We start from the raw sequence: 47,884 nt of genomic DNA, 5'->3' as shown, positions 1-47,884 counted from the left end.
GGGCTGGCGGGTCAGCAGTTCGATGCAGACCGACTTCGTGCTCGACGCGCTGGAGCAGGCCCTGTACGCGCGTCGGGGCGAGCGTGAAGGGGCGCTGGTGCATCACAGCGACAGGGGCTCGCAGTACGTGTCGATCCGCTACAGCGAGCGGCTGGCCGAAGCCGGTATCGACCCCTCGGTGGGCAGCACCGGCGACAGCTACGACAACGCGCTGGCCGAGACCATCAACGGCCTGTACAAGGCGGAGATGATCCACCGGCGCGCCCCCTGGAAGACGCGCGAGGCGGTCGAACTCGCCACCCTCGAGTGGGTCTCATGGTTCAACCACCACCGCTTGCTTGAGCCCATCGGCTACATCCCACCAGCCGAAGCAGAAGCCAACTACTGGCGCCTGCAAGCCCAGGCTGTGACCACAACCAAGCCTGCTCATCCGGCGGCACTGCAGGAGGGTTGAACCATGAGTACATGGCCCAACCGGGGGCGCCTCCGGCGGCCCCTGCGGGGGCTGAAATAATGAAAGCCAGAACAGCCAAAAGAGAAGTCAGGCCATCCCGGTCTGACTCAAGCCAATAGGCCTCCTCGAAAGCCGGTGTGGTTCAGACAGCGCCGCAGACAGAAGAGTTGTTCCGCCCCCGGCTCGATGAGCAGATCAACATGCGCCACCCGCTGGTGCGCCTGGCTGGCCTGATCGATTGGGGCGAGATCGAGCGCACCTTCAGTGCCCACTTCCGCTCCGCGCGCGGGTGCCCTGCATTGCCACCTCGCCTGGTCGCAGGCCTGCTGTACCTGCAGCACACCTTCGCCGCCTCCGACGAAGCGGTGGTCAACACCTGGGTGGAGAACCCGTATTGGCAGTACCAAGGCGCCATCTACTGCGCCCTCATCGGCGGCGCCTTGGCCTTACGAATTCCACGCCCCTGAAGACCTCGATCTCTATGGCGAAAGCGTGGGAGGTGCCGCTTCACCCTGACGAGTAGAAGTCGCGAACGACGGCGATGGGTCCGGACGCAGACCTACCAGGCAGCGAAGCGATCAAAGTCGTCGCGTACGATTCGTACATGTCCGCGCATGGCATCGAACACGCGGCAAGGAGTTCGGATTCGCAGCCTTACTTGCCGGAGCTGGCAAGCGCCTCGACCAGCGCTCGGGCCGCCGCCGATTGATGCCGGTGAGGGGCATACACCAACGAAAACGGCCTTGTTCGACCGCCTAGTTGCGGCAGGAGTTCGACTAGGGCGTGTTAACACAAACGTAGTCCGTCGGCGATCAGCGCAAAGCTGATGAAGCCGATGAACATCACGTCGAGTTTCTCGAAGGGAGAGAAGATCCGGCGATAGCCCTTGAGGCGTCGAAAGAGGCGTTCGATCTCATTGCGACGCCTGTACATCTCGCGGTCGTACTCCCATGGCGTTATCCGAGATTGCTTGGGCGGAACGACGGGAATGAAGCCCAGGTCGAGTGCCAACTGCCGTGTCTCATTGCCCTCGTAGGCGCGATCCATGAGCAAGTGCAGTGGCCTGTTGGGTGCGCCCAGGGCGCTTAGCAACGCACGTCCCTCCGGCGCGTCATGCGCCTGGCCCGGAGACAAGGAAAACGTTACGGCCGTTCGAGCATCCGCGGCAACCATATGAATCTTGGTGGTCCAGCCGCCTCTGGATTGACCGATGGATTGAGGGCCGTTTTTTTTAACGCGCCGGTGCCATCGGGATGAACCTTCACGATGGTGCTGTCCAACGACACCGCCTCGATCTTGATGCGCACAACCTGAGCCTGCTGAAGCTCGGCAAACACTCGGTCCAAGACACCGCTCTTGGACCAGCGGTTCATGCGCGTATAGATGGTGTGCCAGTTGCCAAAGCGCTTGGGAAGGCCGCGCCATTTGCATCCGTGTTCGGCAACATAAAGAATCGCGTTCAACACACTCAAATTCGACAGACTTACGTTGCCTCGCTGCAGGGGAAGGCAGTGCTCGATCTGGGCGAACTGGGCTTGAGTGATCTCCATGCATGAAGTGTCTCTCGTTGTGCATGATCAACTCAATTAGTGTTAACACGCCATAGTTGCTAGTCGCGAGTTGTGGTGTCCGGCTTTCCTCGGAATCCAGACGGGTCCTGGACATCGCAATTCGCGGTCGAGACACGAATGCGCAGAATACACACTCATGGAAACCAACAGCGCTTGCTTCCTTCCGGGAGTGGCGAGTCACGCGGTCGTGCTGCCACGAGCATTGGCGGGATCCAAACCAGCCCAGCTTGCCGACAGCAAGCTTCGGCCAGTGGCGCGGTGCATGTGTGGGACAGCCAACAGGTAAGAACACGAGCCGGTACGCGCGGCGACGGTCGCACGACGTATCGACTCTGGTCGAGCCGGTCGGCTTTTGCAGCGAGAAGACAGCAACGCGACGCGCAAGGGACGGCCTGGCGTCTATCGCATGTAGGAAACGTCGGGTGTTGCGAAGGTATTGCGGACCAGCTCAGCACGCTGCGTGACCTTGACGCAGGACTCCTCAAGGTGTCGTTGCAGCAGTGACTGTGCACGGTCGGCATCATGTTGTGCAGCCGCCTGGAAGACCTCGAGGTGTTCCGCCATGAACGGATCGTTCCGCGGCATTGGAGCCGCGCCGCCGAGTACGTGCTTGCTCAAGGTGAGCAGGCAACGGGTGCGTTGCAGGCTTTCCAGCAGTGGCCTGTTGCCGCAATGCGAAAGGTAGGCCACGTGCAGGTCGTGCTCCAGGTCGTCCATTTCGCCGCGCGTGACATCCGGGTAGGACTTCATGGCCTTGCGCAGTCGCTTCATCATCGCTGCGATTTCGTCCTTGGGCGCCACGTCGATGGCTGCGCGCAGTGCAGCGGGCTCCAGCAGCCAGCGCAACTCGTAGAGATTGCTGATGCGCTTGCCGTCGAGCGGCGTCACATGCCAGCGCAAGCGCTCGTCCTTCTCGACGAGGCCGAGTGCTTCCAGCCGCAGCAACACGTCGCGCGCGACCGTCCGTCCGACGTTGAAATGCCGCGCTAACTCGACTTCGTTGATGCGGTACTGGTCGAACACGGACAGGTGCACGACGTCCCGCTCGACCTCCTGATAGATGGCTTCCCACCCGGGCGCATTGCGTACGGGCGTGGCGCTCTCGTCCTGTCCCAGCATGGCTGGCGTGAGCGTGACGCGTGAAGGCTGCGCGCCGGCCGGGCCGGCAAGGACGCCGCGGCCATCGAAGCGGCTCACCAGGGCTTCCTCTTCAAGCTCGTGCAGGGCCTGCCGGACCGGCGTACGCGTGACGCCCAGGATCTCGGCGACATGCCCTTCCAGCAGGACCGCGCCGTGAGGGATGAAACCGCCCGTGATGGCATCACGCAGGACCTGCTTGACGCGCGAATAGACAGGCGAGCGCGGGCTGCGCTCGCCCACTGCCTGTTCACCAGGCGCCCCGTCGGATAGTTCCTGGGTCGCCTTTTTCGCGTCTTTGTCCATGGCACAGATGGTACGGCGGGCGGAAGAGTCCACGGCTCCCGCTAGGGGAAAACCATAGTGCTTTGTGCGGGCATAAGTCATTTACAGTTGACTCATGCCAGCACAAGTCATTTATTCCACATGAACTACGACTTCGATTTCAGTTTCCTGTCCACGCATTGGCGCGAGCTGATCGACGGCATGCTACTCACGCTGCGCTTGTCGGTGGCGACGATCGTGTTCGGCTTTGTTCTGGGTGTGGCGCTGGCAGTCGTTCGCACGCAGGGCTCGCCGCTGGGACGGAAGCTGGTGTCTGGCTACGTGGACCTGATCCGCAACACGCCGCTGGTGATCCAGGCGTTCTGGCTGTTCTTCGGTCTTGCGGCGCTGCAGATCCGCGTTCCGGCGATGGCCGCGGCCATCATCGCGCTGACGATCAACGTATCGGCGTACACCACGGAGATCGTCCGTGCCGGCATCGAGTCGATCCCGCGTGGGCAGTTGGAGGCCGCGTCGTGCCTGGGCATGTCGCGCTGGAAGGTGTTGCGCCTCGTCATCCTGCCGCAGGCGGTGGAGCGCATGTACCCGGCGCTCATCAGCCAGTTCGTCTTGATGATGCTGGCGACTTCGATCATGTCGCAGATCTCCACCGAGGAGCTCACGGCTACCGGCTATGCGATCCAGTCGCAGACCTTCCGCGGCTTCGAGATCTACCTGGTGATCGCCGTCCTCTACCTCGTGCTGTCCTGGCTGCTCAGGATTTCGATGGCGGGCTTCGCAGCGGTCGTGTTCACCCGCCGCCGTCGCCTGAAGACGCCGCTCTGACCCGCACAAAGACAACACACGGAGACAAGCATGGACGGCATTTCGATCAGCCAGGTGGGTTTCATCTTCAAGGGCGCGGGCTGGACGCTCGTTCTCTCGGCGATGGGTTTCCTGGGCGGCGCACTGGTGGGCCTGCCGCTGGCGATGGCGCGCAGCCGCGGGGGTGCCGTGCTGCGCACCGTGACGGGCGCCTATGTCCAACTGGTGCAGGGCATCCCGCTGCCGGTCATCATGTTCCTGTGCTATTTCGGCATCAGCATCGCGGGCTTCGACGTGCCTTCGCTGGTGGCCGCGGGCATCGCGATGACCGCCTACTCCAGCGCCTACCTCGGGGAGATCTGGAAGGGCTGCATCCAGGCCGTGTCCCGCACCCAGTGGGAAGCGGCGGAATGCCTGGCCTTGCGCCCCGCACAGCGCCTGGCCTACGTGATCCTGCCCCAGGCAGCGCGCATCGCGATTGCGCCGACGGTGGGCTTCCTGGTGCAGATCGTCAAGAACTCCTCCTATGCGGTGGTGATCGGGTTCTTCGACCTGACCTACTCGTCGCGCGTCGTCAACAACTCGACCTTCAAGCCTTTCCTCGTCTTCACGCTCGCGGCCCTGATCTATTTCGCGATCTGCTACCCCTTGTCCTCGCTTTCCTACCGCCTGGAAAAGCGGATGGCCCAGCGCTGACCCCGCGTCGCACAACAACAACCCACGGAATCAAAGTCATGGATGAAATCGTTCGCTTCGACAAGGTCTGCAAGTCGTACGGAGACGTGCAGATCCTCAAGGGTGTCAGCTTCACGGTGGGGCGCGGGCAGGTGGTCGCCCTGATCGGCCGCAGCGGCTCGGGCAAGACCACGGCGCTGCGCTGCATCAATGGCCTGGAGACGATCCAGGGCGGCGAGCTGCACGTGTGCGGCCGGGCCATGCATGCCGGGTCGGTGGACCTGATGGACCTTCGCAAGGAGGTGGGCATCGTGTTCCAGAGCTACAACCTGTTCCCGCATCTCACTGTCCTGCAGAACATCACGCTGGCCCCGCGCAAGGTCAAGGGTGTGCCGCGCAAGGAGGCGGAGGAACTAGCAATGGAGGTCCTGCAAAAGGTGGGTCTTCATGAGCGCGCCGCCTACTACCCGGAGCAACTCTCGGGTGGCCAGCAGCAACGCGCAGCCATTGCCCGCTCGCTGGCCATGCAACCCAAGCTGATGCTGTTCGACGAGGTGACCTCTGCGCTCGACCCCGAACTGACGGGCGAGGTGCTGAAGGTCATCGAAGGCTTGGCCAATGACGGCATGACCATGGTGCTCGTCACGCACGAGATGGCTTTCGCACGGTCCGTGGCCGACCAGATCATGTTCATGCATCAGGGCATCGTCTGGGAGTGCGGCAGCGGCGACCTGCTGGGCCAGCCCGCGACGCCTGAACTGCAGCAGTTTGTCGGCAGCGGGCTCTGAACCGGCCAGCCTCATTTTCCCCTTCACGTTCGTACCAGATCGAATTCACACACCACGAGACCTCACATGAACTTCACTCGCCGTCATCTCACATTCGCAGCATCGCTCCTGCTGCTGGGCGCCGCTGCGACGGCCTCGGCCGACACGCTCGACACCATCAAGCAACGCAAGAAGGTGCTGATCGCGGTGGACATCGGCGCACCGCCGTACGGCTTCCTCGACAGCGATGCGAAGCAGGCCGGCTCCGACGTCGAAGCCGCGCGCATGCTGGCAAAGGACCTGGGCGTCGAACTGGAGATCGTCCCGGTCTCCGGCCCCAACCGCGTGCCGTTCCTGTTGTCGAAGAAGGCCGACCTGGTGATGGCCTCCTTCTCGATCACGGACGAACGGAAAAAGGTCATCGACTTCTCCGAGCCCTACGGCGTGGTGCCGATCGTCGTCGCCGGACCGAAGGCTGCGACGCTCAAAGGCTTTGCCGACCTGTCTGGCAAGAACGTGGCCGTGACGCGTGGCACGACCAGCGACCAGGAACTGTCGCGCGGCATCAAGGAAGTGTCCGGCGTCACGGTCGTGCGCTACGAGGACGACGCCACGACCAACACCGCCGTGGCCACGGGCCAGCAGGACTACATGGCGGCCGCTCCCAGCGTGGTCCCTGCGGTCAAGAAGGCCAACCCGGCACGCGACATCGACATCAAGTTCGTCATGAAGTCCTTCCCGTATGGCGTCGGGCTGCGCAAGGACGACGCGGCACTCAAGTCGTGGGTCGATGGCTGGGTCAAGACCAATCTCAAGAACGGCAGGTTCAATGAAATCTACAAGCGTCACTTCGGCATGTCCTTGCCAGAAGAGATGCTGAAGTAACCCACTCGACATCGGAACCCCAGACCATGTATTCACCCACCGAAGAGCAGGCGTTGAAACAGCCCGCCGAGCCGCCGGCACGCCCTCACGTGCGGGTGATCCGGCTGCACCCGGATGACGATGTCGTCATCTCGCTCGACCAGTTGATGTCGGGCACGCACATCGCGAGCGAGGGCGTCGACGTCGCGGGCCTGGTGCCGCCCGGGCACAAGATGGCCACGCGGGCAATCGAGCCCGGCCAGGCCGTGCGCCGCTACGGGCAGATCATCGGCTTTGCCAGCCAGCCGATCCGCGCGGGGCAGCATGTGCACACGCACAACCTGGCCATGGGCGACTTCACGCGGGACTATGCGTATGGCGCCGACTCGAAGTCGTCACCGAAGGCCGCCGAACCGGCCACGTTCCAGGGCATCGTCCGCGAGGACGGGCGTGTCGCCACGCGCAACTACATCGGCATCCTGACCTCGGTGAACTGCTCGGCCACCGTGGCGCGCGCCATCGCCGATCATTTCCGCCGCGACATCCATCCGGAGATGCTCGCGGACTATCCCAACGTCGACGGCGTGGTCGCACTGACACACGGGGCCGGCTGCGCGGTCGACCCCGATGGCGAAGGCCTGGCCATTCTGCAGCGCACGCTGGGCGGCTATGCGTGCCATCCCAACTTTGCGAGCGTGCTCGTGATCGGACTGGGTTGCGAGACCAACCAGATACCCAAGCTGCTCGCCACGCAAGGGCTGAGCGACAGCGCGCGGCTGCGCAGCTTCACCATCCAGGACACTGGCGGCACGACGCGCACCATCGCGCATGGCATCGAACAGATCAAGGCGATGCTGCCCGAGGCCAACAAGGTCCAGCGCGAGACCGTTCCCGCGAGCCATCTGGTCATCGGCCTGCAGTGCGGCGGATCGGATGGCTATTCGGGCATCTCGGCGAATCCGGTGCTTGGCGCCGCTGTCGATTTGCTGGTGGCGCATGGCGGCACCGCCATCCTCAGCGAGACACCGGAGATCTACGGTGCCGAGCACCTGCTGACGCGCCGCGCGCAGACCCCCGAGATCGGCCACAAGCTGATCGCGCGGATCCGCTGGTGGGAGGAATATTGCGGCCGCAACGGCGCCGCGATGGACAACAACCCCTCCGCTGGCAACAAGGCCGGAGGCCTGACCACGGTGCTCGAGAAATCGCTCGGTGGCATCGCCAAGGCCGGCTCGACCAATCTGGTGGATGTCTACGAGTACGCGCAGCCCGTGAAGGCGCACGGCCTCGTGTTCATGGACACGCCGGGCTACGACCCGATCTCGGCAACGGGCCAGGTCGCGGGCGGCGCCAACCTGATCTGCTTTACGACCGGCCGGGGTTCGGCCTACGGATGCGCGCCTTCTCCCTCGTTCAAGCTGGCGACCAACACCGCGTTGTGGGAGCGGCAATCCGACGACATGGACCTCAACTGCGGCGAGGTGCTCGACGGCACGCGCAGCATCCAGGAACTCGGCGCCAGGCTGTTCCGCATGCTGCTGGACACCGCGTCCGGCCAGCCCTCGCGCAGCGAACTGCACGGCTATGGCCAGCAGGAATTCGTCCCCTGGCAGATCAGCGTGATCACCTGAACACAACACAAGAACATGACATCCACTTCCCGCGCCCGTTATGAGGGCCTCTTTCCCGTCGTGCCCACGCCCTTCACCGAAAGCGGTGAGCTCGACCTCGAAAGCCAGAAGCGCTGCGTCGACTTCATGATCGATGCCGGCTCCAACGGCCTTTGCATCCTCGCAAACTTCTCCGAGCAGTTCCTGCTGTCCGACGAGGAACGCGAGGTGCTCACGCGCACCGTGCTCGAACACGTCGATGGCCGCGTGCCGGTGATCGTGACCACCACGCACTTCAGCACGGCCGTGTGCGCCGCGCGCAGCCGTCGTGCGCAGGAGCAGGGCGCGGCGATGCTGATGGTGATGCCGCCATACCACGGCGCGACCTTCCGCGTGCCCGAGCCGCAGATCTTCGAGTTCTATGCACGACTGTCGGATGCGGTGGACATTCCAATAATGATTCAGGACGCGCCCGCCGCAGGGACGCCTCTGTCTGCCGCCTTCCTTGCGCGCATGGCCAAGGAGATCGAGCATGTTTCGTATTTCAAGATCGAGACCGCTGGCGCCGCCGCCAAGCTGCGCGAGTTGATCCGCCTCGGCGGCGACGCCATCGAGGGCCCGTGGGACGGCGAAGAGGCCATCACGCTGGTGCCCGACCTCGACGCCGGTGCGACCGGCGCGATGACTGGCGGCGGCTTCCCGGACGGCATACGGCCGATCCTCGACGCCTGGCGCGCGGGTCGGCGTGACGAAGCCATCGCAGGCTACGAGCGCTGGCTGCCGCTTATCAACATTGAGAACCGGCAGTGCGGGCCACTGGCGGCCAAGTCGCTGATGAAGGTGGGCGGGGTTATCGCCTGCGAGGCACCGCGCCATCCTTTCCCCGCGATCCATCCGGCAGCCCGCGCGCTGCTGATCGAAACCGCCAAACGCCTCGACGCGCAAGTGCTGCGCTGGGCCCGATAGTCCCGAAGCCACAGAAAGCCAGGATGCAACAACACGACAACCTCATCGGCGGCCAGTGGACCACGGGCAATGCCTACAGCCCCAACCTGAATCCGTCGAACCTGGGCGACACCATCGCCGAGTACACGCAGGGCGACGCCACGCACGTCGAAGCCGCCGTGGCCGCCGCGACCGCCGCCTTCCCGGCCTGGGCCACGGGCAGCATCCAGGCCCGCAGCGATGCACTCGACAAGATCGGCACCGAGATCCTCGCGCGCCGTGAAGAGCTCGGCACGCTGCTCTCGCGCGAAGAGGGCAAGACCAAGGCCGAAGGCATCGGCGAAGCCACGCGCGCCGGCCAGATCTTCAAGTTCTTCGCCGGTGAATGCCTGCGCCTGTCGGGCGAGACGCTGCCTTCGGTGCGCCCGAACATCGGCGTGGAGATCACGCGCGAGCCGGTGGGCGTCGTGGGTCTCATCACGCCGTGGAACTTCCCGATCGCGATTCCCGCCTGGAAGATCGCACCGGCCCTGGCCTTCGGCAACTGCGTGGTGCTGAAGCCTGCCGACCTCGTGCCGGGTTCCTCGTGGGCGCTGGCCGAGATCATCAGCCGCTCGGGCATCCCGGCCGGCGTGTTCAACCTGGTGATGGGCCGCGGCAGCGTCATCGGCAATGCGCTGGTGAACCATCCCGGCATCCATGCGATCAGCTTCACCGGCTCGGTCGGCGTGGGCCGCAACATCGCGATCCAGTGCGTCACCAACCACAAGAAGGTGCAACTGGAGATGGGCGGCAAGAACCCGCAGATCGTGCTGGACGATGCCGACGTGGCCCAGGCCGTGGAACTGAGCGTGCAGAGTGCCTTCTATTCGACCGGCCAGCGCTGCACGGCATCGAGCCGCCTGATCGTCACCGAAGGCATCTACCCGAAGTTCATCGCCGCGATGCAGGAACGCATGGCGAAGATCAAGGTGGGCGATGCACTCGCCGCCGGCACCGACATCGGCCCGGTGTCGAGTCAGTCGCAACTCGACCAGGACCTGGAATACATCGCCATCGGCAAGAGCGAAGGCGCCACGCTGGCCGCGGGCGGCGAACGCCTGAAGCTCGGCACCGAGGGCTACTACATGTCGCCCGCGCTGTTCAGCGAATCGGTGGCGTCGATGCGCATCAACAAGGAAGAGATCTTCGGCCCGGTGGCGAGCGTGATCCGCGTGAAGAACTACGAGGAAGCCTTGGCCACGGCCAACGACACCGAGTTCGGTCTCTCCGCTGGCATCGCCACCACGAGCCTGAAGTACGCCACCCACTTCAAGCGCCACAGCCAGGCCGGCATGGTGATGGTCAACCTGCCGACCGCGGGCGTGGACTATCACGTGCCCTTCGGTGGTCGCAAGGGTTCGAGCTACGGTCCGCGTGAACAGGGCAAGTACGCACAGGAATTCTTCACCACGGTGAAGACGGCCTACACACAAGCCTGACCCCCAGGCCAGGCAACGATCCCATCCACAAAGGAGTATTCCCATGAAAGCAGTTGGTTCTTCGATCGCGGCGCGCCGCTTGCTGGCGCTGTCGGTGTTCTCGCTCCTGGCATCGGCGACGCTCGCCGCCGACTATCCGAACCGGCCGGTGGAACTTGTCGTGGCCGCCTCGGCCGGCGGGGGAACCGACGTTGTCGCGCGCGCGTTCGCCGAGGCAATGCGCACGCACCTGCCCCAACCTCTGATCGTTATCAACAAGCCCGGGGCCTCGAGTGCCATCGGCTTCGCGGAAGTCGCCAATGCCAAGCCCGATGGCTACAAGGTGGGCGTGATGAGCGTCAACCTCGTCATCCTCCCCGCGCTGGGCCTCATGAAGGTCAACGCCGATGACTTCATTCCGGTGGCTCGACTGAACTTCGATCCTGCGGCGATCACGGTGCGCGCCGATTCGCCCTGGAAAACCGTGGAGGAGTTCATCGCGGACGCCAGGAAGAAGCCCGGTGTGATGCAAGTAGGCAACGGCGGCGTGGGCGATATCTGGCATGTCGCGGCGGCCGCAGTCGAGGACCGCACGGGCGCACAGTTCAACCACGTGCCATTCCAGGGCGCGGCCCCGGCGGTTGCGAGCCTGCTTGGCGGCCACGTGGATGCGATCACGGTGAGCCCCGGCGAAGTGAAGCAGCATGTACAAGGGGGCAAGCTGCGCGTGCTCGCGATCATGGCCGATCAACGGCTGGGTGGCGCCTACGCCGGTGTCCCGACACTCAAGGAACGCAACATCGACCTGTCGATCGGCGTGTGGCGCGGCCTTGCCGTTCCCAAGGGCACGCCTTCGGACGTCGTGCAGACGCTCGGCAAGGCCGTGAGGGAGGCTGCTGCCGAACCGGCCTACAAGGAGACGCTTGCGAAGGCCAACCTCGGTGACTCTTACGCAGATGCAGCGGGCTTCAAGGCCGACATCGAGAGCGACCGGGACTCGCTGAAGAAGGTGCTTGCCAAGCTTGTGATCCAGAAGTAGGGGCTTGGCTGCAGCGCGGCGGATTTCTGCGGGTGCGTACTCCCAACGAGCCAAGTGCCCGGTTTTGGGCTGCATGGTCACCCCGCCGTCCCTTTGGGTGCTGAACGCCATCTTGTCGCCGGACTTCTATGCAGGGCGCTTGCGAAGCACCTGAGGCTCGAGGCCGGCAAAACGGACTCACGATCCTCCGCCCGACACTGCATTTCCGCAGTGACTACCCCGCTCTCACGGTGGTCGACTCGCCCATCCCGAAGGGGATCTGCAACGCCCGCGCTGACGGTGCCCGGCTGTCCGCCGGGCGTGCGACCCGCGAGCCGTGGGTCGGCCCAGGGCTGGGACGACCCTGCCGTCGATCAACTCGTGTGCGATCTCGCGACGGAGTTCTCCGCAAGCACCGGCTTGCCCGCGGCCAGCCTCGGGCGCATGCGCCAGTTTCACGAGACCTGCGGCGCGCCGGAGTCTCTCGCACAGCTTGTGCGAGTAAACGGTCGCGGGGCAGCCTCAGCCGCCGCTGGTTCGAAATCTCGCACAGGCAATGGGCGAACCGGTGGAAGTCATCTCAGGGGCACCATCTAGCCATGCCACACCCGGCGGCCCGATCGGAACAGGGAAGCTTGTTCAAGGTCACAATGCCTGCGTTTGGACTCCGGGCTGACGATGGGTAGTCAAGTGAAGGCCTTCAAGGCGGGCTACTGGGACTCAGCGCGCGGATTCTGAAAGAAGCCGGCAACGCTCCGGCGCGGAAAGCAACAATGTCCTCATCATCCCATTCGCTCTGGGCCCCGTTGCGGCTGCCCGATTTTCGCGGCCTCTGGGCCGGCAGCGCGATCTACTTCACGGGCAATGCGATGCAGGTCATGGCGGCTTCGTGGCTGATGGTGGAACTGACAGGTTCGTCCTTTCTTGCTGCGCTGGTGCAAACGGCCGTGTTCTTTCCGATGTTCCTGCTCGCGCTGCCCGCGGGCGTTCTGGCCGACACGACGGATCGCAGGCGGCTGATTCTCAACGCACTGTGCGTCCAGGTCGCGGTTCTCATGGTCCTGTCTTTGCTTGCCGTGCTGGGTTGGGCGGGCGCCGCGACACTGTTGATTTTTACCTTCGCCGCAGGCTGCTGCACGGCGCTGCTGTCACCGGCCTGGAGCACGAGCATGGCGGATGCGGTGCCGCGTGCACAAATGCCGCAGGCCATCACTGCAATGTCGATTGCGTGGAACAGCGCACGCGCATTGGGCCCGTCGATTGCGGGGTTCGTGTTCGCCTGGCTCGGGGCGGGCTGGGTTTTTGTGATGGCCGTGATGAGCGCTCTGGCGATGATGATGGCCGTGCGGCGCTGGCCACCCGCCCCGCATGCAAAGTCGCCGTTGCCCGCCGAGCGCCTGTGGAGCGGCACGCTCGCGGGCCTGCGCTATGCGCGGCACTCCCCGATGATCCTTGCGCAGCTGCTGCGCACGATCGCCTACAGCGGTACGGGTTCGGCGCTGTGGGCGTTGCTACCGGCCATCGCCGCGCAGCAATTGCAGTTGGGCGCCGCAGGCTTTGGGTTTCTCATGGGCTGCCTCGGCACGGGTGCGGTTGCCGCCGGCCTCGTGCTCGGAAGCTTGCGCGCGCGCCTCGGCTTGGAACGGCTTGTCGCGACAGGTTGCATCGTCTTTGCGGCGGTGATGCTTGTCGCGGCGCTCGTTCGAATCCCGGCGGTGATCTTCGTGGCCCTGGCCATTGGCGGTGCTGCGTGGATGGCCGTGATGGCCACCTTCAACACTGCGACGCAATCCAGCGCGCCACCCTGGGTGCGTTCGCGCGCTGTCGCGCTGCACACCCTCAGCGCGTTGGGCTCGTTCGCCATTGGCTCGGCGCTTTGGGGCGCCGTCTCCGGGGTCGCGGGGCTGCCAATCGCATTGGGAGTCGCAGCGGTGGCGATGCTGACGGGAGTGTTCCTCGCGCGCTGGTTTCCACTGCGAATGGGCGAAGCACTGGAGGTGACGCCGGTCGCCTTGTGGGACGACCTGCTGATCAAGGAGCAGCAGCCCCTCCCGGATGATGGTCCGGTTTCGGTGGAGGTGAGCTATCGCATTCGCGTGGGCGAGGCCGAAGAATTCCTCCATGTGGTGACGGAATTGCGCGCCTCGCGAAGACGCGATGGCGCCACGCTCTGGCGCGTCTACCATGACTTGGGTGATCCGTCACGCTACGTGGAACGCTTCATCGTCGCCTCCTGGGCCGACTACCTGCATCAGCGTTCGCGCGCCACGCTAGCGGATCAGGAAGTCGAGGCCCGTGTTCGCGAGTATCTCGCGCAGGGCGAAGTCGTGAGGACCCAGCACTACCTTGCCGTACGTTGAGCGCGCGGCCGGCGCGGGGGCGCCTGGCCCGGTTCGCCATCTGCTGTTCCGAGTCATGCGGTACGCGTCCCCGAACCCGCGGACGAGATCCAGGCCTCGGCTTCGCCCCTGTTTCATTGAAGCGATGCTGTAGCCGTCCTGGCCGCGAACCCACAGGGCGCCAAGGAATCGCGCGATCGTGGTCGGCCTCCGCGCGCAGTGCCGGCGACACCGACGACAGCGCAAGGCGGTACTCCTTCGCGGCCAGTTCACACGTGAGACCGCACGCCCATGCCGCGGCCCTCGGCAGTGACGAGCGAAGCCTTGCCCGTTGCGGCCGGCCAATGGGTCATCGATTGCCACGCATTCTTGCGCCTCCGGCCATCCCATCGCGCGTCGGACAAGGCTGACGCCGTCCCCATGATCAGGGCGGCGTTGGAAACGACCGTCGCAAGTCTTCGACATCTGGATCGATGCCAATGCCCGGCGCATCACCCAGGTCCGCACGGCCTGCCTCGACGTGATCCAGGGCCCCGCTCAGCATTGATCGCAACGGGTTCTCGTTGGCATCCACTTCCAGCCAGCCGTCGCCGCCCGTGGCCGCCAGGAGGTGGCCCGACGCGAGCAGGCCGATGCCGGCGCCGAGGTAGTGCGGGCAGAACCTGGCGCCGGCCGCATGAACGCGTGCGACCACGTCCCAGCACCCCGAGATACCGCCCCACTTGGCGGCATCGGGCTGCACCACCGACAACGCCGATGCCGACAAGGCGTCCTCGAAGGCTTGCAGCCCTGCGATGTTCTCGCCCGCAGCGAGCGGCAGCGCGGTGCTGGCGCGCAACTTCTGCCATTCGCACCAGGGTCGGTCGGCCCGCAGGGGCTCCTCCAGCCATCCAAGGTTGAAGCGTTCGAGTCGGGGCACGACCTCGATGGCTTGTGCCAGCGTCCAGCCCTGGTTGGCATCGACCATCAGCGCTGCATAGGGTCCGATGGCTTCGCGCATGGCATGCAGATTGGCCAGGTCGCGCCCGACACCGAATCCGACCTTGAGCTTGAAGGCGTCGTAGCCCTCCGACCGCTTTGCCAGGGCCATGGCTTCCGGCTGATCCGGATTGATGCCGCTCGCATAGACGCCGATGCGTCCGCTGCTGCCGCCGAGGAAGCGCCAGAGCGGTTGCTTCGCGCGACGCGCGCACAAATCCCACAAGGCCAGGTCGATACCCGCGATGGTTTGCGCCATCGGCCCCGGCTCGCCGGACTGCAATGCCAGCACGACCGTACGGCGCGTCAGGTGCTCGAAGGCCTGCAACGGTCCGGTGAACTCGCTCCCCTCCAGCAGCGGCGCCATGACCGTCGTCACCAGTTGCGCCCGATGTTCCGCGCCGCACGCCGGAAAGTTGCACCAGACTTCGCCCCAGCCGCTGTGGCCATCGACGTCCGTGGCGCGGATGAACAGGGCAGGGCGGTCGCGCATGGTGCCGAAGGAGGTGCGCACCGGCGTCGTCACCGGCCAGCGGAACACGAAGGCTTCGACGCTGCGCAAAGCCAGCGGTGCAAGGGGCAGGGGCTTCATGGCTTGAGGTTCATGTCCAGGTGGATGGCGTCGCCGCGGTAGCAGACCTCGCCCAGGTAGATCACGCGGCCCGCTTCATCCTGGAAGACGCGGCGCACCAGGGCGACGGGCGCATTGACCGGGATGCCCAGGAAGCGCGCCACCTCCATGTCGGCCGTGCCGATGGTCAGCACCTGGTGGGCCTGCGCAATGGTCACGCCCTTCATCGTGGTGAGGATGGGAATCACCGTCTGGTTGCGAAAGCGCCGGGGGCTCCTGCGGAAGATCTTCTCTTCGAGGTAGATGTTGATGACGCAGTAGGGCTCGCCCTGATGCGAATGCACCCGCCGCATGGAGATGTAGCGCTCGGCCGGCGTGCCGTCCTGCGGGCGCAGCGGCGCCACGGCATCGCCTTCGTCGATGTTGACGATCTTGGGCTGCGTGTCGCGGTAGAGGTGCACCAGCTGGTCGAGCGTCGTGACCACGTTGATGCTGCGCGCAGCGCTCGGCTGTCCGGTGACGAAGGTGCCGCGGCCACGCTGGGGCGACAGCAGGCCATCGCGGGCCAGCAGGTCGATGGACTGGCGCATCGTCACGCGCGCCACGCCGAACTCCTTCTGCAACGCAGGCAGCGACGGCAGGCAGTGCCCCTGCGGCCATGCGCCGCGGGCGATGCGCTGGCGCAGCACATCCGCCACCTGGAGGTAGATAGGGATTGCACTGCCTGAACCGTTGCGCGACATGGCGAATTGTCTAAAGGTATGGCTTATAGTACGTTTAAATCGACCCGAAAGGGGTGCATGTTCCACAAATCGAAGCTTGCAAGCGTTGCCCTGATCCTGGCGCCGTGGCTATTGCTGCTGGCGCTCTGGTATGGCGTGCGGGCAAGCGGGTTGGTCAATCCGTCGCTGGTGCCCGCGCCGCACGAGGTGCTGGAGAAGTTCGTCGAGCTGTCGCAGGACCGGCTGTGGAGGGACATCTGGATGTCGACGCAGCGCGTTTTCGTCGGCGTCGCGCTCGGTACGCTGCTGGCGGTACCGGTGGGGTTCTGCCTGGGTTGGTACAAGGGCTTGCGCAGCTTCATGGACCCGGTCATCAACTTCTTTCGCGCGTTGCCGCCCATCGCGCTGATCCCGCTGGTCATCGTGTACTTCGGCATCGGCGAAGCGGCCAAGACCGTGATCCTGTTCTACGCCTCGTTCTTCGCCGCGGTGATCGTGATGTACGAAGGCATCGCGCAGATCAGTCCGATCTTCATCCGCGTGGCGCGCACGCTGGGCGCCAACGACGCCGAGATCTTCGGCAAGGTGATCGTGCCGCTGACCATCCCGCACATCCTGACCGCGGTGCGCGTGGCCCTGGGCGTGGCCTGGGCGACGCTGGTGGCCTCGGAGCTCATCGCCGCGCAGCAGGGGCTGGGGGCGCTGATCCAGAACGCCTCGTCCTTTTTCCAGCTCGACATCATCTACGTCGGCATCATCTGCATCGGCTTCATTGCGCTGTCGATGGACCTGGTGCTGCGGCTGGTGACGCGGCGCCTCGTGGCATGGCAGGACCGGATCGCATGAGCGTGTTGCCGGTGCGCATTGCGTTCGACCGCGTGTCGGTCGAATTTCCAACGGACAAGGGGCCGATGCGTGTGCTCGACGACGTGTCCTTCGACATCCGCGAAGGCGAGTTCGTGTCGATCATCGGCCCCTCGGGCTGCGGCAAGACGACGCTCATGAACATGCTGGCGGGCTTCGTCAAGCCGACCTCGGGCCAGGTGTTGCTCGACGGCAAGCCGGTCAGCGGCCCCGGACCTGACCGCGGCGTGATCTTCCAGGAGTACGGCGTGTTCCCGTGGCTCACGGTGCGCCAGAACATCGAGTTCGGCCTCAAGCTGTCGGCCAGCAAGGTGACGGCGGCCGAGCGTGCCGGGATCTGCGAGCGCTACATGCGGCTGATGGGCCTGGCGGATTTCGCCAACCATTTTCCCAAGCACCTGTCGGGCGGCATGCGCCAGCGCCTGGCGATTGCGCGCGCCTACGCGGTCCGGCCGCAGTTCCTGCTGATGGACGAGCCCTTCGGTGCGCTCGATGCGCAGACCCGCAGCGCCATGCAGGACCTCCTGCTCGAAGTGCTGATGGCCGAGGGCAAGACGGTGATGCTCATCACCCACTCGGTGGAAGAGGCCATCTACCTCTCGTCGCGCATCGTTGTCGTGACGGCGCGGCCGGCGCGCATCCGCACCATCATCGACGTGCCCTTCGGCTATCCGCGCGCCGAGAACGTGCACGAGGACCCGCACTTTGCGGAACTGCGTGCGCACATCCGCGAACTCGTCATGCAGGAATACGCAGCGCAGGCCCGACAGGCGGCGACTGTTCGCATGTCCGATTGAACACAACCCACTGGAGACTCCCATGCACATGCATCGCAGAACCCTCATGCGCCACGGCGTCGCGGCGGCCGCTGTCGCTTCCATCGGCCTGCCCGCGCTCGCGCAGGGGAGGACGAAGGTCAAGGTCGGCTACCTGCACACCTCTGCGGTCGACGGGCACATCTGGCTGGGCCAGCAGATGGGCACTTTCTCGAAGCAGGGGCTCGAACTGGAGCTTGTCCAGTTCACGACGGGGCTGGAACTGTTCCAGGCCATGATCGGCGGCAGCCTCGACGTGCTGGCCACCGGCGCCGTGGTGTCGAACTTCCCGGCGCGCGGCCAGGGCAAGGTCTTCCTGCTCAACAACATCGAGTACGCGACCGCGCAGCTCTGGGTGCGCGAGGATTCGGGCATCAAGACGCTGGCCGACCTGAAGGACAAGCAGATCTCCACCACCACGGGCACGACGGCGCACGTGTTCCTCGACCGCGCGCTGCGTTCCGCGCAGCTCGACCCGGCCAAGGACGTGAAGATTGTCAACCAGCGCATGGCCGAGGCCGTGACCTCGTTCATCTCCGGTGCCGTGCCGGCTGTGGCGTTGTGGTCGCCTTTCGACGTCACGGTCCGGCAGAAGGTGCCCAATGCGCGCAAGCTCGTCGACGCCTCGGCGTACTTCCCGCAGGCGGCGATCATGGGCGGCTGGGCCGCGCGCAACGACTACTACGAGAAGAACAAGCCGGTGCTCAAGAAGATCATCGCGGCCTGGGTGCCGGTGAACGACTACATCGTCAACACGCCCGACGCCGCGGCCGAGGCCTTGCAGAAGGCGCAATACAAGGACGTGCCTCTGCCCGAGTTCAAGGAGGCCTTCAAGGCCTCCAAGTACTACTCGTCGCCGGACTGGCGCACCAAGTACGCCGACGGCACGGCCGCGCGCTGGCTGCAGCAGGTGACGGACTTCTTCGTCGCCAACGCCAACATCGGCAACCCGGTCAAGGCCGAGCAGTACTTCGACGCGAGCCTGTTTGCCGAGGTGGTGAAGGGCTGAGGGGCAGGGCGTGGCGGTCGGTACGGCCAGCGGCACTTGGGACTATGTCATCGTCGGCGCCGGTTCGGCGGGCTGCGTGCTGGCCAACCGGCTCAGTGCCAACCCGCAGAACCGGGTGCTGCTGCTGGAAGCCGGCGGCGAGGACGGCAACTTCTGGATGCGGCTGCCGGTGGGCTACTTTCGCACCATCTACGACAGGCGCTTTTCCTGGCAGTTCGATGTCGAGCCGCAGCCCGAGACCGGCAACCGCACCATCGTCTGGCCGCGCGGGCGCGTGCTGGGTGGCTCGAGCTCGATCAACGGGCTGATCTACATCCGCGGGCAGCATGCCGACTATGACGATTGGGTCAAGGCTGGCGCGAGGGGCTGGGGTTTCCGTGACGTGCTGCCCTGGTTCAGGAAGTCCGAACGCTACGCCGGAGGCGAGAACGCCTGGCATGGCGGCAGCGGGGAACTCGCGGTGTCGGACCTGCGCAATGACCATCCCTGCTGCGCCGCATGGCTGGCGGCGGGCGCGCAGGCGGGCTATCCGTCCAGCGATGACTTCAACGGAGCCGTCGATCAGGGCCTCGGCGCCTATCAGTTGACGCTCGACGGGCGCTGGCGCAGCAGCGCCGCCACCGCCTTCCTGCATCCGGTGCGCGGGCGCGCCAACCTCACCGTGCAAACGGGTGTGCACGTGACGCGTGTGCTCTTCGAGTCAGGTTGCGCCGTGGGCGTCGAGTGGCTGCGCAACGGCCAGCTCGAAAGCGCGCGGGCCGATGCGGAAGTGATTCTTTCCGCCGGTGCGCTGCAGTCCCCCCAACTGTTGCAACTCTCCGGAATCGGGCCGGCGGCGCTGCTGCGTTCGCATGGCATCCCGGTGCGGGTCGATGCGCCGGAGGTCGGCGCCAACCTGCAGGACCACTACCAGGCCCGCGTCATCGTGAAGCTGCGCGAGAAGCGCTCGCTCAATGACCAGGTGCGCAGCCCCTTCGGCCTCGCACAGATGGGCGCGCAATGGCTATTCGGCCAGCGTGGTCCGCTGACGGTGGGGGCCGGGCAGGTGGGCGGCATGGTGCGCACGGCGGTGGCGAAGGATGCGCGCGCCGACGTGCTCTTCAACGTCATGCCACTGTCGGTGGACAAGCCGGGGGATCCGCTGCATCGCTTCTCGGGATTTTCGGCCTCGGCTGCCCAATGCCGGCCGGAATCGCGCGGCACGGTCGAAATCCGTTCAGCGGACCCGCAGCAGCCACCGCGCATCGTGTCGAACTACCTGACGGCGCCACATGACATCCGGGTGTTGGTTGAAGGCTTGAAGATGCTGCGGGACATCTATCGCCAACGCGCGTTTCGCGACCTCATCACGGACGACGAATATCTGCCCGGCCGGGATGCGCAGGATGACGCGGCGCTGGCCGACTTCGCGCGGCGCAAGGGCGGTACGGTCTTTCACCCTGTTGGCACCTGCCGCATGGGCGAGGACACGGGCGCGGTGGTCGATTCACAGTTGCGCGTGCGAGGAGTAAAGCGGATTCGCGTGATCGATGCCTCCGTCATGCCGACGATGGTGTCGGCCAACACCAATGCGGCCGCGATCCTCATTGGGGAGCGGGGCGCGGCCCATGTGCTGGGCGGTATCTAGGTTTCGCCCCAACCCTCTTGCCAAGAGGTGCACCGAAGTGGCGGGTGTTTCGTGTCTTTTGGAAGACGGCCTGGCAGGGGTCTGAATGCATTCAAGAAGGCAACAAGGCAAGTCCGCCAATCGCCTCCAACACAACTATTCTGGCGGCCGCGCGGATGCGGTCCGTTGAAGCACGCCGTCGTCCGAGTCTGATGGGGCAAAGGAACCTGTTCGCGTCCGCTCTTGCATGTTCTGGAACGCTTCAGGGCCCGCCCTGTCCCGTGTCGCTCGTCGCCAGGTCCTCGCTTCAGGCCGGCCCCCAGGGACGCTTCTGACACATGGACAATATCGCGTACCGTCGACCCGCTGCCTTTGCGTGTCTCATGCCGATTTCGCACTCGGATTGCGTTCGCATGGAAAGATCGGCGCGCAATCCTGTCGACTTGTCGATGATGGAGGTCTCGTACGGCAAATCGGGGCCCGCATCATCGGCCAGGCATTCGAAGTCCAGTTCGCCTTGCGCGACGTATCGGGCAAGTCGTGGATTTCTTTGAAGCGTGCGTTTCCGCTCGAGTTGACACTGCTTCGCTGAAGCGAAAGCTGTCTGCGCGATGAAAAAGTCGTCCGCTGACAGAAGAAGAAAGCGTTCCTGACCGTCGGGCTCGGATACGGATCCTGCGTGCGGTGCGGAGTTGTGCGGGTGGTTTGGACGGCGCTTCTGAGGGCTGTTGCCATGGGTCGCCGCCAACGCGCTCGCGCAACAAAGAGTGGCGATCAAGCAGGTCAGTGCCATCGTCGTCCGACCGGCTCGTCGTGCGGTGTTCGGTGAAGCGGCGTTCATCGGCCGGCCCTTTCGCAAGATGAAGTGGGGCACATTCAACAATCGTATCCCGGAGCGCCTCAGTTGGGCGAAAGCGCTGCCGGGGAGTACGGCAGGATCCTGCAGGTTGGGTTGTCCAGGTGTTTCAAGTTCCGCATGCGAGTCGGGTCCGACTCGCAGCGTGTGCGTCAAACGACGGCCATGAATTCGCCCGAAGGCATGGGCTGGCCTCACAGGCGCCATGCGGCTTGCTTTTCGCGTCCTCCTCGGCGAACGGACGCGGTACTGCAAGCAAGGCTGTCGCGATCCAGAAGGCGCTACGCAATGGCGAGATGAATCGACACATGTGGACCCTCCCTTGCTGCACCGGATGCCTGGGCCGCGGGTCGCTTGCAAGGCATGCGCCTCCCGGCGCCTCACGTCTCGTCGCAACAGGTGCTGGTTCGAAGGTCGCGCGCCGAGCTGCTTGGAGTCGCCGAGGGGTGTAGCCGGACACCGCTGCCTTTGTCGCCGAATAGCCAGCCACACGCGGCCACGACGGTTCCGGCTTTGACGATGGGTTGTCCCACTATTCGATCAGCGGGTGTGGAGACGAGGATTTCCGAAGGAGCACCAGTTTTTCATCGGGCAGCGTGGAATATGCCCTTGAATGTTTGCTTCCCTTCGGCGATACACGAGGGAAGTAAACATGCGGCTGACACCGACAAGGAGCGCGCGAATGCGAGAGAAGCTGAATGCGTCGATGGACGGATTGCTCGACATCAACAGGCCTCGCGAGGCCGCAGCGCAACTCTTGACGATGGTCATCGACATGGTCGCCGACGGCGATCTCGACGACTTGGAAATCGAATTCCTGCGGGCTTGGCTTGAAGCGCATTCCGACATCGGCCGGACAGGGCCGGGCGCGAGCATCACGCGCGCCATTGAACACATGCTTGCCGATGGCCATGTGAGTGACCTCGAGCGCACCTACCTGATGGCGTCGCTGCAGCAGCTCTCGCCCGAATCGTAGCCCTGTCGCGCAGACGCTCGGCTGAGTCCGCATCGTGTTGGAGCGAATCTGGTGTTCTTCCTGGGCATTCCAAAACCTGGTCGTCGTGGAGCATGCGACACGGCCCTGCTGTTGCGGGAGCTCGCGGCACGGAAGTAGCACATTGCCCTTGGCGACGCGATCGGGTCCAGTCATCGCCGTGATCTCCGTCAATGACACGGACTGCTTGCCCCGCTTCCGTCACGAAAGGATGAGTTCCCGGTACGCGTAATCCGCCCGATTTCACCCTTCAGCGCCTCGGGCACAGCGATCCCGCCCGATGCCCGTGCCGTCGCGCACAATGCTCGGGTGTTCCCTCCCCCGGAGCTTGCCATGAAACCTGACAACGTTGTAAACCAGCTCCGGCGCGTGCTCGAAGATACGCCTTCGCATCGCGTCGCCCAGGCAGCGTATTCGACTTTCGTCGATTGGTTCACGCGGCTCACCGCAGCACTTGAAGCCGCCGGCGTCGAACACGCACAAGCCGAGCGCGAAGCCGAGCAGCTCGTCGCCGCCGTGCTCGCGAGCATCAACTTGGGCGCGGATGCGATGACGAACGCGGTCGCTTCATCGGCGTCGGCAGCGCGGACAGCGACGCGGCGTCGAGCGTCACCCGGCGCAGGAAAGAATTCGCCCGCCCAATTTCGGGTCTCTGGAGCGAGGGATGCCAACATAGATCGCGCGGCTTGAGGCGCACGCGGGCGACTTGCTTGACTCAATTCTGGCGCTGCACGAGCGCTGCGCACTTCTTGAGCCGATGCCTTTTTGACCAAGGCGTCGCGCGCGCTCGCGGCTCGGACTAACAATGGCGCGGCTTTCAAACCCTTCGGACCTCGCTGTTTTTCGCTTGCGCGCAAGACATCGCGAAGCTTGTGGCCGATTGCGATGCACGCACGCCGAGCATTCGCAACATCTCGGCAACCCAGCGCGATCCTGCCTTGTCCGTACCTCAAGGCGCGCTATGCCCAATGGGTCGTGCCTTCGATAGAGAACGAAGCCGACCCCGGAAATCGTCGAGGCGGTGCGTCCGGCGGTGGCACGCAGTACGGCGGCGGGTTTGCGCCGCGCCTGCCGCGCCACTACGTCTACAACAGCCGTGCCGGCGAGTTGCGCGGCAAGACCTCGAAGACCATTGGCGTGATCGTCAACGACCTCACCAATTCCTTCTTCCCGGAGATCCTCGTGGGGGTTGAGCGCAAGCTGGTCGAGGCGGGGTACATCGTGCTGATGGCGCACACCAACGAGGATGTCGAGCGCCAGAACACGGTGCTGCGGACGATGCGCGAGCAGGGCGCCGCCGGCCTGGTCCTGTGCCCGGCGTATGGCACACCCAGGACGCTCACGAACGAAGTCGAGTCCTGGGGTATGCCGCTGGTCGTCATGGTCCGCACCCTGGGTCCCGGCAAGTACGACTTCGCCGGGGCTGACAATGAACGCGGCATCTACGCGGCCACGCGGCACCTGCTGGATGCAGGGCACACACGCATCGGGTTCCTCGGCGGCCGCACGGGCGTGGTGCTGGAGCAGCGCCTCAAGGGCTTCAGGGCGGCGCGGGTGGAACGCGACATCACCTTCGACGAAGACCTGCTCGTCGCAGCCAAGCCGACGCGCCAGGGCGGCCACGAAACCATGATGGCGTTGCTGGACAAGAAGCCACGGCCCACCGCAGCCGTCTGCTACAACGACGTAGTCGTTTTCGGCGCGCTGTCAGCCCTGGGGGAACGCGGCATGCGCGCCGGCAAGGACTTCGCCCTCATGGGCTTCGACAACGTGCAGGACGCGGCCCATTCGAATCCTCCGTTGAGCACCATCGACATCCGGCCTGGCGAACTGGGCGAGCATGCGGCGGCGATCCTGCTGGACCGCATCCGGACACCGGCGCGTGCGCGGCAGACTTATCTGGCGGATCCGCGACTGATCGTCCGGCAGTCCGGAAGATGCCAGTGCGGGCTTTTCCCGCAGTCCCGAAGGCGCGCTGGTAGAGGTCCCGATGTCGGTGCGCGCGTCGTCGCGGGCAGCAATATGGCGTGGTTGCCCGCTTCCGTCACGAAGACCGCTCGCAGCGAGTGCGCGGAGAGCGCCCCTCAAGCCCCCAGCCAGCGCACACCGTTCCTCGCGATGTCACGCACCGCCGCCGGAGTGAGCGGTTCGCCCAGTTAACAGCCTTGGCGGATGCGACGGAAGAGGGAGCCTCCCTGATGCCACTCGGCCACTCTCGGCAAGCCACGCCTGCATCGCCAGCGAAGCGGTTCCGGCCAGGGGCTTGATGTGCTCGGGACGGTCCTGCCCGGATTGGCTGGTCTTGGAGTGCGTGAGGGTTTAGACATACGCCACTGAGGAGTAGCGGGCATCCACGCGCCGCAGGTTCTCCAGCGCCGCCCCGGACACTTCGGAACGACGCTGCCCGCCCGTGGCCCGAGCAAGACAAGCATGGCGCGGTCGCGCTTGACGAGGCCTTTCACGTGGGGGGCCGGCCGGGCCAACACCTACCGTGTCAAGTTGGCGAACAGTCAGTGGTAGTCTTCTTCCCGCTGGTGTCGAACGGCCAATACCTTGATGATTTGGCCCGGAAGGATTTCGTAGAGCGCCACATAGCCGGTGGAACCGACCCCTACGATCAACTCTCGGCGCGTTGTACGCCTGCCGTCTCCTGCTTTCCGATAGGCCCAAGGGTTCTCGGCCAGCCGTTTTGTGATGCCAGTGCGAAGCTCGTGCAACACATGCTGAGCCCGGTCCAACTCCTCCAGGGTTTCTGACCGCCCGACAAGGAACTCAAACAACCGCTCCAAATCGTCCTCGGCCTGCGGAGTCATCTCGACCCCAAACAATTCCGTCACCTGCCGATGCGACTTTCCAGTTCGCGACGCCGTGCATCAATGCGAGCCTGGACGCGGTCAAACACTTCATCCACAGGATGCGAAACACCGGTACGCAGGTATTCCAGCCAAGCGGCCTCGCCGCGTGCATGGAAGTCCCCTTGGACACGACGAAAGTCAACAGCCCGGCGCACGGCATCGGCGACAAAGGCGCTGATGGTTTCCTCCTCACCCAGCACCGCTTCCAGCGCGGCACGCAGCTCCGGTTCAACGCGGACTGCAGGTAACGTGGACGTCTTCATGCTACGCAATGTAGCACATATGTAATGCGTTGCCAATCACAATCGGCGGGTACTGGGTTCGGGCGGATGACACGCTTAATTGCGGTGCGCTCATGCACTCGACAACTTGAATTGGCACGATTTAAACATTGCCGGCGTTAATTCAGTCAAATCCATTAATTCGGCCGACAATTTAATTACATTGGCCTCTTCATGTATTGGGCTAATGATAAGTTTTCTTATCATCAACGAAATCGTTGTCTGCCAAGTTAAAGTGATGTCTGAGCCTGCGTGAGACGGCAGCGCAAGAGGGCCTCCCAAGTGCGCGCCGAGACTCGAGGTTTGAAAAGGCGTTTTGAGGGCAGTGCTCGAAGCGTCCGTGATTTGCGTGGATCCCGCCGCTGCTTGGCAGAGACCACCAGGCGGTGAAATCCGGCCACCGTATAAATTGCTACAAAACTGGCGATTGCTGAGATGCTGTCGAGAAAGAGGCGCTATGTGCGCGTCGACCTTGGCAAAGTGCGAGAGGGCCCTGCGCGGCGGTGCGGCGCACCCGATACCCCCGTGCGACCGTGAAAATCGCCGCTTGGAGGGGCGCCGACTGACACCCGGAATGTGTTTTGACACAACCGTCCGCGATCTGCTTGGGTAGCGTTGCAAGGATGATGGATCTGCCGACCTCGGAAAACGTTTTGGAACTCGATGACCAGCAACTCGCGGGCTTGGCCGCGAGTTGGCGCACGCGTGCGGGTTATGGGGACCGCGAGGCCTTTGGCGCGGCGCACATCCTGGAAGTCGAGCGGCGCCGGCGCGTGCGCGCCAGCGGGGTCGAAACGCGGCCTGTGTCTGTGCTGTCGCCGCCGGAGTCCAAGGTCCCCTGGTGGAATTTCTGGTCCCGATCCCAAGGCCGCCCGGATCACCTGGGCACGCTCCCGCCCCGCAAATGGAAAAGATAAAGCAGGCGCCAAGGAAACTTCACAGCGGGCATTTCGCCTTCATGCGCGCGCTCGCGCAGGGGCTGGACGAGAAGGCCAGCTGGAACCGGTATTTGCATCTGGAAGGCGAGTACACGGACGTGCGCACGGTGCGGCGCACGATCGCCTGGATCCGCGACCAGTTTGCCGCCGCCGCGCGGCGCGAGAACAAGCCCGGCACGGCGCGCCTGATCCTCATGGACGCCGAGCGAATCACGGCGCAGGCGGCGGCGGCGCCCGCGAAAGCGCTGCCGAGCCTGGCGGAATTCGCCGCGGCCAACGGGCTGGAGGATTTCTCGGAGGAAGAACAGCTCGAGGCCTACCGGGATGCCTATCCCGCCGGAAAGAAGGAGAACGGGGCAGGGCAGGGCGGCGGCAGCAAGGGTCAACATTCCCGCCGTGCGCGCGTGGTCGAGCGGCAGCTCGAGGCGCTGCGCTGGCTGCAGGCGCTCGTGGCCCAGGACCCCAAACCGGGCGACGGCGTCGCGGCCTGGATCAATCCTTCCATGGCCCACAGGCTCGAGCGTGCAGGGCTGCCAACCCTGTCGTCGCTGGTCGCGCACATCAACGGGGTCGGCGCGCGCTGGTGGGCGACGGTGCCGGGGGTGGGGGAGGGCAAGGCGGCGCGGATCGTCGAGTGGTTGCAGGCCAACAAGGCCGTGTTGGGCCTGCGGGTCGGCGTTCACGTGGCCCAGCCGCGCATGCAATTGGCGAGCGCCACGCTGGATGCCGTGGTGCCGGCGGCGACGGCGATCCGCCCTTATGAAAAATTCGTACTCCCCGCTGAGCTCGACGGCAGGGCAGGGCGCTTCAGGGCGCCGCCGGAGCACTGCCTGCTTATGGCCGGCAACGACCACGAGGCGATCGGGGCCTGGTTGTCTTCGAAGGCCGCGGGGGCCAAGGGAAACCTGTCGGCGACGCAGCGCGCCTATCGCAAGGAAGCGGAGCGGCTGTTGTTGTGGGCGGTGCTGGAAAGGAAGAAGGCGCTCTCCTCGATTACGGTCGAAGACGCGACCGCCTACCGGGACTTCCTGGCCGACCCGCCCGCCGGCTGGTGCGGGCCGCGCCACCACCAGCGCTGGTCACCGCTGTGGCGCCCACTCGAAGGGCCGTTGAATGGCGTGACGCTGCGGCACTCGCTGACCGTGGTGCGCAGCCTGTTTGCGTTCCTGATGCGCCAGGGCTACCTGGTGGGCAATCCGTTCGCCGCGGTAGCCCTGCCGATTCAGCCCCTGCGGCCGCTGGGATCGAGCCGGACCCTGAGCTTCGCGCAATGGGATCACATCGACGCGTTGCTGGAGAAACACCAAGAGACGGAGGCGGACCGGCGCCTGCGGCGTGGCATGCGCTGGCTCTATGCGACGGGGCTGCGCCTGGCCGAGATCACGAGCGTGAAGTGCGAAGACCTGACGCCGGTCGAATACCGGGCCGCCGACGGAACCATGGCCACGGACTGGCTGCTGGCCGTGATCGGCAAGGGCAACCGCAGCCGTGAGGTGCCGGTGCCGGCCGAACTGGTCGAAGAACTCGGCGATGAGCTGGCCCGGCATGGCTTTGAGCGCCAGGTGGGGGCCGTGAGCAACCGGGGTGTCCACGTCATGAGTCGCTTCGACAATGAACTGAAGCGGCCGGTGGCGTGGTCGGCCTCGGGGCTGTACCAGGCGATCAAGGCATTCCTTGCAAAGGCCGCCGAGGGGCTACCCGACGTCGATGCACTTCAGCTGAAAAAGGCCAGCACCCACTGGCTTCGACACTGTATCCCGCACCCGACTATCGAGAGCTTTCGTCGGACGACGCCACCGCACGAGGAACTCCTCAAGATCTACGGGACATAGTCTTGCTCCTTCCAAGGTAACTCGATCTGGAAGGAGCACGTCATGGAAGTTTCCCGCAAGCGTTCGTGGTCACTGTCAAGCACACCCGAAGGGCCGCTGGCTGAGTGCATTGATGCCTTTACCTCGCGCCTGATCGACCAGGGATACGCCGCCTCCTCCGCGCACCTGGAGACGCGCCTTGTCGCGGACTTCAGCCGGTGGTTGATGGTGGAGGGGGTGGCACTGGCAGAGATCACTCACGACCATATCGATCGGTTCCTCCGCCATCGGGCGCGTCACAAGCGTCCGCGGCGAGGCGACCCGGTTGCCCTGGTCAGGTTGTTGACGCTCTTGCGCGAACGAGGTGACGTCGCCATCCCAGCGCCGACCGCGCGGGTCGACGTCCCGCCAGCTGAGCAACTCGCAGGCGATTTCGCCGCTTACCTACGAGAGGAGCGTGCGCTTGCTCCGTCGACGGTCAGGACTTACTTGCCATTCGTCGCACTGTTGCTCGCAGAACGATTCGATCGAGGGTCGGTGAACCTCGGTGACCTGCGAGCCGCCGATATCACCGGGTTTGTCCAGCATCACGCGGCGCATCTGCAAACAAGGCGGTGCAAGACCATGACGACCGCGTTACGCTCGTTTCTGCAATACGCGCGTTACCGCGGCGATGTAACCGCCGACCTGACAGCCGCGATTCCGGCCGTTGCGAGTTGGTCAAGGACATCGATCCCTCGTGCGATCGCACCCGCTCACGTGCAGCAGGTGCTTGCCTCTTGCGATCTCCGTAGCGTTACGGGTCGCCGCGACCGAGCGATCCTGTTGCTGCTCGCTCGGCTGGGCCTGCGCGCATGCGAGATCTGCGCGCTTACGCTGGAGGATATCGATTGGCAAGCCGGCAATCTGCGGGTGCATGGCAAGGGAGGGCGCGAGTGTCAGCTGCCTCTGCCAGCCGATGCCGGCGAAGCCATCGCGAATTACCTGCAACATGGCCGCCCCACAACCGTCAGTCGATCCCTCTTCTTGAGGGTGCACGCGCCGATTCAAGGATTGAAGCCTCCGCAGTCAATCGATTGCATCGTCAGGACGGCACTTGAGCGAGCTGGCATCGATTCACCACGCAAGGGAGCCCACCAGTTTCGGCATGCCCTTGCCACCCAGATGCTCAGTCAGGGTGCTTCATTGTCGGAGATCGGCGAGCTCCTGCGCCATCGCAGTCCACAAACCACCACGATCTACGCCAAGGTTGATCTGCTCGCCTTGCGAGCGCTCGCTCGCCCTTGGCCGGGAGCAGCGCGATGAGCACCCTGCGCGAGGCCATGCGAAGCTACCTTGACATGCGGCAGGCCCTGGGCTTCAGGATGTACGAAGCCCGACTGAAGCTGCCCCAGTTCGTCGACTTCATGGAGCAGCGAGACGCATCCCACATCACCGTGGCCTTGGCGCTCGAGTGGGCCAAGCAGCGCATCTCAGTGAGACGTGCTGAATGGGCTAGGCGTCTGCGCTTCGTGCGGGGGTTTGCGCGCTATCGAAGTGCCACAGACCCGCTCACAGAGATTCCCTCATTCGGACTCTTGCCCTATCGCCCCGGCCGCGCCAAGCCCTACCTCTATACGGAAGCCGAGGTCGAAGGTTTGCTCACCGCCGCACTCAGGCTTTCCCCGACGGCGGGGCTGCGTCCGTGGACCTACTACTGCCTGATCGGGCTGCTGGCCGTTTCGGGCATGCGCATCGGTGAAGCCATCGGTCTGCAAGTCACCGACGTTGACCTTGACCAAGGCGTCTTGACGATCCGAAGCGCCAAGTTTGGGAGGTGGCGCCTATTGCCTCTTCATGCCTCGACTATTGCGGTGCTTGCCGATTACATGGGGCGGCGGGCGCGATTTCTCGCTGGGCGTTCGGCGCCTCATCTGTTCGTTTCGAGCCGAGGTACTCGGCTTGACGTATCCGACGTGCATCGAACCTTCTATGCATTGTCGCGGCAGACGGGCCTCCGAGAGCCCGGCGCATCTCATGGACCGCGGTTGCATGATTTTCGCCATCGATTCGCCGCGCTCACCCTGCTGCATTGGTACGAGTGCGGCGAGGACACCGAGCGACGATTGCCCGTGCTTTCCACGTACCTGGGGCACGTGCACGTCGCCGATACGTACTGGTATCTCGCCGCGTGGCCTGCTCTCATGACACAGGCGATGCAGCGCCTGGAGCACCGTTGGGAGGATCAGTCATGACGAACAACCCCAACTTCGCCCCTCTCCTGCAACGCTTCTTCACGCAGCGCCTTATGCAGCAGCGCGAAGCGAGTCAACACACGATTCGCTCGTATCGTGACACCTTCCGCCTCCTGCTTCAGTTCATACGGCAGCGCCTCCACAAGCATCCCTCCCAGTTGGCACTTCAAGATGTCGACGCACCGCTTGTCGCGGCGTTCCTTGACGATCTGCAGAAGCGACGTGGCGTGACCGAACGCACTCGCAATCTGCGGCTCACCGCAATTCGCTCGTTCTTCCACTATGCCGCCTACGAAGAGCCGGCGTGCTCCGCCCAGATCCAGCGCGTTCTGGCCATTCCCTCCAAGCGCTTCACGCGTGCGCTGGTTCACTACCTGACCAGGCCGGAGGTAGATGCCTTGCTGGCCGCGCCCGACCTGCATTCGTGGTCCGGCCGCCGCGATCATGCGTTGATCCTGGTCGCCGTCCAGACCGGATTGCGTTTGTCCGAGGTGACGGGGCTCGAGCGGCACGACGTTGTGCTTGGGACGGGGTCGCACGTCCGGGTCGTCGGCAAGGGCCGCAAGGAACGCTGCACTCCTTTGACCAAGAAAACACGCGCAGTCCTGAGGCCTTGGTTGCAAGAATTGCCCGGGGCCGACAGGCAGCCCGTCTTTCCCAATGCCAGAGGGGGACGTCTGAGTTCGCACGGAGTGCAATACATCTTGAACAAGCACGCTGTCGCCGCAAGCAAGCAGTGCTCCTCGCTGCTTCATAAGCGAGTGACCCCGCACGTTCTGCGGCACACGACCGCAATGGACCTGCTTCAGGAGGGCGTCGGGCAATCGGTCATCGCGTTGTGGCTCGGACACGAATCAATCGAGACCACGCAGATGTACCTGGACGCAAACCTCAAGCTGAAGGAAGAGATCCTCGCGAAGATCACGCCGCACGGCGGCAGGGTGGGGCGATACAAGCCTGACGACAAACTGCTGGCATTCCTCGAAAATCTCTAGCGCAGGCAGGGCAGGACTATGTCCCGTAGATCTTGAGGAGTTCCTCGTGCGGTGGCGTCGTCCGACGAAAGCTCTCGATAGTCGGGTGCGGGATACAGTGCCGCCTATGTACAGATGTACATAGGCGCCACTCGCATGGGGCCCATGCGCTCAACGGAAGGGAAGGGCACGCGCCCGTGCCGTTGCAGATCGTTCAGAACAATCTCGGGCACGTGTCGCTCGCCACAACCTCCCTTTACATCACCTCGGAACGCGATGAAAAATTGAAGGCGATGCGCGCGTTCTGGAAATAGAGCTGCTGCCACGTGGCGCTGCACCCGCGACCTCGCAGGCTCGATGTCTGTGTCCACTGCCGGCGATGTTGACCTGACAATTGTGAATTGCGTGGGACCCTGGATGCAGCGGCAGTCAGCCGAAGCGATGATCTGGAGAATCATGAAGTCCAAGAAGAAACACCGCTCGCCCGATCTCCCAGAAGCCACGGAGAAGGAGAGACTGCGCCAGCGCTTGCCCTTGACGGCAAGACGTCTGAAGGAAGGCCAGGCTGACCGGATCGACACCGGTGATATCGATGCGTATGTCCAACTGGACTGGCTCGAATGGCACGGGGGCGGTCTGCGGTTGACAGACACGGGGCGCAATGTGTGCGCACATGAGGCACTGAACTTGCCGCAGCATGATGAATAGCCGGAGCCGGCGATTCCAGTGGGCGTGGCCACTCCAACGCTGGACGACGTGAGCACCCGCACTCCGTACCTGCAAGTTGCCGACAGCGGCGTTCATGGGCTGGGCGTCTTCGTGACGCACGATCTCCCGACGGCCACGCTTCTGGGTACGTATCAGGGTCGACGTTTCTCGGAAGCGCAATTGATGCGGCGCCACTGGGATGACGGCCTGACGTACCTGTTTTCCTTGTCGAACGGCGACACGATCGACGGAAGCCAAGGGGGCAACGCGACGCGGCACATCAATCATTCGTGCGAGCCCAATTGCGAGGCTGCGGAGGAGGTCGACGCAAGGGGACGGCTGGTCCTGAGGATCTACGCGCTGAGGCCTCTGCTCGCAGGCGAGGAACTGTTTCTGGACTACGGCCTCATTGTTGACGAGTCCTTCACCGCATCCGACTATCAATGCTTTTGTCGTGCACCCTCGTGCCGTGGAAGCATGGTGGCGCCACCCACGTATTCGAGTGACTAACGACGACCGGCACGCTCGCGCTCGCGGCGAGACCGGCAAGCACGTTCGGCAGTGGCGGCCCAAGGATTGCGCTCAACGATCGCGTGGCAATCGGCGCCGCCGCAATGCCGGTTCCCATGACGCAGGCGCCGCACCTCAGCGGAGTTCGGCTCGATGTCGCTGCCCAATCGTGTCGAAGAGCGGTGCGGACCGTTGCACCCGGCGCACGGCGTCGCGAGCAACCAGGTAGGCCAACATTTGGCCGTCGGACATGCCGGCAGACACACTGCGCCGCCTCGTCGCCTCGCGGGCAACGTGACCACTTCCCTCAGAGGGAGTGACAGGGTACGAATTCATGATCAAGCTCCTTTCTTTGGTGGGTTGAGTGGTTGCCTTCCGCAGGCGATCGAAATGTAGTTTCGCTGCGCGCAATTTTCAAGGGGTCTCGAAGAGCCGATGCAAGGGCGCCGCCGTCGGCTGCTGCACCATGGCCGGTTCCCCAGCGCGTCGGCATTGGGTTGGCTTCGCTTGGCCGCTCCAGATTTCGCTGGCGTCGCCTTTTCTGCAAAATGCCCTTCGCAGTCAATGCGGCTTCGGAATCGAAAAGGACCGGATCATGAGCGACGGAAACGGAAAGCAGCTACCGCAACCCGGCGACCTGGCAGATGCGCTGAATTCGAACAAGGAGGCCACCGAAGAGGTGAAGCAGGTCGCTGACCACCTTGCGGTCGTGCATGCGGTGCTGGAACAAGCGGTGCCCGCTGGCTTGGCGGACGACGTCGGATTGGCCACCGAGCAAACCGAGCAGCTTGGAAAGCAACTGGAAGAGGCTTCCGACAAGCTCGATAAAGTGAATGAGCAACTGGCGAAGGAGGTCAGCGCTCGAAAGTCGACCGCCGATGGCGCGTAGAAAGCTGACATGCGATGACCCAACTGACCCACAGGTTCGACGCAGATTGGCGGTGAGTATCCGGCTCCCATACCTGCACCGACGACGAGCATGCCGCTTCTTATCTTTCTCGTCGAAGACAACGCCACCATCCGGGACAACCTGTTGCCGGCGTTGGCCGAACTCGCCGGTGCTGAAGTGCTCGCCCATGCGGAGACCGAAGTGGCCGCGACGGAATGGCTCGATTCACACGTCGGCGCGCTGGATCTGGTGATCATCGACCTGCTGCTGAAGAACGGCTCCGGTTTCGGCGTGCTCAGGCACTTCAAAGCCAGGCGCCCGGATACGGCGCTGGTGATCTTGTCAAATTACGCAACGCCCATCATGCGCGAGCGCGCCGCAGCCTTGGGCGCAACGGCGGTCTTTGACAAGTCGACCGAACTCGAAGCGTTCTTCGAGTTTTGCGCTGGGTTGAACCGCCGTTGAAGTCGTCGCCGAGCGACGAATGGAGCGCCTCGCGCAGCCCGGCACACGTCGTGTCAGGCCCGTGTGCCACGCCTCCGCGTGTGTCTTCTGAATCCCGCCTGGAACCTCTTGAAAAGCGTCCAGTCCGCCTCTAGCTTGCAAGTCGGAAGCGCTGGAAGGACGCCTCCGGCGCTCTGTTCAACCTGAATGGAGGTACTCGCTATGTATCGATCTCTTTTTCCGCGCGACATCTTTGCCGAGGTGGATCGCCTGCAGCGCGAGATGCAGCAGGCCATGGACCTCTCGCCCAGCATCCGCGGGTTCGGGCGCGGCGGCTTTCCTGCATTGAACGTGGGGGGCACCGAGCAGGCGGTGCAGATCTACGCCTTCGCACCGGGCGTGGACCCCCAGAGCCTAGAAATCGATCTCGATCGCGGCGTGTTGACGATCGCGGGTCAGCGTACCGCCAGCGTCGACGACGGGCGCACTGGTGCTGATGGCAAGCAGGCCACGGTGCACATCAACGAACGATTTTCTGGGGAGTTCCGACGCGTCCTGTCTTTGCCGGAAGACGCGGATCCGGAAGCCATCGATGCGACCTGCCGCGACGGTGTCGTGCGCATCACGGTACAAAGGCGTGCCTCGTCCCGGCCGCGCCGTATCGCCGTTCAATGACAAAAGGAGATCGAAATGAACCAACTTCGTGAACAAGCCGGCCGCCCGCGGTCCTCTGAGGAACGGCCACAGGATGCATCACGCTACGGCGATGCGGCGCTGATGCCGCCGGTGGATGTCGTTGAGGACGCCAACGGCATCACGCTGTACGCGGACCTGCCCGGCGTTTCCCGGGAGAACCTGCACGTGCAGGTGGAAGCCGCGACCCTCACGATCGACGCGGAGGTCGATCTGGGATTGCCGGAGGGTCTGCAGGCGAGTCATACCGAGGTCGGGCTGGGGCGCTTTCATCGAACCTTCACGCTCAGCCAGGAACTGGATCCGGACAGGATCGCGGCGGACCTCTCCAATGGCGTCCTGAAACTGAGTATTCCGAAGGCCGAGCATGCGAAGCCGCGTCGCATCGAAGTGACTGCAGCCTGATCGCGGCTGAGAAGGGCAGGGCGGCGCCAGCCGCCCTGCATCACCCTACAGCCCGAGGCATCTTGATTTCTTTCAGGAGGAGCATTGATCATGGCCATGGATCTGCTGAGGCATATTGCAGCCTCCCCCTTGCCGGCTTCGTTCAGGTCGCCAGACGACATCGACAAGCTGAGGGTCCTGCATGCAGCCGGCCTGGTTCGCGCGGTATTCAGTGCAGAACCCGCGTCATCCCGGCCGACGGAGGCCCCATGTGCGGCTCTGGTCACTGCCATCACCGCCAGGGGACTGGAGGAACTCCGCACGACGGGCGAACCCGATGCGCAATTGCGTGGACCCGGATCGACACTGGACGTGGTCACACGGCTGCGTGGCCTGGTAGAACGCTCCCGCCGGACGTCGAAGTGAGTACGAAGCCCTTCTTGATGTCCGCGGTTCCAGTTGCTTTCTTCAGGAAGGCAAGGCATCTCGGCGGGTAGCGGCGCGGCGTCATTCTCGACCGAGACGGCAACACGCAGTCCCTACGCCGTGAGCACCAAGGCGCAACCTGCCGGACTCCCAATGGCCACCCCGCTAAGTCGAACGACTGCTTCCTTGGCCGCCCAACTGGAGGTCAGGGCCCTCAGCCGTCTTGCGGCTCAGGTCGATTACCGACTGCAATGCGTTCAGGACCTGTCACACGCAGCTGGAAGGAGGCTGAACGGCGCAACTTCGGCCCCCGCAAGGGGTATCTACTTTGCTGTCATCGACCGCAGTGCCTCAAGAAGTTTGATCGCGGGACCAGGCAGCATGCCTGCCCTACGCCTGAAGGCGGTCAGCGTTCTGCGGTCGGATGACCCCGGTATTTCAAGAGCGTCGATCAGTCCAGCTTTCCGCTCGGCGTCATACATCGGCTCGGGCATCCAGCCAAGAAAGCCTGAACGGCCGATCAAGCTTTTGAGTGCGGTGACGGAGCGCGTCTCGACAACAACGTTTGGCAGCGCCAGGTTCTGCCGTGCAAAGACCTGCTTCATGTGCTCGAAGGGTCCGGTTCCTTTTGGAAGGATGGCCCACCGTTCCGACAGCGTGTCCGCAAGCTTGAGCTTCGGCTTCTTTCTCAATGGATGGCGGCGACCCGCGACGACGTAACTGGTGTCTTCCCACCGGCAATCCTTGACCGCCACGATCTCATCGGTGTCCTCGATGTCGACACCGAGCGCAAGGTCGATCTCGTGTGACACAAGCGCATTCGCAAGGCGGTCCCACACGCCTTCAATGATCTGGACTTGCAGGTTCGGCCATTTTTCGCAGGTAGCGCCGATCGCCAACGGAAGGACCAGGCACGCGATGCTGCCCACGGCACCGACACGGATGGTGCCCTTTGCCAGGCCAAGCATTGCCTTGATGTCCTCGTTAGCGTGCTCCGATTCGCGCTGCAACAGAACCGCGTGCGGATGCAGCGCGCGTCCCACGTCCGTGAGTTGCATTCCTTTCGAGTGACGCTCGAACAAAGGCGCGCCAGCCTGCTCCTCCAACCTGCGAATCGTGCGGCTCAGGGCAGGTTGAGTCACGTTCAACGCATCCGCTGCTCTGCCAAGACTCCCCGACGCGACGATGGCATTGAAGGCGATGAGATGTTGGAGATCGAAAGTCATACGCAACAGTAATGACTTCTTCTGGAAAAAGCAATTTTCAGAAAGTCCATGAAATTCCACACTTCAGGCATCGAGACAAGCGCTGCGACCTTCCACAGCGCACAGCCAGAAAGTGAGAGCACCAAATGACCGGACCCGTACCGCTCGCCGTCGTTGAAACGGCCCAGCATCCCACCACCACCAGCAGCACCACCATCACCGTTCGCGACGCAGTGTTCGATCTCATGCGCCGCTTCGGCATGACTTCCGTGTTCGCGAATCCGGGGTCGACCGAACTGCCGATGTTCCGGGACTTTCCCAGCGACTTTCGCTATGTGCTTGGATTGCAGGAAGCCAGCGTGGTCGGCATGGCCGATGGCTACGCTCAGGCAACCCGCAACGCTTCCTTCGTGAACCTGCATTCGGCCGCGGGTGTCGGCAATGCGATGGGCAACATCTTCACGGCCCACAAGAATCGCACGCCGATGGTCATCACCGCCGGTCAGCAGGCGCGCTCGATCCTCCCATTCAATCCCTACCTGTCCTCTGCGCAGGCGACCGAACTGCCGAAGCCCTATGTGAAATGGAGCATTGAGCCAGCACGCGCCGAAGACGTCCCGCTGGCGATTGCCCGGGCGTACTACATCGCGATGTTGCCGCCGTGCGGCCCCGTGCTTGTGTCGGTGCCCGTGGACGACTGGGACCGGGCAGCCGAACTGGTGCCAACGAGAGTTGTCAGCACCGAATTGCGCCCTCAGCCTGCCGTCCTTGCGCAGATCGCTGATGCATTGAACGCAAGCGATCGACCTGCAATCGTCGTGGGTGCCGCGATCGACCGCGACAACGCGTGGAACGAGGTCGTTGCATTGGCCGAAGCGCACAACGCCCGCGTGTGGGTCGCACCGATGTCGGGCCGTTGCAGTTTCCCGGAGGACCACCGGCTGTTTGCCGGGTTCCTGCCCGCAATGCGCGAACGGATCGTCCAACAGTTGGGCGGCCATGACCTGATCCTTGCCGTTGGTGCGCCGGCGTTCGCGTACCACATCGAGGGTGCGGGTCCGCATATTCCCGCTGGCGCCACTTTGTGCCAACTGACCGAGGACCCCGACACCGCAGCCTGGGCGCCGGTCGGCATATCGGCTGTCGGAAGCATCCGTCTGGGTGTTCTTGATTTGCTGGCACGTCCACCGCAAAAAGTCCGCCCCCTCCCACCCGCTAAAGGCACTGTACCAAGGGCAGAGCCATCGCCGCTGATGTCCGTTGCGTATGTGCTGCAGACCCTTGCGGAAGCAAAGGAACCCGACGACATCGTGGTCGAGGAAGCACCGAGCGCCCGTGCGGTGATGCAGTCCTACCTGCCCATCACGCGCAGTGAAGCCTTCTACACGATGGACAGCGGCGGCCTCGGCTATGGAATGCCTGCCGCTGTCGGCGTCGCACTTGGCAAGCCGCAAAGCCGCGTCATCTGCCTGATGGGTGATGGGTCCAGCATGTACTCCATCCAGGCGCTGTGGAGTGCCGCCCAGAACAAACTGCCGATCACATTCGTGATCCTGAACAACCGGCGATACGCGGCCCTGCAAGAGTTCGCACCCGTGTTCGGTTTCTCTCCCACCGATGTTGTCCAGGGGACCGAGTTGCCCGACATCGACTTCCAGTCGCTGGCGAAGGGGATGGGGTGCACCGCCGCCCGTGTCACTGGCCCCACCGAACTGCGCGAGGTGCTCGATCGCGCCCTGGCCAGCAACGCTCCCAACGTCGTGGAGGTTCGGGTCGCCTGAGTGACCTGCCTCTCGATTGCACATCCATTCGATTCCCGAATTCAAACCACTGTCCGGAGACAAATCCATGAAGATTTCGATGTTGATCAATGGCGAGCCAACCGAAGCTCGCAACGGCGCCACGTTCGAGCGGCGGAACCCGCTCGACGGCAGTGTCGCCACTGTCGCACCCGCGGCCACTGCGGAGGACGCCGTCGCTGCCGTGGAGGCCGCCGCCACGGCCTTCAAGACCTGGTCGCGTACCGGCCCCAGCGAACGCCGTGCGCTGCTGATGAAGGCCTCGCAGGCCCTCGAAGCCAAGGCTGAAGCATTTGCAGCAGCCGTTGCTTCCGAGACGGGCGCTTCGGCGATCTGGGCGGGCTTCAACGTTCACCTTGCTGCTGGCATGTTGCTCGAGGCCGCATCGTTGACGACTCAGATCAGTGGCGAAATCATCCCCTCGGACGTTCCTGGCAGTCTCGCGATGGGTGTGCGCCAGCCCGCGGGTGTCGTCTTGGGCATCGCCCCCTGGAATGCGCCTGTGATCCTCGCAGTGCGTGCCATTGCAACACCTCTGGCTTGCGGGAACACCGTGGTGCTGAAAGGCAGTGAGATCTGTCCGGCCACCCACGGCCTCATCATTGAAGCGCTGCAGGAAGCCGGCCTGCCCAAGGGCGTGGTGAATTTCGTCACCAATGCGCCGGCAGACGCGGCTGCCGTGGTCGAAGCGATGATTGCGCATCCAGCCGTGCGGCGCGTCAATTTCACAGGATCGACCCACGTCGGCAAGCTCATTGCCGCGACCTGTGCCAAGTACCTGAAGCCGGCGGTGCTGGAGCTCGGCGGCAAGGCCCCGTTGGTCATCTTGGATGACGCTGATGTCGACGCCGCCGTCAATGCGGCCGTGTTCGGTGCATTCGCGAACTCGGGCCAGATCTGCATGTCGACTGAGCGCATCGTCGTCGACGAGAGCATTGCTGACGAATTCGTCAAGAAGCTCGGCGCGCGCGCCTCCAGTCTGCCGCTCGGGGACCCACGCCTGGGTCCGGTGGTTCTCGGCTCGGTGGTGGACATGAGCACGGCGAAACGCTGCAACGATCTGATCGACGATGCGATCGCCAAGGGCGCGAAGCTCGTGACAGGTGGGAAGGCGAACGACACGCTGATGCCCGCGACTTTGCTCGACCACGTCACCTCCGACATGCGCATCTTCCGCGAAGAGGCGTTCGGACCGGTAAAAGGCATCGTACGTGTCAACGGCGTCGAGGAGGCGGTGGCTTGCGCCAACGACAACGAGTACGGCCTGGCAGCGGCCGTCTTCGGCCGCGACGTTGCGCGGGCGATCCAGGTGGCGGGACGCATCGAATCCGGGATCTGCCATGTGAACGGCCCGACGGTGCATGACGAAGCACAGATGCCGTTCGGCGGCGTCAAGGGAAGTGGCATCGGGCATTTCGGCGGCAAGGCCGGCGTCGAGGCATTCACCGACCTGCGTTGGATGACGGTGCAGACCACGGCGCGTCACTATCCCTTCTGAAAGGCACCATCATGAAAACACAAGTCGCCATCATCGGTGCCGGCCCGGCGGGGCTCATGCTGTCCCACATACTGCACTTGCAAGGGATCGAGTCGATTGTGCTCGAGACCCGCAGTCGCGAAGCCATCGAAGCCACGATCCGCGCGGGCGTGCTCGAACAGGGAACCGTCGACCTCATGAAGGAAATCGGCGTCGGCGCCCGCATGGAGCGCGAAGGCTTTCGCCACGAAGGAACGATCCTGCGCTTCGATGGCATCGACCGCCGCATCGATTTTCCCGAACTGACCGGCGGCAAGGCCGTGATGGTCTACGCGCAGCACGAGGTCATAAAGGATCTGGTCGAGGCGCGATTGGCCAGCGGCGGCGACATCCGCTTCGAAGTGACCGATGTCAGCGTCCATGACCTGGATACGACGTCGCCCAGTGTGCGCTTTCGCCAGCAGGGCGGGGAGTTGCAGACGATAGAAGCGGACTTCATCGCCGGCTGCGATGGCACGCAGGGCGTCAGCCGCCCCGCAATTCCAAAGGGCGTGCTGAAGGGCTTCGAGCGCCTCTATCCTTTCGGATGGCTCGGTATTCTCTGCAAGGCGCCGCCGTCGTCCGATGAGTTGATCTACGCCTTGAGCGATCGTGGCTTCGCGCTCGTGAGCACGCGCTCGCCCGATGTGCAGCGCCTGTACCTTCAATGCGAGCCAACCGACAAGATCGAGAACTGGTCCGACGACCGCATCTGGAGCGAGTTCCGCGCTCGCTTGGCCACCCGCGACGGTTGGGCGCCGAAGGAAGGCCAGATCTTTAGCAAGACGGTCGTCGGCATGCGCAGCTTCGTGACGGAACCGATGCAGTACGGGCGGCTGTTCCTGGCTGGCGATGCGGCGCACGTGGTGCCACCAACCGGGGCCAAGGGGCTGAATCTGGCCGTGGCCGACGTGCGTGTGCTCGCGCGCGCCATCAGCCAGTTCTACAAGGCGGGGCAAGAGGATCTGCTCGAACGTTACAGCGAAACCGCGTTGCGGCGGATCTGGAAGGCGCAGCGCTTTTCATGGTGGATGACATCGATGCTGCATCGATTCCCCGGTGCCGATGAATTCCAGCACAAAGTGCAGGTCGCCGAGCTCGACTACGTCACGGGGTCGCGCGCTGCATCTACGGCACTGGCAGAGAACTACGTGGGACTTCCTTTCGACGCTCTCGAAGATTGAGGCCATGCAGAACCGCCCGTGCAGAGGCGGACTGCGTCCAAAGTCATGCTTGAAGGGCATGACTTTCTCTCAAAGAAGCAATTTTCCGGTGGTGCCCAATCTTTGACACTGCATCACCGAAGCGCGAGGCGACGCCGAAGCGCTCAAACAGGAGACAAGACATGTTCAATCAAATCCCGTCGGCGGTTGCCGCGCAATCCTTGCGCTCGCACCGCCCCCTTCAGCGCTCGCTGCAAGCTATCCGTGACTCGGGAGCATGCAAATGAGCGCCCAAGCAATCCCATTCAGAGGCAATGCCGACATCGGACGTTTGCTCGACGATGGTGCCTACACGACCATGCAAAAGGTTGTGGTCTTTCTTGCGGCCATGTCCATCGTGATGGACGGCTTCGATGGCCAACTCATCGGCTTCGCGATTCCACTCATGATCAAGGAATGGGGCATCACCCGCAGTGCCTTCGCACCCGCAGTGGCAGCGGGCCTGATCGGCATGGGGATTGGCAGCGCTTGCGCGGGGCTCTTCGCTGACCGCTTCGGCCGCCGGATGGCAGTCATTGCCAGCGTATTTGTGTTTGGCTCAGCCACATGCGCGATCGGCCTTGCACCCGATGTCCTCACCGTTGCCGCACTCCGGTTTATTGCTGGCCTCGGCATTGGAGGTGCGCTGCCGAGTTCGACGACAGTGACAGCGGAGTTCACCCCGGCGCGACGCAGGACCCTAGCGGTCACGGCAACCATTGTCTGCGTACCGCTCGGCGGCATGCTCGCCGGGTTCTTCGCCGCGGAAATTCTCCCCGCCTTCGGCTGGCGCGGTCTGTTCTTCATCGGTGGAACCTTCCCGATTGCGCTGGCCGTCATCCTTCTGTTCACGCTGCCTGAGTCACCCCGATTCCTCGCCCGGCATCCTGAGCGCTGGGGCGAGTTGGGCAAGCTGCTGGGCCGCATGAATCGCCCGATGGCCGCCGACGTGACCTACAGCGACGCCGCAGAACAGATCGTCGAGAAACGGGCCGGCTTCGGTGCGCTCTTCTCGGGGGGCCTGGCGCGTGACACGCTGGCGACTTGGGCGGCGTTCTTCATGTGTCTCACCGCCGTTTACAGCGCCTTCAGCTGGCTGCCGACAATGCTCGCGTCCGAAGGCCTTTCGATGGCGGTCGCTGGCTCAGGCCTGACTGCCTACAACCTCGGCGGCGTGGTTGGCGCCTTGGTCTGCGCCGTTGCGATCACGCGCTTTGGTTCAAGGTGGCCGTTGGTTCTGTGCTGTGCGGGCGCGGCCGCCAGTGCGTTCGCTTTGCAGAGCTTGAACGTGGGACGTGACACGAACCTGCTGATCTTCGGCTTCGGCGTGCATGGCATGTTCGTGAATGCGGTGCAGTCCACCATGTACGCGCTGTGCGCCTTCATGTACCCGACGAGCGTCAGGGCGACCGGGACTGCTTCCGCGCTTGCCTTCGGGCGGCTGGGCGCCATCCTCAGTGCCTTTGCTGGCGCCGCGGTGATCACGGCGGGCGGGGCGACGGCTTATCTCACGCTGCTTGGTTCGGCAATGGTCTTCGCCATGGTGGCCCTCCTGATCGTCAGGCGCCACATCCCCAAGCGCGCGGTGCTGATGCGCCCGAGCCAAGCGGCAACAGCCGCGGGCTGACCGTCAGTCCTGTTTACGCCCATCTCAATCGTGCAACTCAGCAATCGAAACAGATCATGAAAATATCTATCGTCGGCGCAGGAGCCATGGGCTCCATGTTCGGGGGGCTGTTGGCCGAAAGTGGCAACGACGTCACGCTGATCGACGTCAACGATGCGCACATTGGCGCAATCCGCGCAGACGGCCTTCGCTTGGCCACTGATAGCGGCGATCGGCATATCAAGGCGCTCAAGGTCTGCCGGCCGGAGGAAGCCACAGACGTTCCAGAGCTGCTCGTCGTGTTCACCAAGACGCTGCACACGAGGGCCGCACTCTCGGGCGTGAAGCATCTGATGGGGCCTGATGTGCATTTGCTGAGCTTGCAGAACGGGCTGGGAAATGTCGAGACGATCTCCGAGTTCATCGATGCGAAGCGAATTCTCATCGGTGTGACCACATGGCCCGCCGACCTGGTTGGACGTGGCCACGTGCATTCCCACGGCAAGGGCGTGGTGCGGCTCATGGCCGCCGATGGGATCGCTCGACCGATCGTCTCTTCGGTCTCTGACACGCTCTCAAGTGCTGGACTGCAGTGCACGTCGGACGCCACGGTGTGGGCTGCGATCTGGGAGAAGGTTGCATTCAACGCTGCGCTCAACAGCATCTGCGCTGTTTCCGGATGCACCGTGGATCAGTTGGGTCTGACACCTGAAGGTCGAAGGCTTGCAGAGGATGTCGTCTCGGAGGTGCTTTCGGTCGCACAGCGCCTGGGCATCAACGTGGATTCTGACAAGTGCAAGACCAACGTCGCGGGCGCCATCGCGCAGCACAAGGGACACAAGCCATCGATGTTGCAGGACATCCTGGCGGGACGTCGCACCGAGATCGAAGCCATCAATGGCGCCGTGGTCGCAGCGGCCGCGCGCCTCGACATGAAGCTGACCACTACCGAAACGCTGTTGTCGCTCGTGCGCCTTGTTGAGGCTCGTTCATTCGCCTGATAAACGCGGTCGGTCCGATCGCTCAAACCACCAAAGACACATCATGAAACTCTCCAAGCTCCTCGCCATTGCCTGCACGTGCCTGTCGGTCGCTGTGACTGGCGCCAGCGCCGCCGATGCCTACCCGACCAAGCCCATCCGGTGGGTGGTTGCATATTCGGCCGGCGGCGGTTCCGACGCACTGGCACGCGCGGTCAGCGCTCAGCTTTCCACACAGCTCGGGCAATCGGTTCTGATCGACAACCGGCCGGGCGGCGCGACCGTGATCGGGGCCGACGCGGTGGCCAAGTCGGCGGGAGACGGCTACACCGTCCTCACGGCGGACAATGGCACGCTGATCTTCAACACGGCGCTCTTCAAGAAGCTGCCCTATGACCCGAACAAGGACTTTGCGCCGGTCGGTCTGATGGCCAAGTTTCCTCTCGTGCTGGCGGTCAATCCCGGCGCGGGGTACGGCAGCGCAAAGGAACTAATCGAAGCCATGAAAAAGCAACCCGGCAAGCTCAGCTATGCGACCCCGGGCGTCGGCAGTCCTCATCATCTTGCAATGGAGATGTTGAAGGAGCGAACCAAGGTCGACGTGGCGCACGTAGCGTACAAAGGCGCAGCTCCGGCCATTCAGGACGTGGTTGGCGGTCAACTTACCATCATGGTGGTCGACACGGCGGCAGGCATGCAGATGATGAAGGCCGGCAAGCTCAAACCGCTCGCCACGTTCTCAAAGGCCAGGTTGCCATCGATGCCCGATGTTCCAACCTTGATGGAGCTTGGTTATACCGACATCGAAGCGGCGGCTTGGCAAGGCCTGGTCGTGCCGTCCTCAACGCCGAAAGACGTTGTTGCCAAGCTGAGTACCGAACTGCAGAAGGCCATCGCTTCACCCGCAATCCAGACGCAGTTCGCCACCATGGGCCTCGAAGCCACACCGAGCGACGCCGCCGGGATGGCCAAGCACTGGACCGATGAGTCCAGGTATTGGCCCAAGCTCATTCGTGACAGGCAGATCACCCTTGACTAGATGTTCTCCGCGAGCTGCGCTGGCTGGTCGACGACCACGCCCGAATGCCCTTGGTAGAACGTCAAAGGCCGCAAATTGGACGCTGCTCTTCGGTCCATTGCAACGATCAAAACCATGCTCATCAACACAGAAGACTCCCGCGGCCGTGCGCGACAGAACCTTCCGCGCTTTGTCTTCGACTACATCGAAGGAGCCGCCGACGACGGCCATTGCCTTCGCCGCAACCTGAGCGATCTGGCGGCCGTTGAGCTCACGCCACGCGTCTTACGCGACACCACCGCCGTCGACACGTCGGTCGAGGTATTCGGCCGGAAATGGGCGCTTCCCTTCGGGATAGCGCCGACTGGCTTGAACGGCCTCGTCCGGCCCCGGGGCGACAGTCTTCTTGCCATCGCTGCGGCGCGCACCGGTATCCCCTTCGCGCTCTCCACCGCGTCGAACATGCGGCTGGAAGACGTGCGTTCTGCTTCGCCGGACGGCGTGCAATGGATGCAGCTCTACGTGATGCATCGGGACATGGCGGGGCAGATTGTCGAGCGCGCCGCGCGCGCGGGCTACCAAGCGCTGGTCCTGACAGTCGATGTCCCCGTTAGTGGCAACCGGGAGCCGGATTTGCGAAACGGCTTTCGCGTGCCCTTCAAGCCGTCCGTCAAGTTGGCATGGGATGTGATGACGCATCCGACCTGGTCACTGCGGATGCTACCGGGCGGAGCGCCGGATTTCGCCAACCTGACAGCGGCAGGGGGCGACGCGGGTTCGGCCAACGCGCAGGCCGCGCTTCTCGCCCGGGCGATGGATCGCTCACTCGTCTGGGAAACGCTCGCGTGGTTGCGCGGGCTGTGGAAGGGCCCGCTGTTGCTGAAAGGCGTCCTCCACCCCGACGATGCTCGACTGGCTCTCGACCATGGCGTCGACGGCCTGATCGTTTCCAATCACGGAGGACGTCAGAACGACGCTTCGCCCTCGGCAATTTCAGCGTTGCCGCGGGTGGTCACGGCAATCAACGGTCGCATCCCTGTGTTCATGGACGGCGGTATCCGGCGCGGCGGCGACATTGCCAAGGCCTTGGCGCTAGGTGCGACTGCAGCCTTCGTGGGTCGTCCAGCGCTCTATGGTTTGGCAACCGACGGAGCTGAAGGTGCCCAGGCAGTGATCAATCTGCTGGCAGCTGAACTGCTGCGAACCATGACCCTCCTCGGCGCGACTTCAGTTTCCGCGTTGCCCGGAGCGCTCGAGGGCGGAGGCGACCAATTCACCCAGGCGGTCATTCCGGCCGTACCACGCTGCCTGTGACACGATAGGCACGCGGAGACATCTCGAATCTTTGACGAAACGCACGGCTGAAGTGGCTCAAGTCATTGAAGCCATGGGCCATTGCGACCGCTGAAATGCCCAGCGATTGACGCGCCGGATCGCGCAAATCGCTTGCCGCACGTTCCAGGCGCCGGCGCCAGATGTAGCGCGCGAGAGAAGTGTTCTCGGCTTCGAACAACTTGTTGATGTACCGGGGCGACAGATTTAGCGCGGCACTGACCATGGCCGCATCCAGGTCGCAAGCGTCGAGGTTGCGCTCAAGGAAGTCCTTCACCCGGACAAGCGCCACTGCGCGGTATTCGGAGAGCGGCAAGGGGGAGTTGAGGGTCGCCTCGTCGAGCGCTGACGCGAGAAGCTCCGTGAAATTCCGCGCAACTTTCTCGGACGCAACAGCGTCGAGGGACGGCAGCTGCTGATTCAATCCAACGAGGTAGCCGAAAAGGATCGGGCACATCTGGCCCGCTTCCGTCAGGCTGCGCGCGGTGACGCGATGAACGCCCGCAGAACGGTGAGACAACGACGCGAGCGGCACCTTCACGGTGATCAGCTTGAATGCGTCGTCGAAACGCAAGTTATAGGGTCGCTGGGCGTCGCACATCGCACCGTCGCCCGGCTTCAACACCACCGAGCGGCCGTCCTGTTCGGCCAATGCCACGCCGGCGAGGATGAAGTTGAAGATCAGGGATTCGTCACCGGAGCGCGAGATCCCCACAGGCAGCCGGGCGACGCGATGAGGAGACGCCTCGATGCGCGCAACGCTGAGCGCGCTGAGCCGCGTCCCGCTGACGGACGCTTCAAACGGATTCTTGCCGTCGGGTCGGCATTCGAGGTCGACGAGAACCTTGCACACCACCTCCTGCCAGAACTCGAACTTGTCGACTTGGTTCAGACCGGCGGTGGAAGCGTCGATGACTCGTGGGGAGGGTTCCGCAGTAAGGGGTTGCATTGCGCACGACCAGCGCCTGGCTCGCACATGGATGGTGTGTGAGCCAAGCCAAAACGGATCAAAACCAGTAGCGGTGATGATTTTCGACCTTTCGACGCAAGGTTGATGCCAAACAAACCCTTGCTCGAGACGGTCGAGCGCCTGGCCAGGACCGCCTATGGCAACGAGCGCGAATGGATCAGCGAGGCCTGCCTGGTCGAGTGCGGCCTCGAGCCCGCGCAGCCCGGGGTGCGCATCTGGCTGGCGTACTTTTTTTCTGTCGCCGTCGTCAGGGTTGGAACGGGCGGTACAGGGCCGTTTCAGACAAGTTTCCAGGCTCATCCAACAAAGTTTTCTGGCCCTCAAAGGCCGACCATTGTTCTCAGGGCCTTGTGAAGGCCTCCACTTCAACGGAGAGCACTGTGACCACTGCAAACGACGTTCAAACAGCCACCGACGCGGGCCTCGTATCGAGCCGCCGGGGCATCCTGCGTGGCGCTGCCGCGCTGACGGCGGTCGCCGCCTTGGGTCAGGCCAGCCTGGCATGGGCGGCCGACAAGGACACGATCAAGATCGGCTACATCAGCCCCAAGACCGGGCCGTTCTCGCCCTTCGCGGAAGCGGACGACTTCATTCTTGATCAGGTGCGCAAGACCCTGGCCGATGGGCTTGTCATCGGCGGCAAGAAATTCAAGGCCCCGATCGACACTTCAAATTCCCCCGGTTGTCGACACCCAAATTCCTCCGGGCAGGACAGGGGTTGCATTATTGATCGATCACGCCTCGACCGCGATCGCCAGGCGTGCC

General features: G+C 63.9%; 44 protein-coding genes and 2 pseudogenes. 37 read left to right on the top strand and 9 right to left on the bottom strand.

Annotation, left to right across the window (positions count from 1 at the left end):
* Positions 1-454, top strand: a 454-nt coding sequence (locus WKW79_RS34070; protein WP_340339665.1) for a DDE-type integrase/transposase/recombinase, incomplete at its 5' end; no start/stop codon positions are given.
* 137 nt (positions 455-591) lie between these two features.
* Positions 592-858, top strand: a pseudogene (locus tag WKW79_RS34065) (transposase); the annotation flags it as partial.
* Between the two features lie 382 nt (positions 859-1,240).
* Here WKW79_RS34065 and WKW79_RS34060 read toward each other — a convergent pair.
* Both WKW79_RS34060 and WKW79_RS34055 read right to left on the bottom strand, forming a co-directional pair.
* Positions 1,241-2,004, bottom strand: a protein-coding gene (locus WKW79_RS34060; protein ID WP_340339664.1) for an IS5 family transposase whose coding sequence is annotated in 2 segments (ribosomal slippage) — positions 1,241-1,689 and positions 1,689-2,004 — 765 coding nt in all. Because the reading frame shifts where the segments join, the coding sequence is not laid out codon by codon here.
* Between the two features lie 420 nt (positions 2,005-2,424).
* Complete coding sequence (locus WKW79_RS34055; protein WP_340339663.1) at positions 2,425-3,501, bottom strand: GntR family transcriptional regulator; 1,077 nt, start codon at positions 3,499-3,501, stop codon at positions 2,425-2,427.
* Between the two features lie 87 nt (positions 3,502-3,588).
* Here WKW79_RS34055 and WKW79_RS34050 point away from each other — a divergent pair, with 87 nt between their 5' ends.
* The 9 genes from WKW79_RS34050 to WKW79_RS34010 all read left to right on the top strand — a co-directional run bounded on the left by WKW79_RS34050 (position 3,589) and on the right by WKW79_RS34010 (position 13,950).
* Entirely contained in the window at positions 3,589-4,272 is a 684-nt protein-coding gene (locus WKW79_RS34050; RefSeq protein WP_340339662.1) for an amino acid ABC transporter permease, read from the top strand.
* Between the two features lie 30 nt (positions 4,273-4,302).
* Complete coding sequence (locus WKW79_RS34045; RefSeq protein WP_340339661.1) at positions 4,303-4,947, top strand: amino acid ABC transporter permease; 645 nt, start codon at positions 4,303-4,305, stop codon at positions 4,945-4,947.
* Between the two features lie 38 nt (positions 4,948-4,985).
* A complete protein-coding gene (locus tag WKW79_RS34040) occupies positions 4,986-5,714 on the top strand; it encodes an amino acid ABC transporter ATP-binding protein (RefSeq protein ID WP_340339660.1) in 729 nt (242 codons plus the stop codon).
* A 66-nt stretch (positions 5,715-5,780) separates the two neighbouring features.
* On the top strand, positions 5,781-6,578 hold the full coding sequence (locus WKW79_RS34035) for a transporter substrate-binding domain-containing protein (RefSeq protein ID WP_340339659.1): 798 nt from the start codon (positions 5,781-5,783) through the stop codon (positions 6,576-6,578).
* Between the two features lie 26 nt (positions 6,579-6,604).
* Complete coding sequence (locus tag WKW79_RS34030; protein WP_340339658.1) at positions 6,605-8,188, top strand: UxaA family hydrolase; 1,584 nt, start codon at positions 6,605-6,607, stop codon at positions 8,186-8,188.
* A 15-nt stretch (positions 8,189-8,203) separates the two neighbouring features.
* Entirely contained in the window at positions 8,204-9,133 is a 930-nt protein-coding gene (locus tag WKW79_RS34025; RefSeq protein ID WP_340339657.1) for a dihydrodipicolinate synthase family protein, read from the top strand.
* Between the two features lie 23 nt (positions 9,134-9,156).
* Positions 9,157-10,593 (top strand): aldehyde dehydrogenase family protein, encoded by a 1,437-nt coding sequence (locus WKW79_RS34020; protein WP_340339656.1) that lies wholly within the window; start codon positions 9,157-9,159, stop codon positions 10,591-10,593.
* A gap of 43 nt (positions 10,594-10,636) precedes the next feature.
* Positions 10,637-11,611, top strand: a complete 975-nt coding sequence (locus tag WKW79_RS34015) for a tripartite tricarboxylate transporter substrate binding protein (protein ID WP_340339655.1) — start codon at positions 10,637-10,639, stop codon at positions 11,609-11,611.
* 752 nt (positions 11,612-12,363) lie between these two features.
* Positions 12,364-13,950 carry an MFS transporter gene (locus WKW79_RS34010; protein WP_340339654.1) on the top strand — a complete coding sequence of 529 codons (1,587 nt, stop codon included), beginning with the start codon at positions 12,364-12,366 and terminating at the stop codon, positions 13,948-13,950.
* A gap of 403 nt (positions 13,951-14,353) precedes the next feature.
* On the opposite strand, the gene WKW79_RS34005 is transcribed toward WKW79_RS34010, so the two are convergent.
* On the bottom strand, positions 14,354-15,499 hold the full coding sequence (locus WKW79_RS34005) for a mandelate racemase/muconate lactonizing enzyme family protein (protein ID WP_340339653.1): 1,146 nt from the start codon (positions 15,497-15,499) through the stop codon (positions 14,354-14,356).
* The gene (locus WKW79_RS34000; protein WP_340339652.1) at positions 15,496-16,221 is read right to left on the bottom strand and encodes a GntR family transcriptional regulator; all 726 of its coding nucleotides are present in this window, start codon (positions 16,219-16,221) and stop codon (positions 15,496-15,498) included. Before WKW79_RS34000 ends, WKW79_RS34005 begins: the two co-directional genes overlap by 4 nt.
* Positions 16,222-16,278: 57 nt before the next feature.
* Here WKW79_RS34000 and WKW79_RS33995 point away from each other — a divergent pair, with 57 nt between their 5' ends.
* Genes WKW79_RS33995 through WKW79_RS33980 form a run of 4 tightly spaced genes read left to right on the top strand, consistent with a single transcriptional unit; the run spans position 16,279 to position 20,515 of the window.
* Positions 16,279-17,046, top strand: a complete 768-nt coding sequence (locus WKW79_RS33995; protein ID WP_340339651.1) for an ABC transporter permease — start codon at positions 16,279-16,281, stop codon at positions 17,044-17,046.
* A complete protein-coding gene (locus WKW79_RS33990) occupies positions 17,043-17,861 on the top strand; it encodes an ABC transporter ATP-binding protein (RefSeq protein WP_340339650.1) in 819 nt (272 codons plus the stop codon). The genes WKW79_RS33995 and WKW79_RS33990 overlap by 4 nt, the downstream gene beginning before the upstream one ends.
* Positions 17,862-17,889: 28 nt before the next feature.
* Positions 17,890-18,888, top strand: coding sequence for an ABC transporter substrate-binding protein (locus WKW79_RS33985; RefSeq protein WP_340339649.1), 999 nt, complete (start codon positions 17,890-17,892; stop codon positions 18,886-18,888).
* 10 nt (positions 18,889-18,898) lie between these two features.
* A complete protein-coding gene (locus WKW79_RS33980) occupies positions 18,899-20,515 on the top strand; it encodes a GMC family oxidoreductase (RefSeq protein WP_340339648.1) in 1,617 nt (538 codons plus the stop codon).
* Between the two features lie 286 nt (positions 20,516-20,801).
* On the opposite strand, the gene WKW79_RS33975 is transcribed toward WKW79_RS33980, so the two are convergent.
* Positions 20,802-21,287 (bottom strand): hypothetical protein, encoded by a 486-nt coding sequence (locus WKW79_RS33975; protein WP_340339647.1) that lies wholly within the window; start codon positions 21,285-21,287, stop codon positions 20,802-20,804.
* Between the two features lie 745 nt (positions 21,288-22,032).
* Here WKW79_RS33975 and WKW79_RS33970 point away from each other — a divergent pair.
* From WKW79_RS33970 to WKW79_RS33960, 3 genes are all read left to right on the top strand, one after another.
* Entirely contained in the window at positions 22,033-22,326 is a 294-nt protein-coding gene (locus WKW79_RS33970) for a hypothetical protein (RefSeq protein ID WP_340339646.1), read from the top strand.
* A gap of 351 nt (positions 22,327-22,677) precedes the next feature.
* The gene (locus WKW79_RS33965) at positions 22,678-23,034 is read left to right on the top strand and encodes a hypothetical protein (RefSeq protein ID WP_340339645.1); all 357 of its coding nucleotides are present in this window, start codon (positions 22,678-22,680) and stop codon (positions 23,032-23,034) included.
* Positions 23,035-23,229: 195 nt separating this feature from the next.
* Positions 23,230-24,504, top strand: coding sequence for a LacI family DNA-binding transcriptional regulator (locus WKW79_RS33960; RefSeq protein WP_340339644.1), 1,275 nt, complete (start codon positions 23,230-23,232; stop codon positions 24,502-24,504).
* Positions 24,505-24,854: 350 nt separating this feature from the next.
* On the opposite strand, the gene WKW79_RS33955 is transcribed toward WKW79_RS33960, so the two are convergent.
* Both WKW79_RS33955 and WKW79_RS33950 read right to left on the bottom strand, forming a co-directional pair.
* Positions 24,855-25,181 carry a type II toxin-antitoxin system RelE/ParE family toxin gene (locus WKW79_RS33955; protein ID WP_340339643.1) on the bottom strand — a complete coding sequence of 109 codons (327 nt, stop codon included), beginning with the start codon at positions 25,179-25,181 and terminating at the stop codon, positions 24,855-24,857.
* Positions 25,178-25,462, bottom strand: a complete 285-nt coding sequence (locus tag WKW79_RS33950) for a YlcI/YnfO family protein (RefSeq protein WP_340339642.1) — start codon at positions 25,460-25,462, stop codon at positions 25,178-25,180. Before WKW79_RS33950 ends, WKW79_RS33955 begins: the two co-directional genes overlap by 4 nt.
* Before the next feature lie 644 nt (positions 25,463-26,106).
* On the opposite strand from WKW79_RS33950, the gene WKW79_RS33945 reads away from it, so the two are divergent.
* From WKW79_RS33945 to WKW79_RS33895, 11 genes are all read left to right on the top strand, one after another.
* Positions 26,107-26,397: a hypothetical protein gene (locus WKW79_RS33945; RefSeq protein WP_340339641.1), complete on the top strand. Its 291-nt coding sequence runs from the start codon at positions 26,107-26,109 to the stop codon at positions 26,395-26,397.
* Complete coding sequence (locus WKW79_RS33940) at positions 26,385-28,250, top strand: phage integrase family protein (RefSeq protein WP_340339640.1); 1,866 nt, start codon at positions 26,385-26,387, stop codon at positions 28,248-28,250. Before WKW79_RS33945 ends, WKW79_RS33940 begins: the two co-directional genes overlap by 13 nt.
* A 42-nt stretch (positions 28,251-28,292) precedes the next feature.
* Positions 28,293-29,534: a tyrosine-type recombinase/integrase gene (locus tag WKW79_RS33935; protein ID WP_340339639.1), complete on the top strand. Its 1,242-nt coding sequence runs from the start codon at positions 28,293-28,295 to the stop codon at positions 29,532-29,534.
* Entirely contained in the window at positions 29,531-30,463 is a 933-nt protein-coding gene (locus tag WKW79_RS33930) for a tyrosine-type recombinase/integrase (protein ID WP_340339638.1), read from the top strand. The genes WKW79_RS33935 and WKW79_RS33930 overlap by 4 nt, the downstream gene beginning before the upstream one ends.
* Positions 30,460-31,458, top strand: a complete 999-nt coding sequence (locus tag WKW79_RS33925) for a site-specific integrase (protein WP_340339637.1) — start codon at positions 30,460-30,462, stop codon at positions 31,456-31,458. The genes WKW79_RS33930 and WKW79_RS33925 overlap by 4 nt, the downstream gene beginning before the upstream one ends.
* 435 nt (positions 31,459-31,893) lie before the next feature.
* Positions 31,894-32,145, top strand: a complete 252-nt coding sequence (locus WKW79_RS33920) for a hypothetical protein (RefSeq protein WP_340339636.1) — start codon at positions 31,894-31,896, stop codon at positions 32,143-32,145.
* Positions 32,146-32,193: 48 nt separating this feature from the next.
* The gene (locus tag WKW79_RS33915; protein ID WP_340339635.1) at positions 32,194-32,655 is read left to right on the top strand and encodes an SET domain-containing protein; all 462 of its coding nucleotides are present in this window, start codon (positions 32,194-32,196) and stop codon (positions 32,653-32,655) included.
* Positions 32,656-33,250: 595 nt separating this feature from the next.
* Complete coding sequence (locus WKW79_RS33910; protein ID WP_340339634.1) at positions 33,251-33,544, top strand: hypothetical protein; 294 nt, start codon at positions 33,251-33,253, stop codon at positions 33,542-33,544.
* 90 nt (positions 33,545-33,634) lie between these two features.
* Positions 33,635-34,009: a response regulator gene (locus WKW79_RS33905; protein ID WP_340339633.1), complete on the top strand. Its 375-nt coding sequence runs from the start codon at positions 33,635-33,637 to the stop codon at positions 34,007-34,009.
* A 201-nt stretch (positions 34,010-34,210) separates the two neighbouring features.
* On the top strand, positions 34,211-34,663 hold the full coding sequence (locus WKW79_RS33900) for an Hsp20/alpha crystallin family protein (protein WP_340339667.1): 453 nt from the start codon (positions 34,211-34,213) through the stop codon (positions 34,661-34,663).
* Between the two features lie 15 nt (positions 34,664-34,678).
* Positions 34,679-35,086 carry an Hsp20/alpha crystallin family protein gene (locus WKW79_RS33895; RefSeq protein ID WP_340339632.1) on the top strand — a complete coding sequence of 136 codons (408 nt, stop codon included), beginning with the start codon at positions 34,679-34,681 and terminating at the stop codon, positions 35,084-35,086.
* A gap of 728 nt (positions 35,087-35,814) precedes the next feature.
* Here WKW79_RS33895 and WKW79_RS33890 read toward each other — a convergent pair.
* Entirely contained in the window at positions 35,815-36,717 is a 903-nt protein-coding gene (locus WKW79_RS33890; protein WP_340339631.1) for a LysR family transcriptional regulator, read from the bottom strand.
* A gap of 125 nt (positions 36,718-36,842) precedes the next feature.
* Here WKW79_RS33890 and mdlC point away from each other — a divergent pair, with 125 nt between their 5' ends.
* The 7 genes from mdlC (at position 36,843) to WKW79_RS33855 (ending at position 46,131) form a co-directional block, all read left to right on the top strand.
* Complete coding sequence (gene mdlC, locus WKW79_RS33885) at positions 36,843-38,477, top strand: benzoylformate decarboxylase (RefSeq protein ID WP_340339630.1); 1,635 nt, start codon at positions 36,843-36,845, stop codon at positions 38,475-38,477.
* Between the two features lie 67 nt (positions 38,478-38,544).
* The gene (locus tag WKW79_RS33880; protein WP_340339629.1) at positions 38,545-39,993 is read left to right on the top strand and encodes an aldehyde dehydrogenase; all 1,449 of its coding nucleotides are present in this window, start codon (positions 38,545-38,547) and stop codon (positions 39,991-39,993) included.
* An 11-nt stretch (positions 39,994-40,004) separates the two neighbouring features.
* A complete protein-coding gene (gene pobA, locus WKW79_RS33875; protein ID WP_340339666.1) occupies positions 40,005-41,195 on the top strand; it encodes a 4-hydroxybenzoate 3-monooxygenase in 1,191 nt (396 codons plus the stop codon).
* A gap of 262 nt (positions 41,196-41,457) precedes the next feature.
* Positions 41,458-42,840 carry an MFS transporter gene (locus tag WKW79_RS33870; protein ID WP_340339628.1) on the top strand — a complete coding sequence of 461 codons (1,383 nt, stop codon included), beginning with the start codon at positions 41,458-41,460 and terminating at the stop codon, positions 42,838-42,840.
* A 56-nt stretch (positions 42,841-42,896) separates the two neighbouring features.
* Positions 42,897-43,820 carry a ketopantoate reductase family protein gene (locus WKW79_RS33865; protein WP_340339627.1) on the top strand — a complete coding sequence of 308 codons (924 nt, stop codon included), beginning with the start codon at positions 42,897-42,899 and terminating at the stop codon, positions 43,818-43,820.
* A gap of 43 nt (positions 43,821-43,863) precedes the next feature.
* Positions 43,864-44,838 (top strand): Bug family tripartite tricarboxylate transporter substrate binding protein, encoded by a 975-nt coding sequence (locus WKW79_RS33860; protein WP_340339626.1) that lies wholly within the window; start codon positions 43,864-43,866, stop codon positions 44,836-44,838.
* Between the two features lie 114 nt (positions 44,839-44,952).
* Positions 44,953-46,131 carry an alpha-hydroxy acid oxidase gene (locus WKW79_RS33855; RefSeq protein WP_340339625.1) on the top strand — a complete coding sequence of 393 codons (1,179 nt, stop codon included), beginning with the start codon at positions 44,953-44,955 and terminating at the stop codon, positions 46,129-46,131.
* Here WKW79_RS33855 and WKW79_RS33850 read toward each other — a convergent pair.
* Positions 46,103-47,419, bottom strand: coding sequence for an AraC-like ligand-binding domain-containing protein (locus WKW79_RS33850; RefSeq protein WP_340339624.1), 1,317 nt, complete (start codon positions 47,417-47,419; stop codon positions 46,103-46,105). The two genes, WKW79_RS33855 and WKW79_RS33850, sit on opposite strands and share 29 nt — an antisense overlap.
* 80 nt (positions 47,420-47,499) lie before the next feature.
* Here WKW79_RS33850 and WKW79_RS33845 point away from each other — a divergent pair.
* A pseudogene (locus WKW79_RS33845) lies at positions 47,500-47,884 on the top strand (hypothetical protein); the annotation flags it as partial.

Source organism: Variovorax robiniae, assembly GCF_037889955.1.
GTDB classification, from domain to species: Bacteria; Pseudomonadota; Gammaproteobacteria; order Burkholderiales; family Burkholderiaceae_C; genus Variovorax; species Variovorax robiniae.
The sequence above is the reverse complement of the archived record's forward strand: the minus strand, read 5'-3'. Positions and strand labels throughout refer to the sequence as shown.

Coding starts and splice junctions, on each gene's coding strand:
- WKW79_RS34010 (WP_340339654.1), top strand. CDS start 12,364: ATGTCCTCATCATCCCATTCGCTCTGGGCCCCGTTGCGGCTGCCCGAT.
- WKW79_RS33900 (WP_340339667.1), top strand. CDS start 34,211: ATGTATCGATCTCTTTTTCCGCGCGACATCTTTGCCGAGGTGGATCGC.
- WKW79_RS33975 (WP_340339647.1), bottom strand. CDS start 21,287: ATGGCACTGACCTGCTTGATCGCCACTCTTTGTTGCGCGAGCGCGTTG.
- WKW79_RS33960 (WP_340339644.1), top strand. CDS start 23,230: ATGCACGCACGCCGAGCATTCGCAACATCTCGGCAACCCAGCGCGATC.
- WKW79_RS34015 (WP_340339655.1), top strand. CDS start 10,637: ATGAAAGCAGTTGGTTCTTCGATCGCGGCGCGCCGCTTGCTGGCGCTG.
- WKW79_RS33930 (WP_340339638.1), top strand. CDS start 29,531: ATGAGCACCCTGCGCGAGGCCATGCGAAGCTACCTTGACATGCGGCAG.
- WKW79_RS33905 (WP_340339633.1), top strand. CDS start 33,635: ATGCCGCTTCTTATCTTTCTCGTCGAAGACAACGCCACCATCCGGGAC.
- WKW79_RS33870 (WP_340339628.1), top strand. CDS start 41,458: ATGAGCGCCCAAGCAATCCCATTCAGAGGCAATGCCGACATCGGACGT.
- WKW79_RS33850 (WP_340339624.1), bottom strand. CDS start 47,419: ATGAGCCTGGAAACTTGTCTGAAACGGCCCTGTACCGCCCGTTCCAAC.
- pobA (WP_340339666.1), top strand. CDS start 40,005: ATGAAAACACAAGTCGCCATCATCGGTGCCGGCCCGGCGGGGCTCATG.
- WKW79_RS33970 (WP_340339646.1), top strand. CDS start 22,033: ATGCGAGAGAAGCTGAATGCGTCGATGGACGGATTGCTCGACATCAAC.
- WKW79_RS33935 (WP_340339639.1), top strand. CDS start 28,293: ATGGAAGTTTCCCGCAAGCGTTCGTGGTCACTGTCAAGCACACCCGAA.
- WKW79_RS33895 (WP_340339632.1), top strand. CDS start 34,679: ATGAACCAACTTCGTGAACAAGCCGGCCGCCCGCGGTCCTCTGAGGAA.
- WKW79_RS33925 (WP_340339637.1), top strand. CDS start 30,460: ATGACGAACAACCCCAACTTCGCCCCTCTCCTGCAACGCTTCTTCACG.
- WKW79_RS34040 (WP_340339660.1), top strand. CDS start 4,986: ATGGATGAAATCGTTCGCTTCGACAAGGTCTGCAAGTCGTACGGAGAC.
- WKW79_RS33865 (WP_340339627.1), top strand. CDS start 42,897: ATGAAAATATCTATCGTCGGCGCAGGAGCCATGGGCTCCATGTTCGGG.
- WKW79_RS34025 (WP_340339657.1), top strand. CDS start 8,204: ATGACATCCACTTCCCGCGCCCGTTATGAGGGCCTCTTTCCCGTCGTG.
- WKW79_RS33920 (WP_340339636.1), top strand. CDS start 31,894: ATGAAGTCCAAGAAGAAACACCGCTCGCCCGATCTCCCAGAAGCCACG.
- WKW79_RS33995 (WP_340339651.1), top strand. CDS start 16,279: ATGTTCCACAAATCGAAGCTTGCAAGCGTTGCCCTGATCCTGGCGCCG.
- WKW79_RS33940 (WP_340339640.1), top strand. CDS start 26,385: ATGGAAAAGATAAAGCAGGCGCCAAGGAAACTTCACAGCGGGCATTTC.
- WKW79_RS34030 (WP_340339658.1), top strand. CDS start 6,605: ATGTATTCACCCACCGAAGAGCAGGCGTTGAAACAGCCCGCCGAGCCG.
- WKW79_RS33985 (WP_340339649.1), top strand. CDS start 17,890: ATGCATCGCAGAACCCTCATGCGCCACGGCGTCGCGGCGGCCGCTGTC.
- WKW79_RS34035 (WP_340339659.1), top strand. CDS start 5,781: ATGAACTTCACTCGCCGTCATCTCACATTCGCAGCATCGCTCCTGCTG.
- WKW79_RS33890 (WP_340339631.1), bottom strand. CDS start 36,717: ATGACTTTCGATCTCCAACATCTCATCGCCTTCAATGCCATCGTCGCG.
- WKW79_RS34045 (WP_340339661.1), top strand. CDS start 4,303: ATGGACGGCATTTCGATCAGCCAGGTGGGTTTCATCTTCAAGGGCGCG.
- WKW79_RS33990 (WP_340339650.1), top strand. CDS start 17,043: ATGAGCGTGTTGCCGGTGCGCATTGCGTTCGACCGCGTGTCGGTCGAA.
- mdlC (WP_340339630.1), top strand. CDS start 36,843: ATGACCGGACCCGTACCGCTCGCCGTCGTTGAAACGGCCCAGCATCCC.
- WKW79_RS33910 (WP_340339634.1), top strand. CDS start 33,251: ATGAGCGACGGAAACGGAAAGCAGCTACCGCAACCCGGCGACCTGGCA.
- WKW79_RS34000 (WP_340339652.1), bottom strand. CDS start 16,221: ATGTCGCGCAACGGTTCAGGCAGTGCAATCCCTATCTACCTCCAGGTG.
- WKW79_RS33855 (WP_340339625.1), top strand. CDS start 44,953: ATGCTCATCAACACAGAAGACTCCCGCGGCCGTGCGCGACAGAACCTT.
- WKW79_RS34050 (WP_340339662.1), top strand. CDS start 3,589: ATGAACTACGACTTCGATTTCAGTTTCCTGTCCACGCATTGGCGCGAG.
- WKW79_RS34020 (WP_340339656.1), top strand. CDS start 9,157: ATGCAACAACACGACAACCTCATCGGCGGCCAGTGGACCACGGGCAAT.
- WKW79_RS34005 (WP_340339653.1), bottom strand. CDS start 15,499: ATGAAGCCCCTGCCCCTTGCACCGCTGGCTTTGCGCAGCGTCGAAGCC.
- WKW79_RS33880 (WP_340339629.1), top strand. CDS start 38,545: ATGAAGATTTCGATGTTGATCAATGGCGAGCCAACCGAAGCTCGCAAC.
- WKW79_RS33860 (WP_340339626.1), top strand. CDS start 43,864: ATGAAACTCTCCAAGCTCCTCGCCATTGCCTGCACGTGCCTGTCGGTC.
- WKW79_RS33965 (WP_340339645.1), top strand. CDS start 22,678: ATGAAACCTGACAACGTTGTAAACCAGCTCCGGCGCGTGCTCGAAGAT.
- WKW79_RS33950 (WP_340339642.1), bottom strand. CDS start 25,462: ATGAAGACGTCCACGTTACCTGCAGTCCGCGTTGAACCGGAGCTGCGT.
- WKW79_RS33945 (WP_340339641.1), top strand. CDS start 26,107: ATGGATCTGCCGACCTCGGAAAACGTTTTGGAACTCGATGACCAGCAA.